The organism is Streptomyces ruber, assembly GCF_014648075.1.
GTDB lineage: Bacteria > Actinomycetota > Actinomycetes > Streptomycetales > Streptomycetaceae > Streptomyces > Streptomyces ruber.
The window spans coordinates 57,672-112,705 of the sequence record NZ_BMQK01000019.1 but is presented as its reverse complement, the minus strand read 5'-3'; the positions used below and the strand labels follow the sequence as shown (position 1 = coordinate 112,705).

50 protein-coding genes and 5 pseudogenes (1 of these 55 only partly in view) are annotated in these 55,034 nt (G+C 73.1%); 36 read left to right on the top strand and 19 right to left on the bottom strand.

Annotated elements, in window-relative coordinates; genetic code table 11:
- Window positions 1-1,213, top strand: a 1,213-nt coding sequence (locus tag IEZ04_RS29590) for a tetratricopeptide repeat protein (RefSeq protein WP_189220056.1), incomplete at its 5' end; no start/stop codon positions are given.
- Window positions 1,214-1,411: 198 nt separating this feature from the next.
- Complete coding sequence (locus IEZ04_RS29585; RefSeq protein ID WP_189220055.1) at window positions 1,412-2,344, top strand: zinc-binding dehydrogenase; 933 nt, start codon at window positions 1,412-1,414, stop codon at window positions 2,342-2,344.
- Window positions 2,345-2,403: 59 nt separating this feature from the next.
- On the opposite strand, the gene IEZ04_RS29580 is transcribed toward IEZ04_RS29585, so the two are convergent.
- Complete coding sequence (locus IEZ04_RS29580) at window positions 2,404-2,919, bottom strand: MmyB family transcriptional regulator (RefSeq protein WP_444545453.1); 516 nt, start codon at window positions 2,917-2,919, stop codon at window positions 2,404-2,406.
- 27 nt (window positions 2,920-2,946) lie between these two features.
- On the opposite strand from IEZ04_RS29580, the gene IEZ04_RS36280 reads away from it, so the two are divergent.
- The 5 genes and pseudogenes from IEZ04_RS36280 to IEZ04_RS29560 all read left to right on the top strand — a co-directional run bounded on the left by IEZ04_RS36280 (window position 2,947) and on the right by IEZ04_RS29560 (window position 6,610).
- A complete protein-coding gene (locus IEZ04_RS36280) occupies window positions 2,947-3,285 on the top strand; it encodes a hypothetical protein (RefSeq protein ID WP_229821365.1) in 339 nt (112 codons plus the stop codon).
- Between the two features lie 65 nt (window positions 3,286-3,350).
- Window positions 3,351-3,553: pseudogene (locus IEZ04_RS35270) on the top strand (GNAT family N-acetyltransferase); the annotation flags it as partial.
- Between the two features lie 252 nt (window positions 3,554-3,805).
- Window positions 3,806-3,967, top strand: coding sequence for a hypothetical protein (locus IEZ04_RS29570; protein WP_189220053.1), 162 nt, complete (start codon window positions 3,806-3,808; stop codon window positions 3,965-3,967).
- A 440-nt stretch (window positions 3,968-4,407) separates the two neighbouring features.
- A complete protein-coding gene (locus tag IEZ04_RS29565) occupies window positions 4,408-5,496 on the top strand; it encodes an LLM class flavin-dependent oxidoreductase (protein WP_189220052.1) in 1,089 nt (362 codons plus the stop codon).
- 190 nt (window positions 5,497-5,686) lie between these two features.
- Complete coding sequence (locus IEZ04_RS29560) at window positions 5,687-6,610, top strand: LLM class F420-dependent oxidoreductase (protein ID WP_189220051.1); 924 nt, start codon at window positions 5,687-5,689, stop codon at window positions 6,608-6,610.
- A gap of 393 nt (window positions 6,611-7,003) precedes the next feature.
- On the opposite strand, the pseudogene IEZ04_RS35260 reads toward IEZ04_RS29560, so the two are convergent.
- A pseudogene (locus IEZ04_RS35260) lies at window positions 7,004-7,204 on the bottom strand (LysR family transcriptional regulator); the annotation flags it as partial.
- 82 nt (window positions 7,205-7,286) lie between these two features.
- Between IEZ04_RS35260 and IEZ04_RS29555 the strand changes: the two are divergent.
- On the top strand, window positions 7,287-7,679 hold the full coding sequence (locus tag IEZ04_RS29555) for a VOC family protein (protein ID WP_189220050.1): 393 nt from the start codon (window positions 7,287-7,289) through the stop codon (window positions 7,677-7,679).
- 403 nt (window positions 7,680-8,082) lie between these two features.
- Here IEZ04_RS29555 and IEZ04_RS29550 read toward each other — a convergent pair whose 3' ends face one another.
- Together IEZ04_RS29550 and IEZ04_RS29545 are read right to left on the bottom strand one after the other, a co-directional pair.
- Window positions 8,083-8,436: an antibiotic biosynthesis monooxygenase family protein gene (locus IEZ04_RS29550; RefSeq protein ID WP_189220049.1), complete on the bottom strand. Its 354-nt coding sequence runs from the start codon at window positions 8,434-8,436 to the stop codon at window positions 8,083-8,085.
- Window positions 8,437-8,679: 243 nt separating this feature from the next.
- Window positions 8,680-9,258, bottom strand: a complete 579-nt coding sequence (locus IEZ04_RS29545; protein WP_189220048.1) for a beta-galactosidase — start codon at window positions 9,256-9,258, stop codon at window positions 8,680-8,682.
- Window positions 9,259-9,610: 352 nt separating this feature from the next.
- Between IEZ04_RS29545 and IEZ04_RS29540 the strand changes: the two genes are divergently transcribed.
- Window positions 9,611-10,330, top strand: a complete 720-nt coding sequence (locus IEZ04_RS29540; protein ID WP_189220047.1) for a FadR/GntR family transcriptional regulator — start codon at window positions 9,611-9,613, stop codon at window positions 10,328-10,330.
- Between the two features lie 291 nt (window positions 10,331-10,621).
- Here IEZ04_RS29540 and IEZ04_RS29535 read toward each other — a convergent pair whose 3' ends face one another.
- Window positions 10,622-11,425, bottom strand: a complete 804-nt coding sequence (locus IEZ04_RS29535) for a MerR family transcriptional regulator (protein ID WP_189220046.1) — start codon at window positions 11,423-11,425, stop codon at window positions 10,622-10,624.
- An 81-nt stretch (window positions 11,426-11,506) separates the two neighbouring features.
- Between IEZ04_RS29535 and IEZ04_RS29530 the strand changes: the two genes are divergently transcribed.
- Entirely contained in the window at window positions 11,507-12,355 is an 849-nt protein-coding gene (locus IEZ04_RS29530) for an SDR family oxidoreductase (RefSeq protein ID WP_189220045.1), read from the top strand.
- A gap of 42 nt (window positions 12,356-12,397) precedes the next feature.
- Window positions 12,398-12,751, top strand: coding sequence for a nuclear transport factor 2 family protein (locus IEZ04_RS29525; protein WP_189220044.1), 354 nt, complete (start codon window positions 12,398-12,400; stop codon window positions 12,749-12,751).
- Window positions 12,752-12,876: 125 nt separating this feature from the next.
- Here the strand turns inward: IEZ04_RS29525 and IEZ04_RS29520 are convergent, their stop codons facing one another.
- Complete coding sequence (locus tag IEZ04_RS29520; protein WP_189220043.1) at window positions 12,877-14,739, bottom strand: flavin-containing monooxygenase; 1,863 nt, start codon at window positions 14,737-14,739, stop codon at window positions 12,877-12,879.
- Between the two features lie 206 nt (window positions 14,740-14,945).
- On the opposite strand from IEZ04_RS29520, the gene IEZ04_RS29515 reads away from it, so the two are divergent.
- Window positions 14,946-15,980, top strand: coding sequence for an SMP-30/gluconolactonase/LRE family protein (locus IEZ04_RS29515; RefSeq protein WP_189220042.1), 1,035 nt, complete (start codon window positions 14,946-14,948; stop codon window positions 15,978-15,980).
- A 27-nt stretch (window positions 15,981-16,007) separates the two neighbouring features.
- On the opposite strand, the gene IEZ04_RS29510 is transcribed toward IEZ04_RS29515, so the two are convergent.
- Both IEZ04_RS29510 and IEZ04_RS29505 read right to left on the bottom strand, forming a co-directional pair.
- Window positions 16,008-16,610 carry a TetR/AcrR family transcriptional regulator gene (locus IEZ04_RS29510; RefSeq protein ID WP_189220041.1) on the bottom strand — a complete coding sequence of 201 codons (603 nt, stop codon included), beginning with the start codon at window positions 16,608-16,610 and terminating at the stop codon, window positions 16,008-16,010.
- 242 nt (window positions 16,611-16,852) lie between these two features.
- Window positions 16,853-18,130 (bottom strand): carboxylesterase family protein, encoded by a 1,278-nt coding sequence (locus IEZ04_RS29505; RefSeq protein WP_189220040.1) that lies wholly within the window; start codon window positions 18,128-18,130, stop codon window positions 16,853-16,855.
- 347 nt (window positions 18,131-18,477) lie between these two features.
- Here IEZ04_RS29505 and IEZ04_RS29500 point away from each other — a divergent pair, with 347 nt between their 5' ends.
- The 6 genes from IEZ04_RS29500 to IEZ04_RS29475 all read left to right on the top strand — a co-directional run bounded on the left by IEZ04_RS29500 (window position 18,478) and on the right by IEZ04_RS29475 (window position 23,665).
- A complete protein-coding gene (locus IEZ04_RS29500) occupies window positions 18,478-19,326 on the top strand; it encodes a GNAT family N-acetyltransferase (RefSeq protein ID WP_229821364.1) in 849 nt (282 codons plus the stop codon).
- 111 nt (window positions 19,327-19,437) lie between these two features.
- The gene (locus tag IEZ04_RS29495; protein WP_189220039.1) at window positions 19,438-20,223 is read left to right on the top strand and encodes a DeoR/GlpR family DNA-binding transcription regulator; all 786 of its coding nucleotides are present in this window, start codon (window positions 19,438-19,440) and stop codon (window positions 20,221-20,223) included.
- Between the two features lie 76 nt (window positions 20,224-20,299).
- The gene (locus tag IEZ04_RS29490) at window positions 20,300-20,653 is read left to right on the top strand and encodes a DUF4406 domain-containing protein (protein ID WP_189220068.1); all 354 of its coding nucleotides are present in this window, start codon (window positions 20,300-20,302) and stop codon (window positions 20,651-20,653) included.
- Entirely contained in the window at window positions 20,650-21,342 is a 693-nt protein-coding gene (locus IEZ04_RS29485; RefSeq protein ID WP_189220038.1) for an NUDIX domain-containing protein, read from the top strand. The genes IEZ04_RS29490 and IEZ04_RS29485 overlap by 4 nt, the downstream gene beginning before the upstream one ends.
- 16 nt (window positions 21,343-21,358) lie before the next feature.
- A complete protein-coding gene (locus IEZ04_RS29480) occupies window positions 21,359-22,237 on the top strand; it encodes an alpha/beta fold hydrolase (RefSeq protein ID WP_189220037.1) in 879 nt (292 codons plus the stop codon).
- 231 nt (window positions 22,238-22,468) lie between these two features.
- Entirely contained in the window at window positions 22,469-23,665 is a 1,197-nt protein-coding gene (locus IEZ04_RS29475) for a cytochrome P450 family protein (RefSeq protein WP_189220036.1), read from the top strand.
- 991 nt (window positions 23,666-24,656) lie between these two features.
- Here the strand turns inward: IEZ04_RS29475 and IEZ04_RS29465 are convergent.
- A complete protein-coding gene (locus tag IEZ04_RS29465; protein WP_189220035.1) occupies window positions 24,657-24,812 on the bottom strand; it encodes a hypothetical protein in 156 nt (51 codons plus the stop codon).
- Between IEZ04_RS29465 and IEZ04_RS29460 the strand changes: the two genes are divergently transcribed.
- The gene (locus IEZ04_RS29460) at window positions 24,811-25,356 is read left to right on the top strand and encodes an aconitate hydratase (RefSeq protein ID WP_189220034.1); all 546 of its coding nucleotides are present in this window, start codon (window positions 24,811-24,813) and stop codon (window positions 25,354-25,356) included. The genes IEZ04_RS29465 and IEZ04_RS29460 overlap by 2 nt on opposite strands.
- Before the next feature lie 239 nt (window positions 25,357-25,595).
- The gene (locus IEZ04_RS29455) at window positions 25,596-27,149 is read left to right on the top strand and encodes an SGNH/GDSL hydrolase family protein (RefSeq protein ID WP_229821363.1); all 1,554 of its coding nucleotides are present in this window, start codon (window positions 25,596-25,598) and stop codon (window positions 27,147-27,149) included.
- A gap of 270 nt (window positions 27,150-27,419) precedes the next feature.
- Here the strand turns inward: IEZ04_RS29455 and IEZ04_RS29450 are convergent, their stop codons facing one another.
- Window positions 27,420-27,569, bottom strand: a complete 150-nt coding sequence (locus tag IEZ04_RS29450) for a BTAD domain-containing putative transcriptional regulator (RefSeq protein ID WP_229821362.1) — start codon at window positions 27,567-27,569, stop codon at window positions 27,420-27,422.
- Window positions 27,570-28,294: 725 nt separating this feature from the next.
- Here IEZ04_RS29450 and IEZ04_RS29445 point away from each other — a divergent pair.
- Window positions 28,295-28,753 (top strand): fibronectin type III domain-containing protein, encoded by a 459-nt coding sequence (locus tag IEZ04_RS29445; RefSeq protein WP_189220032.1) that lies wholly within the window; start codon window positions 28,295-28,297, stop codon window positions 28,751-28,753.
- 264 nt (window positions 28,754-29,017) lie between these two features.
- Here IEZ04_RS29445 and IEZ04_RS29440 read toward each other — a convergent pair whose 3' ends face one another.
- A complete protein-coding gene (locus IEZ04_RS29440) occupies window positions 29,018-29,458 on the bottom strand; it encodes a hypothetical protein (RefSeq protein WP_189220031.1) in 441 nt (146 codons plus the stop codon).
- 527 nt (window positions 29,459-29,985) lie between these two features.
- Between IEZ04_RS29440 and IEZ04_RS29435 the strand changes: the two genes are divergently transcribed.
- The 5 genes from IEZ04_RS29435 (at window position 29,986) to IEZ04_RS29415 (ending at window position 35,130) form a co-directional block, all read left to right on the top strand.
- Window positions 29,986-30,495: a hypothetical protein gene (locus IEZ04_RS29435; protein WP_189220030.1), complete on the top strand. Its 510-nt coding sequence runs from the start codon at window positions 29,986-29,988 to the stop codon at window positions 30,493-30,495.
- On the top strand, window positions 30,449-30,679 hold the full coding sequence (locus tag IEZ04_RS29430; protein ID WP_189220029.1) for a carbohydrate binding domain-containing protein: 231 nt from the start codon (window positions 30,449-30,451) through the stop codon (window positions 30,677-30,679). Before IEZ04_RS29435 ends, IEZ04_RS29430 begins: the two co-directional genes overlap by 47 nt.
- 552 nt (window positions 30,680-31,231) lie before the next feature.
- Entirely contained in the window at window positions 31,232-33,493 is a 2,262-nt protein-coding gene (locus IEZ04_RS29425) for a sensor histidine kinase (protein WP_189220028.1), read from the top strand.
- Window positions 33,490-34,161: a response regulator transcription factor gene (locus IEZ04_RS29420; protein ID WP_189220027.1), complete on the top strand. Its 672-nt coding sequence runs from the start codon at window positions 33,490-33,492 to the stop codon at window positions 34,159-34,161. Before IEZ04_RS29425 ends, IEZ04_RS29420 begins: the two co-directional genes overlap by 4 nt.
- Before the next feature lie 225 nt (window positions 34,162-34,386).
- On the top strand, window positions 34,387-35,130 hold the full coding sequence (locus IEZ04_RS29415; protein WP_189220026.1) for an HAD family hydrolase: 744 nt from the start codon (window positions 34,387-34,389) through the stop codon (window positions 35,128-35,130).
- 645 nt (window positions 35,131-35,775) lie between these two features.
- On the opposite strand, the gene IEZ04_RS29410 is transcribed toward IEZ04_RS29415, so the two are convergent.
- Complete coding sequence (locus IEZ04_RS29410) at window positions 35,776-37,509, bottom strand: sensor histidine kinase (protein WP_189220025.1); 1,734 nt, start codon at window positions 37,507-37,509, stop codon at window positions 35,776-35,778.
- A 249-nt stretch (window positions 37,510-37,758) separates the two neighbouring features.
- On the opposite strand from IEZ04_RS29410, the gene IEZ04_RS29405 reads away from it, so the two are divergent.
- Together IEZ04_RS29405 and IEZ04_RS29400 are read left to right on the top strand one after the other, a co-directional pair.
- Window positions 37,759-38,703: a universal stress protein gene (locus IEZ04_RS29405; RefSeq protein WP_189220024.1), complete on the top strand. Its 945-nt coding sequence runs from the start codon at window positions 37,759-37,761 to the stop codon at window positions 38,701-38,703.
- A 268-nt stretch (window positions 38,704-38,971) separates the two neighbouring features.
- Entirely contained in the window at window positions 38,972-39,877 is a 906-nt protein-coding gene (locus IEZ04_RS29400; protein WP_229821361.1) for a universal stress protein, read from the top strand.
- 528 nt (window positions 39,878-40,405) lie between these two features.
- Here the strand turns inward: IEZ04_RS29400 and ppk2 are convergent.
- Window positions 40,406-41,218: a polyphosphate kinase 2 gene (ppk2, locus tag IEZ04_RS29395; RefSeq protein WP_189220022.1), complete on the bottom strand. Its 813-nt coding sequence runs from the start codon at window positions 41,216-41,218 to the stop codon at window positions 40,406-40,408.
- Between the two features lie 44 nt (window positions 41,219-41,262).
- Here ppk2 and IEZ04_RS29390 point away from each other — a divergent pair.
- From IEZ04_RS29390 to IEZ04_RS29355, 8 genes and pseudogenes are all read left to right on the top strand, one after another.
- Window positions 41,263-41,493, top strand: a pseudogene (locus IEZ04_RS29390) (phosphoketolase family protein); the annotation flags it as partial.
- A gap of 55 nt (window positions 41,494-41,548) precedes the next feature.
- Window positions 41,549-41,991: pseudogene (locus IEZ04_RS29385) on the top strand (phosphoketolase family protein); the annotation flags it as partial.
- A gap of 32 nt (window positions 41,992-42,023) precedes the next feature.
- Entirely contained in the window at window positions 42,024-43,037 is a 1,014-nt protein-coding gene (gene gap, locus IEZ04_RS29380; RefSeq protein ID WP_189220065.1) for a type I glyceraldehyde-3-phosphate dehydrogenase, read from the top strand.
- A 194-nt stretch (window positions 43,038-43,231) separates the two neighbouring features.
- Window positions 43,232-46,021: a bifunctional acetate--CoA ligase family protein/GNAT family N-acetyltransferase gene (locus IEZ04_RS29375; RefSeq protein ID WP_189220021.1), complete on the top strand. Its 2,790-nt coding sequence runs from the start codon at window positions 43,232-43,234 to the stop codon at window positions 46,019-46,021.
- Window positions 46,022-46,058: 37 nt separating this feature from the next.
- A complete protein-coding gene (locus IEZ04_RS29370) occupies window positions 46,059-46,793 on the top strand; it encodes a CBS domain-containing protein (RefSeq protein WP_189220020.1) in 735 nt (244 codons plus the stop codon).
- A 19-nt stretch (window positions 46,794-46,812) separates the two neighbouring features.
- On the top strand, window positions 46,813-47,307 hold the full coding sequence (locus tag IEZ04_RS29365) for a flavodoxin domain-containing protein (protein ID WP_189220019.1): 495 nt from the start codon (window positions 46,813-46,815) through the stop codon (window positions 47,305-47,307).
- A 51-nt stretch (window positions 47,308-47,358) separates the two neighbouring features.
- On the top strand, window positions 47,359-48,453 hold the full coding sequence (locus tag IEZ04_RS29360) for an alcohol dehydrogenase catalytic domain-containing protein (RefSeq protein ID WP_189220018.1): 1,095 nt from the start codon (window positions 47,359-47,361) through the stop codon (window positions 48,451-48,453).
- Entirely contained in the window at window positions 48,450-49,133 is a 684-nt protein-coding gene (locus IEZ04_RS29355) for a helix-turn-helix domain-containing protein (protein WP_189220017.1), read from the top strand. Before IEZ04_RS29360 ends, IEZ04_RS29355 begins: the two co-directional genes overlap by 4 nt.
- Window positions 49,134-49,193: 60 nt before the next feature.
- Here IEZ04_RS29355 and IEZ04_RS36065 read toward each other — a convergent pair.
- From IEZ04_RS36065 to IEZ04_RS29320, 6 genes and pseudogenes are all read right to left on the bottom strand, one after another.
- Window positions 49,194-50,188: pseudogene (locus IEZ04_RS36065) on the bottom strand (putative PEP-binding protein).
- 17 nt (window positions 50,189-50,205) lie between these two features.
- Window positions 50,206-51,240, bottom strand: coding sequence for a hydrogenase expression/formation protein HypE (gene hypE / locus IEZ04_RS29340; RefSeq protein WP_189220016.1), 1,035 nt, complete (start codon window positions 51,238-51,240; stop codon window positions 50,206-50,208).
- Entirely contained in the window at window positions 51,237-52,352 is a 1,116-nt protein-coding gene (gene hypD, locus IEZ04_RS29335) for a hydrogenase formation protein HypD (RefSeq protein ID WP_189220015.1), read from the bottom strand. The genes hypE and hypD overlap by 4 nt, the downstream gene beginning before the upstream one ends.
- Entirely contained in the window at window positions 52,349-53,014 is a 666-nt protein-coding gene (locus tag IEZ04_RS29330) for a CBS domain-containing protein (RefSeq protein ID WP_189220014.1), read from the bottom strand. Before IEZ04_RS29330 ends, hypD begins: the two co-directional genes overlap by 4 nt.
- 45 nt (window positions 53,015-53,059) lie before the next feature.
- Window positions 53,060-54,400, bottom strand: a complete 1,341-nt coding sequence (locus IEZ04_RS29325; protein ID WP_189220013.1) for a Ni/Fe hydrogenase subunit alpha — start codon at window positions 54,398-54,400, stop codon at window positions 53,060-53,062.
- Window positions 54,397-55,034: the 3' portion of an NADH-quinone oxidoreductase subunit B family protein gene (locus IEZ04_RS29320; protein WP_189220012.1), read on the bottom strand. 157 nt of this gene lie beyond the right edge of the window; 638 of the gene's 795 nt are visible here — the last part of the coding sequence; the start codon falls outside the window, past its right edge; the stop codon is at window positions 54,397-54,399. The genes IEZ04_RS29325 and IEZ04_RS29320 overlap by 4 nt, the downstream gene beginning before the upstream one ends.

The following is a 55,034-nucleotide window of genomic DNA, read 5'->3' as shown; positions in this document are numbered from 1 at the left end:
CCTGCTGCGCGCCTACGCCGCCGAACTGACCGCCACCACCGACCCCGAACCCGACCGGCACGCCGCGCTGACCCGCCTGTTCGACCACTACCTGGCCACCACCACCGCCGCCACCACCACCCTGGGACTGCTCTCGGTGGACAGGCGGCCCCGACTCCTTCGCATCAGACAGGTCGCGCCCGCTCCGCCGGTCGGTGATCCGGAGGCCGCGCGGACCTGGCTGGGCGCCGAGCGCGCCAACCTGGTCGCCGTCTGCGCCCACGCCACCGAGCACGGCTGGCAGGCGCATGCCATCACCTTGGCCACCACACTCTTCACCTTCCTGGCCGCGGGTGGGCGCTACACCGAGATCCTGACCCTGCATGGCCATGCCTGCCGCGCCGCCCGTGACAGCGACGACGTCCACAGCGAGGCCTATCTACTGACCAACCTGGGTTTCGTCCACTGGCGCCGTGGCTGCTACCAGAACGCTCTGGAGCACCACCGTTCGGCCCTGAACCGCTTCCACCAGGTCGACGACCGTCCCGGCCGAGCCTACGCACTGTTCAGCGCCGGCCTGGTCCTCTGGCGGCAGGGGGAGTACCGGCAGGCCGCGGAGCATCTCCGCAAGGCCCTGGACGTCTTCGAGCAGTTGGGTGACCGGAGAAGCCAGAGCAAGACATGGACCGTCCTGGGCCTGATCTGCCTGCGCCAGGGGGACGACAAGCGGGCCGCGGAGTACGAGCACCGGGCGCTGGACCTCTCCGAGCGTCTGGGCGATGTCCTGTGCAAGGCCTACGCGCTGACCCACCTGGGTCTCGTCCATTGCAGCCGGGGGGACCACCAGCGGGCCGTGGAGTGCCACCGGCAGAGTCACGACCTGGCCCGGCAGCTCGGCCACCGCACCGCGGAGGCCGAGGCGCTCAACGGCCTGGGCGAAGCCCTCCGGGCAAGTGGCCAGGCCGTGATGGCCGGTGCCCGGCACGCCGACGCGCTGGCCCTGGCCGAACAGGTCGGGGAACGGTACGAACAGGCACGCGCTCACCGGGGCATCGCCGTCACCCGTCACACCATGGGCGACCTGGAACGCGCCCGCCGTCACTGGGAGAACGCCCTGCACCTCTACACGAGCCTCGGTGTCCCCGAAGCCACGGCCGTGCACGCCCAGCTGACCGCCCTCGCCCATGAGACGGTCACCCCGGGCACCCCGGAGAAGAAGGAGCGGCCCACCTGAAGCACCGGGCGTTGACGGAGCCGAAGGCGGCGGGGTAGTAGGTACGCCGTAGAGTCCGACGCCCGCGACTCCCTCAGGCCGACGCCCGCCTACCGCACTCGCGGCCGGACCGCCCGAGGGCGGCGGTGGTCCGGGCGCGGGTCGGCCGTGCGGCTGAGCAAGCGCCACACCGTGGCGCCACATGAGGGGAGTCCTCCCGTGCGCGCACTCGTCGTCGACCACACCTCGCCCGGACATCTGTCACTGACGGACGTTCCGGCTCCGCGGCCCGCCGCCCACGAGGCGCTCGTGCGGGTCGAGGCGATCTCGCTGAACTTCGGTGAGGTGCACGAGGCGACCCGTCCGGAGACACCGGACGGCACCGTGCTCGGCTGGGACGCGGCCGGCGTGGTCGTCCGGGGGGCCGCCGACGGATCGGGCCCGGCGGAGGGGGACAGGGTGGTCACGCTCGGCGAGTCCGGCTGGGCCGAACTCCGGGCCGTACCCGCCTCGATGCTCGGCACCGCACCACGGGACACCGATCCCGGCGCACTGAGCACCATCCCCGTGGCCGGGCTGACCGCCCTGCACGTGCTGCGCCGGGCGGGACCGCTGCTCGGCCGACGCGTGATGGTCACCGGCGCTTCCGGCGGCGTCGGCCGCTACGCCGTCCAACTGGCTGCCCGGGCGGGTGCGCACGTCGTCGCCGTCAGCCGGAACCCCGCCCGGGCGGACGGACTGCGGGCCCTGGGCGCCCACGAGGTCCACCCCGGGCCGGCCGCCGTGCGGCAGCCCGTGTCGGCCGTTCTCGACAACGTCGGCGGACAGCACCTCGTCGACGCCTTCGCCTCCCTGTCGGCCGGCGGCACCCTCGTCAGCGTGGGCCGTTCCTCGGCGGCCGACACGGTGCTTCCAGCGGACGCCCTCCTGGGCAACGGCGGGCGGCACGACCGGTCGATCCGCACCTTCTTCCTCTTCGGCGACCCCGCCACGGACTTCTCCGCGGACCTGACCTGGCTGGCCGGTGAGATCGCCGCGGGCCGCCTCGATCCGGGCATCAGCTGGCGCGGGCCCTGGACCCGCCACTCCGAGGCGGTACAGGTCCTGCTCGGCCGCCGCCTCCACGGCAAAGCCGTCCTCGATCTCCGGTGACCGGGCGCTTCGACGCCGGCGACCCTGCGCCGGCGTCGTGGAACCGACGGTCGGCGACGTCACCGTCCGAGGACGTCGTCCCGTCGGCCCGTGTCCGGAGCGAATTCCTGGAGGCCGAGCACCTGGAGCAGTTCCAGGCGTTCGCGGCTCTCGTGGTCGGCGGGGGTGAGCACCATCAGTCGCTGCTGGCGGTCGAGTCCGACGAGCGTCTCGCAGTCCAGGACCAGGCGGCCCACCTGCGGGTGGATCACGGTCTTGCGATCCGTTCGTTCGACTGCCACCTCGTGCTCGGCCCACATCCGGCGGAAGCCGCAGCTCACCGCCTGCAACCGTGCGACGAACACGGCGACGGCCGGATCGCCGGAGCGCCGGCCGGCAGCCGAGCGCAGGTCGGCCACGAGTTCGCGGGCGTGGCGTTCGTGCTGCTCGGGCGGGTGCGTGGCGCGGACAGCGGGATCGGGGAACCAGCGGTACACGAGATAGCGCCGGTCGCCGGTGAATGCGGTCCGGTCGCTCATCAGCAGCAGGGACGCCCGGTTCTGGGCGAGGACCTCCCCCAGGTCGGACAGCACCACCGCGGCCGTGTCGGTGAGCGGTCCAGCATGCGCACGAGGCCGGCGCGGGCCGGCTGGGCCGGCTCGTCGGCCGGCGGTGACCGGTGGCCGGCGAGGTGGAACAGGTGGGTCGACGTCAGCGCCGCCCGGAGCGTCCCGCGGGCTGTCGTGGCGCCGATCGCCGCCCTCATGGACGGCGGCGCACGCCTGCTCCACAGGCGCACTCCGCCTCCGGTCACCAACTGGACGGTCGCCGCCGTGGGCCGCGACCGCTCCTACGACATCACCGCCGCCCGCACCGACCTCGGCTACCGGCCACGCATCGGCCTCGACGCCGGCCTGCGGGAGATGGCGCCTCGACCCGCCCTCGATTCCGGTTCGGCGTAGCGGATCGGCGGTCACCGTCACCAGACCTGAGGCTGCGACGGGGGACGGCCCTCAGGTCGGCCGGTATGACCGAGCTCGGCCCCGTCGCCTGGCCACCCGCGCCGATCCGGACGGAGCGGCCCCTGCTCCGCGAGTCCGAGGCCCGGGATCTGCGGCGCTCGTCGAGCTGTTCGCCTGGCCGGAGGTGCGCACCTGCCTCGGTGGCCCTCGGCCGCGTGACGAGCTCGGGCGCGCGGTGCCCGAGACACCCGGGCGGCGCCCCGGCCTTTCGTGATCGACCGGTCATCGACCCACTGTAGGGCCGCCCACGTGGGTGACCGGCAGGTGCGGAGCGGCTGACACGATGTGTTCACATCGAAGCGGAACCCGCTGCCTGCCGCGCTCCGGGACATGGTTGACAAGGAACTCCGGTCCACCACAGACTCGGTGCCCATGAGCCTCCAGGACCCCTTGCTGACCAGCGAGCGCTGTGTCGATCTGCTCAGGGTTTCCAGCGCCCGGTGTTGAGGACACCCACTGCGTGATCCGCGTTCTCGGCCCCGCCGAACGCAACACCGTCACACCGGAGGTCCGCGCGCAGGTGGCGGAGGGCTACGGCTTCGACGAGCCGGTGCTCGCGCAGCACCTCCTCACCAGTGAGCTCTGCGTCGGCCTCGTCCGTGTGCCCAGCGCACAGTGTTGAACCCACGATCCGCCGTGCGCTGACTTCGCGGCCGGCCCTCCACCGAGTTCACGCAGGCACACGGTGCCGCCCCGGCGGACCGTGCTGCGCCGAGCCGGCGTGCTCTCCGTGACTTCCCGCGCACCGCGCCCACCCGCCCGGCACGCTGTCGCGCTGTCGCGCTGTCGCGCCGTGTGGTGCCTCCGCAGCCGGCCGAGGTGCGCCCCGCCCGGCCGGCGTGGGCGGCGGCAGCCCCGGACCCGGCCGCTCTGCCCGCACCCCGCTGACCCGGGCGCCGGGCACCCACCACCCACCACCCACCACCCACCGCCCTCCCCCGGCCGTCACCGCCCTCCATCACCACCCCCCTCGACACAGTCACCGACAACCACCCCGGGAACCGGCCGGTGTGCGACTGCCACCACCGGTCGGGTCACGGTCACCCAGCGATCGGACACGACATGAGCGAGCAATACCTCTGGTACATCCCGAACACCGTCGAACCCGGCCACCGCGGAGACGACACCGTCGCCGGCTGGGGCTCGATCGAGTACTCGACCGACCTGGCCCGTGCGGCGGAGGCCCACGGCTGGGGCGGCGCCCTGCTCGGCACCGGCTGGGGCCGCCCGGACACCTTCACCGTCGCCACCGCACTGGCCGCGCGCACCACCACGTTCCAGCCGCTGATCGCGGCCCGGCCCGGCTACTGGCAGCCCGCCCACTTCGCGTCCGCCGCGGCCACCCTCGACCAGCTCAGCCGCGGGCGCGTCCTGGTCAACGTCGTCAGCGGCCTGGACAACCCGGCGGCCTACGGCGACACCGACGTCGATCCCGCCGGACGCTACGCCCGCACGCAGGAGTGGCTGCGCCTGGTGCGCCGCCTGTGGACCGAGGAGGACGTCACCTTCCACGGCGAGCACTTCCAGGTCACCGGGTCGACCGTCGCGCCGCGCCCGTACGTCACCGCCGAACGGCCGCACCCGACGCTCTGCTTCGGCGGCGCGTCCGAGGCGGCCGAGCGGGTGGCGGCGGCCGAGGCGGACGTCCAGCTCTTCTGGGGCGAGCCGCTCGACGGACTCGCCGAGCGCATCGACCGCCTCAAGGCACTGAGCGAGAAGGCGGAGCGCCGGCACAAGCCCCTGGAGTTCGGGCTGCGGATCACGACGCTGGTGCGCGACACCACCGAGCAGGCGTGGCACGACGCCGAGGAGAAGGTGGCGCGGATGGCCGGCGGGGCGAAGGAGCTGACCTGGACCGGCAACCGCAGAACGGCGGTCGGGCAGCGGCGGCTGCTCGAACTGGCCGAGCGCGGTGAGGTGCTGGACACCTGCCTGTACACCACACCCGGCCGGTTCGGCGGCGGGGGAGCGGCCACCACCTGGCTCGTCGGCTCCGCGGACGACGTCGCCACGGCGCTGCACGACTACCGCAAGCTCGGCATCACCCACTTCGTTCTCTCCGACACCCCGTACAAGCGGGAGATCGTCCGCATCGGCGACCAACTCCTGCCCAGGCTGCGCGAGTCCGCGCCCCGCGAACCGGCCGCCTGACGGACCGCCCCCGTGAGCAACTGACCAAGCCCGCCCGGGGCAACCGGGACCACGACGACTCGATCACTCGCCGCCGGGTTCCACGGCCGGCTCGGTGACGATCCCGATGACCGAGGGAGCCGCTGCTTCGGCGCCCCGGTCCACCCGGCCGCCCGGAATGGGAGGCCGTCCGCCACTGCTGTACCAACACATGACGACAGGAGTAGCTCTTCACGCAGACAACTCGCCCAATCAGGTCGACGCCAGCGTGCGGCTGGCCAGGGAGGCCGCGGCCGCGGGGCTGCGGTCGGCCTGGTTCGGGCAGACCTTCGGCGCCGATTCCCCCTTGCTCGCGGCGGTCGTCGGGAGGGAGGTGCCCGGTCTGCAGGTGGGCACCTCCGCGATCCCCGTCTTCGGACGCCACCCGCTGCTCGTCTCCAGCCAGGCCCAGACCGCGCAGGCGGCCACGCACGGCCGGTACCACCTCGGACTGGCACTGGGCACCAGGCTGCTGACCGAGGGCGGCTTCGGCATCCCCTTCGAGCGGCCCGTCGCCCGCCTGCGGGAGTTCCTCACCGCGCTGCGGCAGCTGACCGAGACCGGCGCGGCCGACTTCCACGGTGAGCTGCTGACCGCGGCCACGCCGGTGCCCGCACGGGTGCCGGGTGCCGAGGCCGGTGTGCCGCTGCTGGTGGCCGCGATGGGGCCGCGGGCCCTGCGGGTCAGCGGGGAGCTGGCGGACGGGATCCTGCCCTATCTCGCCGGGCCGCGCGCCCTGGCCGAGCACATCGTGCCGGCCGTGACCGCAGCGGCCGAGGCCGCGGGCCGCCCCGCGCCGCGGATCGTCGCGCTGGTCCACGGTGTGGTCACGGACGACGTCGACTCGGTGCGGACGAGGGCCACCGAGCAGCTCGCGTTCTACGAGCAGATCCCGTCCTACGCGCGGGTGGTGGAACTGTCCGGTGGCCGACGGGCCGCCGATGTGGCCGTGATCGGGGACGAGGAGACGGTCGCCGCCGAGGTGCGGCGTTACCGGGACGCCGGGGCGACGGAGGTGGTGTTCGCGGGCACGGACCTCGCCGGGGACGCCGACCGGCGCCGTACCTGGGCACTGCTGGGGGAGCTGGCGGACTGAGGACCACCGGCCGGCACGGCGGTGTGGTTCAGGCAGCGCCTCAAGACGGTGCGGTTCAGGGAGCGCGTCGAGGGGCCGTGCGTCCTGCGCCCCACCGTCACCCCGGTCTCGGCGGGCGGAGCCGACGACCGCGTCCCGGACCTGGACAAGCACGGGAACGCCACCGACACCCGCTCCCCGCACGACCTCTTCGCCACAGACCGGGCGGCGCCCGCCGGCCTGGCCGGCGCGCGGCCGAGCGGGCCCGGGCGGAGGTGGCGGCCACCGGCGGAGACGGCCGCCACAGCGCGGTCCCCGTTCGGCCCCCCTGCAACCGCGCGGCCGACCTGCCCTGCACGTACACGGACTGTCCACCCGCCCGCTGCCATCGGCCGAGTACCGGCCGCCGGTCACGTCCAGCGTCTGACGGGCGGCCGGCAGGAACGCATGCCCCGCTACGGCCAGCCGCACCCGACGGCTGGTCCGCTCCGCCGGCCGGACACCCAACTCGCTTTTCGGCCGGTCGACTTGATGACTGAGCGCGGACGGGACGACGTGACACCGCTCGGCGGCCCGGGTGAGGATCGCGGTGTCACGAGCATGTGTTGGACTCATGGACGGGAGTCGGCGACGCTTGAACGGAGCGACGGCGGGACAGCCCCGCCCACCCCGACCGGCCACTTCCGCGGAGACCCCCATGCGTGTGATCGCCTTCGACCATCTCGTCCTCAACGTCGCCGACATCGAGCGCTCACTGGCCTTCTACACCGGACCGCTGGGCCTGGCCCCCGTACGGGTGGCGGAATGGCGGGCCGGCGAGGCGCCGTTCCCGTCCGTGCGGGTCAGCCCGACCACCATCATCGATCTGGTCCAGGCGCCCGCCGAGAAACCCGGGGGCAGCTCGAACGTCGACCACATCTGCCTGGTGGTCGAGCCCCTGGACTGGCAGGAGGTCATCGACTCCGGGACCTTCACCGTCGTCGACGGCCCCGGCGAACGGTTCGGCGCCCGGGGCACCGCGCTCTCCCTCTATGTGCTGGACCCCGACGGCAACACCGTGGAACTGCGCTGGTATCCGCAGGACGCCTGACACTTGCTCCGCCCGGGTGCCGGCGTCGCGGCTTGGACCCCGAAGAGATCGCGTCGAGCACGTCAGGGGCATTGGATGTACGTGTTCGGGCATCCCCGGAACGGGATGGTCAGGGCGGAGCTGACGCTCCGTCCGGACGCGCGATACAGGACATCGATCTCCGGGCACGTGAGCTGTGCCCTGTGGGGGACATCGGGAACCTCTCACCGACCGGGGACGCCGCGGTGAGCATTGCCGGGCTCTGGGGCGAGGACATGCCCTTTCCGGAGCCCGGCGGCCGGGCCGCTGCCCGCCTCGTTCCCCTCACCCCCTCCGACCGGAGGCGCGTCGAAGCCGGCCAACGGATCAGCATGCACGGGACCGGGCAGCGGCAGGTACGCAGTGGTGCTGGAGGTCCGCCTGCCTACGCTCGCCTGAAGCCGTGGCTCCGCTCGACTTTCGCCACATGCAGCGTGTAGCTCTCGTACCACTCGGCTCGCCCGCGTTTCTGCGCCGCGCGGTGCTCGGCGTTGTTCCGCCACTCCGTGAGCGCATCGGCGTCGCGGAAGTACCCGACGGTGATGCCCAGCCCGCCAGGTGTCTGCGCGTGGTCCATTCCCAGGAATCCGGGGACGTCCCTCACCAGCTCCTCCATGCGTGCGTTGGTCTCGCTGTAGCCGCTCTGCTCCTGGGATCGCACCGTAGTGAAGACGGCCACGTAGTAAGGGGGTTCATACGCCTCGACGGGCGCGGCGGGCGCTTCCGAGTGATCGCTCATGGCGCCACCGTAGGACGGGCCACACCCGATGCTCCAGCGTCTGCACCGGGCGGACACATGCGGGACCGGGTACATGACCGAGGTGCCCGACGGGGTCTGGTGTTGCATCGGTGAGTCTCTGGACCACGGGGACGCCGCGCCCCGTGCCCTCCTGGTGGGCCTGACCGCGGCGGCCGGCGTCGACGTCCCGCGTCCCGAAGCGACCGTGGTGTGCATCCCCTTCGCGGGCGGCGGCGCCGTCAGCTACGTCACCCGGCCAGGGAACTCGCCGAGGCCGACGTGCCCGTACGCGTCCTCGGGGGGTGGAACTGCCCCACCGCACCGCACCGCGGCCGACAGCCGCGCACGGGTGCCCGTGGAGACAGCCGCACGACAGCTCGCGGACGAGATACGGGAGACGGCAGACGGCCCGGTGACACTGCTCGGCCATTCAACCGTGGCCGGGCCGCCGCCGTCGTGACCCAGCCCGCGCAGTTCGTGGGAGATGCGCGTGTAGTACGGCTCCACGAGCGCCAGGTACGCCGGGTCGTCGGTGCGCGAGGCGCACCCGGTCTCCTGCAGCCAGTCGGGGAAGCCGCCGTTGCGGCACTCGCCGTGCGACCACGGTCCGATCCTGACCGCCACGTACAGCCCCAGCTCGCCGCAGAGTCCGGTGAAGCGCCTGATGTCCAGGCCGCCGTCGAACCGCAGGGTGCCGCGTTCCTCCTCGTGGTGGTTCCAGAACAGGTAGGTGGCCACGAGGTCGATCCCGCCGGCGCGTATCTTCAGCAGCTCCTCGCGCCAGTCGGCCGCCGGGTAGCGGCTGAGGTGGAACTCCCCCATGACCGGCAGCCAGGGCTCGGTGCCCCGCTGGAGCCTGCGGCTGTCGGTCTCCAGGGGGTGAGGGGTGCCCGCGGCTGCCCATCGGCAGGTGCCCCCGGAGCGGGACGGGGAGGTCTCGGGTGTGCAGCGGCAGCATGACAGGCGGCTCCTTGGGGCGTAACGGGCTCGTGAAGTGGGTTCATCGTCAGGGCGCCCCTACCTCCCGGCAAGAAGTATTCGTTGATAATGCTGACCGCTGGACTGGCTGACCACGGGGCGAGAAGCTCACCGGGGCAGGTCCCCGGCCGGGTCGGCAACGCTCGACCCGGAACCTCCCGACGCCCCATCAGCCACCTATGTCGAGGAGAACCGCATGGCGTCCTACTCCGGTCGCGGTGTGCACGGACAGGTCGTACACAAACTGGGTGCGCGCATCGTGGGAGGGGAGATCACCGAGGGGGAGATCCTGGACATCGGTGCGCTCGGCGCCGAACTGGACGTGAGCCTGACCGTCATGCGCGAGGCGCTCAAGGTGCCGGCCAGCAAGGGGCTGACCGACGCACGTCAGAAGCGGGGCACCTTCGTCAGGGAACGCGCCCACTGGAATCTCCTCGACGCCGACGTCATCCGCCGGCGCATGGAGACGGGCGACGGTCCCCAGGTGCTGCGTGACCTCGCCGACGTACGCTCCATCATCGAACCCGCCGCGGCCTACCGGGCGGCGCTGCACCGTACCGACGCTGATCTGTCCGCGCTCGAAGCCGCCCTCGTGGACATGGGGCGGGCGAAGGTCGACTCCGCGGCCGCCGCCGAGGCGGACGCGGCCTTCCACCGGGCGCTCCTCGCCGCCACGGGCAACGAGATGCTCAAGAGGATGGACATGCTCCTGGAGCCCGGTCTCCGGGAACGCGACCGTATGGTCCACGCCCACAGCGATGCCGACGACCCCGTCCCCAGCCACCGCGCGGTGCTCGACGCGGTCCGCGACCAGGACCCCGACCGCGCCGAACGCGCCATGGTCGACCTGCTGGCGAAGGCGGTCGCGGACCTCGACCACCTCGCGCACGCACCGGACGTCGCGCTGCGGTCCTGAGCCTCATCGGCGACCGGCGGTCGGTGCCGTCGGCTTCGGCGGGATGCCGATACCGGTCGGGGGCCGCCCCGACGGGCACCGCCGCAACGAGTCACCGATCGCCAGGACGCTCACGTCCCGGAGCGGCGACACCTCCGATGCCCCCGTCGCCACCGGGGGAGGACACCTGCGCGGTGGGGACGGCACCTGGACCGTCGATCGAGGATCCGGCACGGTCGTGCCCTGGCGGAGCGTGGCGCGGAAGCCGCGGGACGCGACCCGGTCCGTCGGCGGCGGGCGAACGGCGGCCGTTCACCCTGCGCCGGTGACGCGGAACACCGGCCAGCCGATCTCCGTGCGCCAGTGGGCCGCGACCGGGGTGTCGCGCGGGCCGAGGAGATAGGTCTCGCGGACCGGCCCGGCCACGGCGAGGGTGTGGTCGGCCACCCACCTGCCGAGCTCGCCGTAGGTCACGTCGATCGTGTCGTGGACGCCCGCATGCACGGCGACCGCGAGTTCCGCCCCCGGCAGCTCGGTGCTGCGGACCCGTCCCACGGCCGGTACGGGCGCGGCGATCGGGACGTGCACGGAGACGTGTCCCCGCCCTCGGGTGAACAGCGCGTTGTCGTAGAGCCCGCCGGGAGGCCCCACCGTCTCGCGGACGACCGCGTCCAGTTCGGCCATCGCGCCCGCGTACCAGGCGAGCACGTCCGTGTGGGCGACGGTGTCCTCCACCGTGGCCACCAGCTGCGCGGGAACCTGCCGCAGCTCGACGGCGACGCCGGCCGGCCCGGGGCGCAGCAGCCGGTGCAGGGAGGCGACGGCCGCCTGGGTGCGCGCCAGCTGGTCCTCCAGCCGTTGGAGGTGTTCGGTCACGAGTGTCGCGCGCGCCGCCGGGTCCTGGGTCAGGAGGATCTGCCGGACGTCCGCGAGCGGCACATCGAGTTCCCGCAGTTTCGAGATCACCTGCGCGGTGGGGATCTGGGCGGCGTCGTAGTACCGGTAGCCGCTCGACGGGTCCACCCGGGCCGGTTCCAGCAGCCCCGCCTCGTGGTAGCGGCGCAGGGTCCGGACGCTCAGGTGGGTCATCTGCGCGAATTCTCCGATGGTCAGCACGGGTCCTACTGTGCACCCTCCCGCAGGGGGAGGGTTGCGGAGCTTGACCCTTCCGGCGCGGGAGGCCGCACGCTCACGTACATGACCAGCACGACATCCACCCCTCCCTCTCCCTCTCCCTCCCCCTCCCCTTTTCCTTCTCCTTCCACCGATCCCCGTCTCGACCTCAAGGGTCGTCGCGCCCTCGTCACCGGCGCTGGCCGGGGCACCGGCGCCGCGATCGCGGCACGTCTTCGCGCGGCCGGAGCCACCGTGCTCACCACCGCGCGCACAGCGCCCGCGGACGCGTCCCACGAGCGATCCTTCGTCGCTGCCGACCTGACGACGCCCGAGGGCGTCGACACCGTCGTCACCGCCGTGCGCGAACGGCTCGGCACCCTCGACGTCCTCGTGCACACCCTCGGCGGATCACACTCGCCCGCCGGAGGGTTCGCCGCCCTGACCGAGGAGCACTGGCAGGACGAGCTCGCCCTCAACCTGCTGGCCGCGGTCCGCCTGGACCGCGCGCTGCTGCCGGCGATGCGCAGGGCCGGCCACGGCGCCGTCATCCACGTCTCGTCCATCCAGCGCCGGCTGCCGCTCTTCGACGCCACGCTCGGCTACGCCGCGGCCAAGGCGGCGCTGACCACCTACAGCAAGGGACTCGCCCGTGAGCTGGCCCCGCACGGAGTGCGCGTCAACGTCGTCTCCCCGGGAGCGATCGAGACCGAAGCGGCCACGGCCCTCGCCGACCGCATCGCCGAATCCCGGGCCATCGACCGCGCAGCGGCCTGGGAGCAGGTCCTGTCGTCCCTCGGCGGAGTGCCCCTCGGCCGCCCCGCGCGCCCCGAGGAGGTGGCCGAGCTGGTCGCCTTCCTCGTCTCCGACCGGGCCGGTGCCATCACCGGCGCCGAGCACACGATCGACGGCGGCACCGTCCCCACCGTCTAGGCCCGCCACACCGGCGGCAGTTCCCACGTGACAAGGAGAGAGATGACTGCGACCCCGACCGGCACCGGACGCCTGCCAGATGCCGTCCAGGCATACCTCGACGCACACGCCCGGAGCGATGTTCCGGCAGCGGCCGCGTGTTTCACCCCGGCCGCGGTGGTCGTGGACGACGGCAGCACGTATCGCGGCCGCGAAGAGATCCGCGGCTGGCTCAGCCGCTCCTCGACCGAGTACTCCTACACGACCACGCCCATCGCCGCCGTCCGGCGCGGCACGGATGACTGGAACGTGACCCAGCGCATCGAGGGAGACTTCCCCGGTGGCGTCGCCGACCTCGCATACGGCTTCACGATCGACGACGCACACATCGGCACGCTCGTCATCAGCCCCGCGTAGCCGCTGCCGAACCCGGAACCGGGACGAGACAGGGGCCCGGCAGCGACTGCGCGCGGCCCTGCCGGCCGGGCTCACCGTGGACCGGAAGCCCGGCCGGGCCCGAGCAGGTGACGGCGCCGACGGGGTTACGCCATCCTTCGCGGCGAGGAGTTCCCGGTCGCCCCGGTCGCCCCGGTCGCCCCGGTCGCCCCGGCCGTCCTGGCCCGAAGGATGCCGTGCATGGACTCCTCGCGCCACCGGCGCAGGAGTTCGTGGAAGGCCACGGCGCCGTGGGGGTAGGCGGACGGGCCGTTGGGCCGGCCGCGTCCTTCGCGGTTGTAGTAGCCGGGGGTGCACTCGGCGTGGAACCACTCGTGGTCGGGGGCGTCCTCGGCCAGAACGGTCCGCCAGGCGTCCTCCGCCTCGCGGGACGGTTCGACGAGGGCGTCCTCGGTCTCGGCTGCCGCGACGAGGGCGGCGGCGTGGACGGCCTGCTCGTCCAGGATGTGGGTGAAGTTGACGCTGCTGGCGTTCTGCAGGGAGCCCATCTGGATCAGGTTGGGGAAGCCGTTGCTGGTGAAGCCGTGCAGCGTGCGCGGACCCTGCTGCGCCCACGCGTGCAGCAGCTGGGTGCCGTCCCGGCCGCGGACGGGGAGCTCGCCGGAGAGGACGCCGGAGGTGCCGACCTCGAACCCGGTGGCGAAGATGAGGCAGTCGAGTGCGTAGGTGGTGTCGCCGACCACGACACCGTGTTCGGTGACGCGCTCGATGCCATGGGTGTCGGCGGTGTCGACCAGCGTGACGTTGTCACGGTTGAACGCCGGGTAGTACTTGTCGGAGAAGGTGGGGCGCTTGCAGGCGTAGCGGTACCAGGGCTTGAGCTTCTCCGCGGTCTCCGGGTCGGTGACGGTCTGCTCGACGCGGGAGCGGAGTTCGTTCATCTTGGCGGCGTCGGCCACCTCGTAGGCCGCCTCGAAGTCCTCCCGGTCGCCGGGCCGGCGGAAGCTGGGCAGGAGCTTCTCCAGGAGGCCGGCCGAGGCGGTCCAGCGGTCCGCCACGAGGTCCTCGTCCGCGGGTTCGCCGGAGACGACGCGCAGGAAGTTCTCGCGGCGCGCCCGTGCCCAGCCCTCGTGGTCGGCGCCGACGTCGGCGGCGGTGGTACGGCCGTTGGCGCGTACGTCCACGCTGGAGGGGGTGCGCTGGAAGACGTAGAGGTGTGCCGCGTCCTCGGCCAGCATCGGGATGGCCTGGACGCCGGTGGCGCCGGTGCCGACGATGCCCACCTTCTTGTCCGCGAGGCCGGTGAGACCGCCGTCCGGGGTGCCGCCGGTGTAGCCGTAGTCCCACCGGGAGGTGTGGAAGGTGTGACCCTTGAAGTCCTCGATGCCGGGTATCCCGGGCAGTTTCGGGTCGGTCAGGGTGCCGGTGGCCGTGATGACGTACCGGGCTCGGAACCCATCGCCCCGGTCGGTCGCCACGATCCATGTCTCGGTCGTCCCGTCCCAGGTCAGCGAGGTGACCGCGGTGGAGAACAGGGCGTCGGCGCAGAGGTCGAACTTCTCCGCGACGCGCACCGCGTGGCGGCGGATCTCGTCCCCTGGGGCGTACTTCCACTCCGGTACGTACCCGGTCTCGTCCAGCAGGGGCAGGTACACGTGCGACTCGATGTCGCAGTGGATGCCGGGGTAGCGGTTCCAGTACCAGGTGCCGCCGAAGTCGCCGCCCTTCTCGACGATCCGGATCGACTCCACGCCCCGCTGCCGCAGCCGCGCCCCGGCGAGGATGCCGCCGAATCCGCCGCCGACGACGGCGACGGTGACGGTGTCGCGCAGCGGCTCGCGCTCAGCCACCTCACCGACGTACGGGTCGGCGGCGTAGTAGCCGAACTCGGCGTCGGTGGCGAGGTACTGCCGGGCGCCGTCGGGCCGCACGCGCCGTTCCCGCTCGAGACGGTAGCGCCGCCTCAGCCCGGCGAGTTCTTCGGGAGCGGGCACGGGGGGAGTCGCCATGTGGGGGCCTCGATCCTGTGGGGTCTGCTGCCGGACGGCCGCCTCCGTCCGCGAGCGCCCCCGAAGGACGGGAAAGCTCCGGACACCTCCCGGACCCGGGCGGCCGTCAACTACCCTAACTCGTACCGGACAGTGTTGTCCGGTAGGTAGGCGGGTGTGCCCCCGGGCGCCCCCGCACTCAGCGGACAGGAAGAGTGAATCCCCTCATGCGACGACTCCCGATCCGGCCCCTCGCCGCTCTCGCCACGGTCGGCGTACTGACGCTCACCGGGTGCGGTACCGAGAGCGGTGTCGGGACAGGCGGTCCCGGTGACCGGACGGCCGCCGCGCACAGCGGCGGAACCATCCGTGCGCAGAAGCTCATGCAGCTGACCGAGGCGCACGCGGAGACCGGTATGACCCTGCTGGAAGGGCCGGTCTTCGACGAGGACGGCAAGCTGCTCGTCGTCGACGTCACCGCACCCGAGGGCGAGCCGAAGGTGATGCGCGTCGACGTCAGGAGGAAGACCTCGCAGACGGTCCACACCGACGGCCGCGGCGCCTACACCTCCGCCCAGTTCAGCCCGTACGACGGACGGCTCTACCTGACCGACTTCGCCCACGGCGAGATCGTGAGCCTCCCCCCGGACGGCGGTGACCTCCGCACCTTCTTCTCCGGCGAGGTCGGCGGCGCGCCGATGAACCCCGACGACCTGGCCTTCGACGAGGACGGCAACCTGTACGTCAGCGACTCACGCGGCCTGACCGAGGGTGAGGACATCGGCCGCGTGGTGCGCATCGACCGCGCCGGGAAGGAGGCGACCGTCCTGGCCGACGGGCTGGCCGCGACGAACGGCATCTCGTTCGACGCGGACCACCGCGGGCTCTGGATCAGCGAGCTCACCCGGAACCGGATCTCCCACCTCCTCCTCGGCGCGGAGGGGAAGACGGCGTCCCGGCACACCGCCGTCCAGGTCGACGGCGGGCTCGCCCGGACCGACTCCATCGCCGTGGACGCGGACGGCAACCTCTACCAGGGACTGCACGGCCGGCCCGCGATGGCGGTGTACGACAAGTACGGCGAGCGCCTGGCGACCGTCGAGGTTCCCGCCAGGCAGGCCGAGGGCCTGGAGTCCGCGACGAACGTGGCGATCACTCCCGGCGGGACCAGGGCGTACATGACCGTCAGCGGACCGGCCGGAGGGTACGTGTACACCTTCGACGCGCTCGCGGAAGGCATCCGGCAGTCCAACGGCGGCTGACGGCGCAGCTCCTTCGCTCGCTCCCGCTCACCCCTCGAAGGGCCGCACCGGCCCCACCTCGACACCGAGCAGCCGCCAGGCCGCCAGGGCCCGGCGTTCCCGTTCCTGGCGGGTCTCCTGCCGGGTGAGGCCGGTGGCGACACCGGAGACCATGGCCACGGCGAGCATGAGATCGTCCGCCGCGGCCAGGCGGTGACCGTCCGGCAGGAGGCCGCGCAGCGCGCGCTCGACCCGGCCCGACAGCGCCGAGGCATGCGCCTCCGTGTCGGCGGCACGGCCGGCGCCGCCGAAGTGCAGGAGACCGATGAAGGCCGCCGACTCCGTCATGTGCCAGGTCACCACGCCGAGGACAGCGGCGAAGGTCGCGCCCGCCGCGCCGGCCGCCTGCTCGATCTGGTGCACGTTCTCCTCCAGGACCGCGGCGGCCAGGGCGTCGCGGTCGTGGAAATGCCGGTACAGCACGCCCTGTCCGACCCCGGCCCGACGCGCGATCGCGGACAACGGGGCGTCCAGTCCCTGGTCCGTGTAGATCTCGCGGGCGGCGGCGATGAGGGCGGCTCGGTTCCGGGCAGCCGCCTTCGGCCCTTGGTTCGGACGACGCCGCTCGTCCGGCGCGGGATGGTGCGTCACCTCGGCAGCGTACTCGGACGCACGGTCGAGGGCGCGCAGGGGGCGACGGAAGCACTGGGCGGCGTGCGCACCGCGGAGTCGGCTCCTCCCGGCAAGCCGTCGGCGTACTCCCCCGTTACCGCGTCGGCGGACCCGCCCGGGAGCGCGGATCGCGCTCGGACGGGCGGCGGGCGCCCGTGCTCCTCCAGCCCATCGCGGCCACCATGCGCGCGGCCGCAGTGCAGGTGAGCGCGGACGTCCGGTCAGTGCCGACGCTGGCCGGCCATCCACTGCCAGATGTGAGTCCCGTCGATGCTGGGGTCGTTGCGGGCGACGTAGATCCACGACCAGTGGCCGGCGAACTGGTGGCCGTTCCAGACGACGCGGTCGTAGAGCGTCATCAGCGAGCGGGGGATGAGGCCGTGCGCGTGGGCGGTGTTGGCCTGCGGGTCCACGGTGGTGTCGTCGCGGGAGGCGACGAGCCAGCTGGGGGTGCTGATCCCGGCCAGCTCGCTGTCGGGGATCAGCGGTGCTCCGCCGGACGGGAAGGACGTGACGACACCGCAGATCGGTACGGAAGCGGCGAACAAGGTGGGATAGACGGTGGTCATCTTCATGCTCATATAGCCGCCGTTGCTGCAGCCGACGACGTAGATCCGGTCGTGGTCGATGCGGTTCCTGCGTGTGACGTCACGGATGATCTCGTGGATGAGGGGGGCGAAGCGGGGGCCGTCCTGCATCCAGGCGGAGGTGCTCTGCGGGGCCAGGACGTAGGCCCCGCCGAAGATGCGCTGCGCCCGGGGGGTGGTGAAGCCCAGGGCGCCGCGGTTGGCCCGTAGCGTGGTCTCGTTGTCGTAGTAGTTGTCGGGCAGTGAGGCGCCCTCGCCGCCGCCGTGCAGCCAGACGATCAGCGGATGCCTGCCCCGGCGGGAGGAGTGGGAGCCGGTGGGCGAGTACAGCCGGTACTTCATCCCCGAGCCGGAGATGTGGGAGCTGAACGCGTCCACCTCGGGGTCCGACAGCCGAGGGTTCTGCACGAAGTCCTCGATGACGACCGACCGGTGATTGCGCAGGGCGATCGGGGCGTGCTGAGTGATGGTGTAGTCGAGGTCGAGCATCACGTTGCGGCCCCTGCCCGCGAGATAGCCGAGCGTGCTGCCCCCGGTCCGGCCCTCCGCATGACTCAGTTCGAGCACGATGTCGCCGCGGCGGTCGAGCCGGACGGCGGTCACCGTGCGGTCGACGTCGTACTCGCCGAGAATGGCGTCGTCGGCGGCGATGGGGATCGGGCTGGTGGCTCTGGCACGCACGCTGAAGGTGCCGGTGGTCAGGCCGGCCGGGTCGACCGCGCCGATTCGGGCGGTGTCGAGGGTGACCGAGGTGACCTGTTCGCCGCCGTCGAGCACCTGGGCGTTCAGGGTGAACTTCACGCCGGTGGTGACACGGTCGTCGGCGTACGCGGCGACGCCGGGCAGGGACAGGCCGACGGCGGCGCCCGTGCCGGCGGCCAGAACGGTACGACGGCTGATCGGAGGTGCCATGTGGACTACTCCTTGTGTCGTGGTCGTGGGAAGGCTTGTCCGCGGTCTGTGCGCCGGGCGCAGGACTGGATTGTCATGAGCAAGACAGTGTGAGGCTCCATCCGGCACGGTACCGGCGTCACCGTGTGGCGGACAGATACAGTTGTGGCTTTTCTTGCGACGGTGACGTCCGGCTCCCACGGGACACGCGACTCGGCAGTCATCGAGCGCCCCCGGCACCCAGCTCCTCATCGGCCGTGGGGAGCCCACGCCGTACCACCCGGCCTCGCCTCGGGGGCACATGGCTCTCCCGCGAGGCCGCAGAAATCCGTGTGTGCCCGCTGCGGGGCGAACAGTAGGTTCGCGGCATGAAGAGTCATGAGAACCCCTTGTTCTGCGACATCGCTCTGGGCGAGCGGATCGAGCGGGCGGAGACCGACTTCATCGCCGCGGGCAGCGAGGCCGCGCTGCGACGGCTGGGCGGCGACGACGGGTTCGTGATCAGGCTGGCCGGCGGGGTCGCCTGTCGCACCGAGGCGGGCTCACCTCTCAACAAGGTGGCCGGGCTCGGTTTCGCCGGTGTGCCGGGGGCCGACGAACTCGACGCCGTGGAGCGCCGGTTCGCGGACGCCGGCGCCCCGGTCCAGGTGGAGCTGGCGCATCTCGCCGATCCCGAGGTCGGTGCGATGCTCACCGCACGCGGATACCGGCTGGTCGGCTTCGAGAACGTGCTGGGCCGGCCGTTGGGCGGTGTCCCGTCCGAGGCCGTGCCGTCCGGCATCGACGTGCGGCACAGCGATGACACGGACTTCGGCCAGTGGGTCGATACGGTGGTCGGCGGCTTCGCCCGTCCCGACGCACAAGGTCTCGCCCCGCACGAGGAGGTCCCGCGGGACGTGCTCGAACGGGCGGTGCGCGACCTGACCGCCGCGGCCGGGATGCGACGTTACACCGCGTCGGTCGACGGCGCGGTCGCGGGCGGCGCCGGCATGCGCATCACCCGGGGCATCGCTCAGCTCACCGGCGCCGCGACGCTGCCCGCGTACCGTCGGCGCGGCGTCCAGAGCGCCCTGCTGGCCACCCGGCTGGCCGTGGCCGCCGAACAGGGATGCGACCTCGCGGTCGTCACCACCCAGCCCGCCTCCCAGTCCCAGCAGAACGCCCAGCGCCGCGGTTTCAGCCTGCTGTACACGCGGGCGATCCTCGTCAGACCGTGATCGAGGCCGGAGGTCCGGGGTCCGAGGTCCTGCCGCATCCGGCAGCATCGAGCCCTGAACGACTCGAACATATTCATGTTCGAGTGAACAGCAATGTGTTAGAAAGGGTGCATGGGTGTTGCCGACCGTCTGGACCTGACGCTGCGTCTGGTCCAGAACTCCGACAGGGTTTCCGTGTCCGAACTCTCCCATCGCCTGGGGGTTTCGGAGATGACCGTCCGCAGGGACCTGGACGCTCTGGAGCGTCAGGGGCTCGTGCGAAGGGTGCACGGTGGCGCGGTCGCCACGCGTCCCCGGGAAGGGGGCGGGACCTTCACCGCCAGGGAACCGTGGCAGGCCGCGGTCAAGGACAGACTCGGTGCGGCCGTGGCCGCGACGGTGGAACCGGGGTCCCGGGTGCTGCTGGACGCGGGCACCACCACCGTGCACGTCGCCCGGCACCTGGCGGAGCGGGCCCCGCTGACCGTCGCGGTACTGAGCCTGCAGGCCGCGATGGTCCTGGCGGACCGGGACGGCATCGAGCTCCTCGTCGTGGGAGGCAGCTCCCGTCCCGGTGAACGCTCACTGGTGGGACCGCTGGCCCTGCGCACACTGGAGTCCCTGAGCTTCGACTGCTTCGTGATGTCCATCGGCGGCGTGCACGCCGAGCACGGGTGGTCGGAGTTCTCCCTGGAGGACGCGGCGGTCAAACAGGTGGGACTTCGCCAGTCCGCTCGCACGGTCACCGTCGCGGACGCCACCAAACTCGGCGTCAGGGCCTTCAGCCAGGTTGCCCCGCTCGATGCCGCGCACCGCTTCGTCACCGACAACGCCGCCGCCGACCCGGGGACCCACCCGAACGGTCCGGCCACCCTCGAAGCCCTCCGCGAGGCCGGGGTCGAGACCTCACTGGCCTGATGTCCCGCACACCCGCACCCACATCGCACACGACAACATCGAGGAGACGATCGTGAAGACCGCCGACCGGCCGCTCATGATCCTCGTCGCCGGCCCCTACCGGTCCGGCACCGGCGACGATCCGCACAAGATGGAGGCCAACGTCAGGGCGATGACCGAGACCGCCCTGACCCTCTTCCGCGCGGGCCACCTGGGAGTCACCGGTGAGGCACTCGCCCTCCCCCTCCTGGAGGCGGCGGGCAGCGCCCGCCCCGGCGACGCCGCCTACGAGGAGATCTTCCACCCCGTCGCCGAACGGCTGCTGTCCCGCTGCGACGGGGTGCTGCGCATCGGCGGCGCCTCCGAGGGGGCCGACCGGATGGTCGCCCGGGCGCGGGCCCAGGGCAAGGCCGTCTACACCGGTCTCGACGAGATACCCGCCCGCCGATGACCGCGGGCATCGACACGCCGGACCGGCGCGGCCGCACGGGTCTGGACCGGCACGGCCGCGACCTGACCGGCAATCCGAGGGTGGTGATCCGCGATGTCGAGGTCCTGTCCTGCGACTGGTACGTGCTGCGCAGGACAACCTTCGACTACCGGCACGGCGACGGTCACTGGAGCCGTGAACAGCGCGAGACCTACGACCGTGGCGACGGCGCCACGATCCTGCTGTACGACACCGACCGGGGGACCGTGCTGCTGACCCGTCAGTTCCGCCTCCCCGCGTATGTCAACGGACACCCCGACGGGATGCTCGTCGAGACCGCGGCCGGACTGCTGGACGGGGACACTCCGGAGGAGGCCATCCGCCGGGAGGCGGCCGAGGAGACCGGATACGCCGTCAGCGCCGCCGAACACGTCCTCACGGCCTACATGAGTCCCGGCTCGGTCACCGAACGCCTGCACTTCTTCGCCGCCCCCTACCGGGACGCGAACCCCACGGCGACAGCAAAGGGCATCGCCGCCGAGGGCGAGGACATCACCGTACTGGAGCTGTCCTTCCACGAAGCTCTCGCCATGATCCACACGGGCGAGATCGCCGACGCCAAGACCATCATGCTGTTGCAGTGGGCGGCCCTGAACGGTCCGTTCGGACCCGGACGTCCCCGCCCGCCGCGCAGCCACCGACGACAGTGAACCGGAGCAGGACGCGATGGACACGTTACGAGCGGGTGTCACCGCACCCGAACGCCTGGGCGCGGAGCGCCTGCCTGACGGGAGGCTGCTCGGCTGGGCCGAGTGGGGCCCTCACGACGGTACGGCGGTGCTGTTCTCCCCGGGTGCCGCGACCAGTCGCCACCTGGGTTTCGGCGCCGACGCGCTGCAGGAACTCGGTGTGCGGCTGGTCTCCCTCGACCGCCCCGGACTCGGCGTCTCCACACCGTTGCCCGCCCGTACGCTCCACGACTTCGCCGAGGACGTCCGGGTGTTCACGGAACTACGGGAACTCGGCCGGCCGTTGATGGTCGCCCACTCACAGGGAGCACCCTTCGCGCTGGCCTGTGCCGCCGCACCGGTCATCAGCGGACTGGCGGTCGTGTCCGGGGCGGACGAGGTGGCGGACGGGCGGTTCGCGGACGCGCTGCCGGGCGAACTGCGGAACCTGGTGGACATCGCCGTGGCCGACAGAGATGCCGCGGAGGAGATCTTCGCGACTTTCACCGCCCGGCGCATGTGGGACCTGGTGACGGCGGCCGGCCCGGAGACCGATCTCGCCGTCTACCGGCACCCCGTGTTCGCCGCGGCGTACCGGCACGCCCTCGACGAGGCGTTCGCCCAGGGCGCCGGCGGATACGCCCAGGACACCGCCCTGGCCATGGGGCACTGGAGGATCGATCTCTCGTCGATCCGGGTGCCGGTCGACCTCTGGTACGGGGAACTGGACGTCAGCCACTCCCCGGATCTCGGTGCCGGCCTGGCCGACCGCATCCCGCACTCCGTCAGGCATCTCGTGCCCGGTGCCGGTGGCGCACTGTTGTGGACGCACCACAGGGACGTCCTCCGTACGTTGCTGCGACGCTTCAGGGCCTGAGGTCACCCGCACGACCGGTCACACCGGCGTGCCCACCGCCTCCGGGGGTGTCCGATATCCAGGTTCCTCCCGTGACGACAGGAGCTACAGTCGGTACGCCAGTGGGCGGCGACCGCTGGTCACTTTCCGAGGCCCCCTTACCTGCCGCCTCCGGGGCACCACGGCGTCCGCGTACAGGTCACTCAAGCGCACAACTCCCTTCTTCCCAGCGTTCAGTCAGGTGGTGATCCCATGACCGTGGTCGATCTAGCGGCGCTCGGTGAGTCCTTCACCCGCGACCCCTATCCCGTCTACGCCCGGCTGCGGGCACAGGGCCCGGTGCACCGTATACGCATGCCGGAAGGAGGCGCGGAGGCCTGGCTCGTCGTCGGGTACGAGGCCGCACGCGCCGCCCTCGCGGACCGCAGACTCTCCAAGGACTGGAGCAAGGCCTCACCCTCCCTGCCCCTGGGCGCCTTATCGCCCGGCACGCACATGCTCAGGGCCGACCCGCCGGACCACACCCGGCTGCGCAAGCTGGTCGCCCGCGAGTTCACCACGCGCCGCGTCGAGGCACTCGCCCCCCGCATCCAGGAGACGACGGACACGCTCCTGGACAGGATGCTCGCCGCCCCCGACGGGCGCGCCGACCTCGTCGAGGCGCTGTCCTTCCCGCTGCCCATCTCCGTGATCTGCGAACTCCTGGGCGTGCCGGACCTGGACCGGCAATCCTTCAGGACATGGTCGAACGACGCACTCGGTGCGACCGACCCCGCACTGCGTCAGGCCGCGGCGAAGTCGATGGCGCAGTACCTGGTGGAGCTGCTGGAGCGCAAGCGGCAGCAGCCCGGCGACGATCTCATGGGCGCGCTGATCCACAACTCGGACGAGGACGGCGATCGGCTCTCCCACGAGGAACTGCTCGGCATGGCCTGGCTGCTGCTCGTGGCCGGCCACGAGACCACGGTGAACCTCATCTCCAACGCCGTCCTCGCCCTGCTGACCCACCCCGGACAACTGGCCGCTCTGCGGGCGGATCTCTCCCTCGTCGACGCCGCCGTCGAGGAGGCGCTGCGCTACGAGGGACCGCTGGAGACCCCCACGTTCCGCTTCACCACCGAACCGGTGACGATCGGCGACACCGTCGTCCCCGGCGGCGGCGAACTCGTCCTCGTCGCCATGGCCGACGCCAACCGCGACCCCGCCCGTTTCCCCGCGCCCGACCGCTTCGACATCTTCCGTGACGCCCGCGGCCACCTGGCGTTCGGCCACGGCATCCACCACTGCCTGGGTGCGCCCCTGGCCCGGCTGGAGGCGCGCATCGCCCTGCGGTCGCTGCTGGAACGCTGCCCGGACCTCGCCCTGGACATCCATCCGGCGGCGATCACCTGGCGCCCGGGAATGATGATCCGGGGGCCGCGCGGCCTGCCCGTACGGTTCGCCCGGTAGAACGGAGGACGGAAGGGCCTGGGTGAGGGCGGATCACCCGTGGTCCTCCGGGGTGAAGGCGCCACCCGCGGCGTACCGCGGCTGGTCGCGTACGGACTGGTGGAGGATCGGGACGACGGGGCGAGCACGAGGGCGGCGGTGACGAGGGACGTCAGCCGGTGGATGGTGCCTTCGCGGCCGGCGCCGAACAGTCGCCGGGAGTGGGGTGTGCCCGGGTCACCCGCGCGCAGGGCGCGGCCGGGGGAGGGTGAGGAGGGGCGGGAGGGGTCTGGGTGGTCATGGCGGCTCCGGACGGGTGGGGCCGGGGCGGGCGGCGAAGGGCGGTTCAGCGGCGGGCGGCGAAGGGCGGTTCAGCCCATGGCCCTTTCCCAGCGCTCCAGGTAGGCGTGCTGGGTCTCCTCCGGCACGTGCGCGTGGCGGTACAGGTGGACGTGGTCCTCGCCGAGCACGCGCTGCATGTCCTGCGGACTATCGCTGTCGTCCTGTTCGACGCCCGGCCGGTGCGGTGCCGGCCCACCCCTGGCGACCGTGGCCTGGCCCTTCGCCGAGAGCGGGAAGTCGACGAACAGGCGGGCGGCGTGGGGGTGAGGCGCCGTTCTCACGATGGACGCGGCACGCGGCACGACGACGGTGCCTCCTGGCAGTGAGACCGGCCCAGCACCCTCCGCTGACGAGGCGTTTCGAGAGGGGACGGCCGGGGCCGGCCGGTCACCGCTGCGGACCGTCGAGCTGGACGATCCGCCGTTCCCGGGCGACCGGCCGCATCGGACGGAGCTGGTGCGCGGTGCACGGCGGCCTCACGGCACCGCCTTCGGTATCGGGCCCGGCTCCGACGCCGTCTGGGTGTTCCCCGTCCCGTCCGGCACCTGTTCGCGGCCGGCGAGCGCAGCGGCGCGGACCGGCGTACCGGTGCGGATCCCGTTCCGGCGTCCACCCGCCCGTGCTGCCCGCCGCCGGGCACCCGGACACCGCGTGACGTGGCCTGCCGCCCCTAGAACGGAGCGTCCAGGTCGTCCCGCCCGGCACCGGCATCATCCACCAGGTGAACACGGAGGCACTGGCCCGCGTGGTCCGGGTCTCCGGCAGCGACGGCAGCGGCGACGGCGAGCCGCCGCTGCTCCACCCGCCGCAGCAACCACGAGGTCATGCTCCGCGGTGCCTTCACCAATCCGGCCGTCACCGATCTGCCGCTGAGCGACCGTCCCGGCCCGGGCGGCTGGGCCCGCACCGCCGGCCGCACGGCGGTCCTGCCGGTGTACGAGGCCGCCCCCACCTACCGGGCGGCGGGTTGCGACCCCGTCATCGTCGTTGGTCGCAACTACGGTGCCGGCTCCAGCCGTGACTGGGCCGCGAAGGCCCAGACCCTGCTCGGCGTCCGGGCCGTCATCGCCGAGTCGTACGAGCGCATCCACCGCTCCGACCTGATCGGTACGGGAGTGCTGCCGTTGGAGTTCACCGACGGCGACAGCGCCTCGGCACACGACTTCACCGACGAGGGGCACCTCACCTTCGACGGGCTCCGGAACCTGCGGGTCGGGGCCAACCCCGTCACCCTTCACATGCACCACCCGGACAGGGAAGTCAGGAGCATCCCCTTGCGTCTGCGCATCTTCTCCGGCCAGGAACCGGCCTGCCTGCGGCACGGCGGCATCCTCCCCTACGCGGTGAGGCGCGCTCTGGCCGTCGGCTGACAGACCACGTCAGAGGTACGTCCATCCACGAACAGCTCATGCGTATCGACCGTAGGCACTGACATTTGTGCGGGGGGCGTTCGCTGACGGGAGACGGGATCGTACGCGACAAATACCCGCAGGATTTCCGTTGACGTCAAGTGGTGGCGCGGAGCACAGTAAAGATGACGCCACGCCGTATCGAGACAGCTCGCGTGAGTGTCCTGCGATTATGCGCCATGTCTCAACGAGGGGGAGTAATGGCGTGTGCCTCGGACTCGCAAAGCCTGCGGGCGCCTCATATCGATGCGACGCTGGGAATCGCCTGCGACGTGGAGTGGGAGGGGGAGCCGCTCCACCGGCTCGTCGCGATCGGGGACTCGCTCACCCAGGGGTTCCAGAGTGCGGCGATTTTCCATACCGATCTCTCATTTCCCGCGATCGTGGCGCACGAGCTGGGGTGGGCGGACCGATTCCGTTATCCGCGCTATGACGGGTACGGCGGGCTGCCGCTCAATCTGGAATTGCTGCTGCGTGACCTGCAGGCGCGGTTCGGTAAGAAGGTGGACTGGTGGGAGACGCCGTCCGCGCTGTTCCGCGCCCGGCGGTTCATGGATCGGGTGGAGGATCACTGGGAACGAGGACCGGGCACGTCGACGGTCCGTACCCGCGCGGTCAACCACAACCTCGCGGTCTTCGGCTGGGATCTGCGCGACGCCTTGGACAAGTCGGCCGACGTGTGCCGCGAGCGGATCTCCGTTCCCAGCGACGACCTCGTGAACCAGGTCGTGCAGAACGCCGGCGAACGTGCCGCCCTGCGGGTGCTGCCCACCGAGCCGGTGGAGGCGGGGGCCTGGACCCAACTGGATGCGGCGCAGCGGCTCGGCGAGGAGACCGGTGGTACCGACCCGGAGCACGGTATCGAGACCCTCATCGTGTTCCTCGGCCCCAACAACGCCCTGCAGTGCGTGACGGAACTGCGGGTGGTGTGGAGCGAGGAGGGCTACGACGACCTGGACCGCAAGGGCGCCTTCACCGTCTGGCGGCCGGAGCACTTCGCGGACGAGCTGGGACTGGTCGCCGACCGGGTCCGCGGAATCAAGGCGCGGCATGTGGTGTGGTGCACGGTGCCGCATGTGACGATCGTCCCGTTGGCGCGCGGGATCGGCGCCAAGATTGAGCCCGGTTCGGCGTACTTCCCGTACTACACGCGGCCCTGGACAGCGGACCGCGACTTCGATCCGCACCAGGATCCCTGCATCACCGGGGACGAGGCCCGTGCGGTCGACCACGCCATCGACGCCTACAACGAGGCCATCACCGATCAGGTGCGCCAGGCGAGGCAGGCGGGCAAGGACTGGTACCTGCTGGACACCGCCGGGCTGCTGGACCGGCTCGCTTCGCGCCGCTTCCTGGAGGATCCGGCCGCCCGCCCGGAGTGGTGGCAGCCGTACCCGCTGCCCCCTCAGTTGCAGGCGCTGACACCGGTGCCCAACACGCACTACCTCGCAACGGACGGCGAGCGGCGTACCGACGGCGGCCTGTTCTCCGTGGACGGCGTGCATCCGACGACCGTCGGCTACGGCATCCTGGCTCAGGAAACGGTCAATGTCATGCGCCGGGCCGGCGTCGAGTTCCGGCGGCCGGACGGAGAGACCGTACGGCAGGATCCGGTACTTGTGGACTTCGACCGGCTCGTCCGCCGGGACACCCTGATCAACCACCCGCCGGGCAACCTGACATCGACCCTCGCGGTTCTGGGCTGGGCGGACGAGGTCCTGGACTGGATCCAGCGCACGTTGCGGTTCACCTGACGGGGACATGTGCAGTCTGCTCATGGAGCCCGCTCACGCAGGCCCGGCGTCGGCCGCGCCGACCAGGTGGGGCACGCCTTGCGCGGGGACACTTCCGACCCGGGGTGAACGCGTTCGGTTCGGGACGGTGACCCGCTACGGACGGGTCTCGACCGAGCAGCCCCCACCACTTGCCGACCCACCCGGATCCACCTCGCGACGTTGCTCCAGCACGTCCGGACGGTGCTCCTCCAGCAGGTCCCGCTCCTTCCCCGGCGACGGACCGGCCGGTCACTCACGCAGCCGGCCCCGCCACAGTTCCAGCGCGGCGCACAGGGCCTCGGCCGCCGCGGACGGGTCCCCGGCCACCCGGGCGGCTCGCCCGCGTTCGGCCTGGTGGACGAACGTCTCCGGAGCCAGTCGGCCTGCCGGTACCGGCAACGTGCAACCGGCCTCGGTCACAGCCCCGAGGTGTGCCGCTGCGGCAGGTCAACCGCACGTCCCGGCAACCGCCGTTCCCCACCACCGGGTCGATGAGCCTTCCCCGGGACAGCGGCCGATCCGCGTGCAGCAGCAGCGCTGCCAGTACCCTCCCCCCGGCGCGCAACCGGAAGCGAGACATCACGACGAAGGCACCGAGGCGGTCAGCAACAGGAGCAAGCCGGTCAAGCGGCAGGCTTGTGGCCGCGCACAGTCTGCAACGGAACCCTGTGCGGATCGGGATTGCCGGAGGACGCGTATTCGAAGCAGCCGTATGGGCGGCTGAACGATTCCGAACAGGCGGTGTCGGCGGTCTCAACGGATGATATGCGCCGGAATCTGCAGAGGCGTCTGCAGGAACGTGGAGGGCGATCGTGCCTCGCGCATTTCACGCACTCGAACAAGATCACGCATAATCTGGCGGTCGGTCATTGTCGGGATCGCTCGTACTGGGGCGCTGGACGTCTTCCGGGTGTTCGTCGAGCTCCACGTCTGGTGAATCGAATCAGGAGTATAAGGGCCTTGCTGTCCGGCGGTACGGAGGGCAGCCTGTTGGCCTGCGCTGCATTGTGCGGTGTGGACCGAATAACGGGGGTATGAAAGTGCAGAGGGAAAGCGAGATCAGTGGGAATCTCGGGGACTCCAGGGCCACTGGGGTAGATAGGGACGGCCGGAACCGCACTCCAGTGCGCGAGCAGCCACGCCGGCAGTCGAACGGTGTGGTGCTGGCGCAGATCTTCGCGATCGTGGTCGGTGCGATGAGTGCGGTTCTCGCGGTGCTCATCGTCCTGGCTCACGCTGGTATTCATGTTCTGCCGGATCCCGAGCCGGATCCGAATCCTTCCAGCAGCCCTTCAGGTCCTGTGACTTCGCCTACGGTGCTGGCGCCGAGGGGGCTTGCGGTGACTGGGACCACGTCGACGACCATCAGCTTCCAGTGGACCGAGGTCGAGAACGCGACCAGTTACAAGATCTACGATGGCCGGGGTGGCTATCTGGAGAGTTCGAACGATGCTGTCGCCACGATGGAGGGGCTGGCGCCTGGCACCAGCTACTCCTACACGGTGACAGCGGTGAATCCGGCGGGGAAGGGTGTGGAGTCGGGTAAGTCGCGTGTCATTCACGCGACGACGACAGCGAAGTGACCGACCCCGTCCGGACCCCTGACGGATAGCTGGTTCCGTCTCTGTGTTCCTGGGCGGACCATTGCCGCGATGGCGCGCAGCCCGCCCAGGAACAGTCAGCGGCAGGGTGACGCTCCCGGTAGGCATGACGACGAAGGCGCGGCGTGCAGCATGGAGCGCCTTGCCCCTGGGCGCACGGAGCCGGATCCGTCGCCCTCCACCATGGTGAGGGCGAGCACCGCCGCTGGGGGCGGCCGGTCCGGCTGAGCAGCGGGGGTGCCGCCGTCACATGGTGGTGTGCGGTCGCGTCCGGGCCTGCGGTGCAGCCGCCGTCCAGTCCGGCGGCGGGTACCTGCGTGGAGGACGGCTCCGCGCCGGGCTGCCGGCTGGTTCCCACGGGTGGTGCGGTGCCGTCGGCGGAGACCTCCAGGCGCAGTCCGCCGCTGACCTCGATGTGTAGGTGCACCTGGGGGCGATCGAGTGGCAGGGTGCGTCGGTGAGGGCTTCGGCGGCGATGCGGTAGGCGGACACTGCGACCGCAGCGGGCAGCGAGGGCAGCTGGAGGCCCAGCGAGTACGGGGCCAGTCCGTCGGGCAGGTCGCGGCGGAGGCGGCGGCGTTCCTCTTCACGGGCGGCGGCGATCCGCTTCCGCGACTGCTGCGGCCGCCGGGTCAGGACGGTGGCGTGCAGGGCCGTCGCCGGCGGCGCCGCCGGCAACTGCAGCACCGTTGTACCGGCCGCGGACAACGGTGAGCACGGCAGCGTACGGCAGGGGCAGGGCCTGGCAGATCGCCCGCGGTACGCCGTCGGGTCCGGTGCGGGCCAGGCGGTCGCCGAGGCCGGAGACCACGCGCACCGGGTCGGCCCGGTCCCGTACGCGCCTCTTCGGCCAGAGCCTGCGGTCTCCCGCGGACGGGCTCGGAGGCGACGGCCATGATCAGGGTGGCCCGCGCCGCCGAGGCGATCGAAACGCCTGCCCCGAACGGTAGGCGATGAGCAGCCAGCCGACGGGTTCCGCGGACGGTGCAGTGCGCCCGAAGGGGCCCTGCACCACGCCTCCATCGTCCTGACGCGGTTGCCGGGTGTCATGGGACAAGTGCCCGGGCCGGCCGGGCAACTTCCCGGTACCGGCCCGGCTTCTGCCTCATGCGGTGCGGGACGGCGCAAGGGCAGCGTGGCAGGCACGAACCGGACGACGGCCTGGGTCTTTCCCGGGGTCCGACGTCCGCACGAGCCACGAGGAGAAGGCGCCCGTGACCGAGAACACGGAATCCGTCGACACCAGTGTTTCCCACGCGAAGGCGCAGGCCGTGACCGAGCGTGTGCTGCGGCAGTTCCAGTTCGCCGCGTACGAGGTCGCCGCGCACCACGGGGCACCGGACAGGTTCCCCAGGCCCGCCGGCACCACCGCCACGGAGCACCTGTACCGGGCAAGGCGTCCGCGGAAGAAGCTCGCGCTGCGTATTCACGGCGTGAAATGCGTCGACGAAACCGGCGAATGGGGCACGGACGGGACCCATCTCGGTGGCGCCGGCGACGACGAGAGCGGCGACACCGGCAAGATCTCCGCCTTCGAGACGGGCGACTCCGACGACGGGGACCTGCGCCGGTACGCGCCGCCGCGCCAGTTCACCTGGTTCGACCCGGTCGAGGGAAGCGTCGGGTTCCCCCGCGATCGCGGACGCCATCGGCGGCGCCGTCGGAAAGCCGGGCGGGGTGGTCGGCCGGATCATCGAAGAGGCGGTCCACCGGACCCTCGGTGAGCTCTTCGACTGCCTGCGCAGCCTGTGGAGCGACGACGTCTCCGAGCCCGTCACCGCCCGCGTCGTCATCCCGTCCACGACGAGTCCGTGGACCGGCCGGACCGACAGCCCGGAGCGGACCGTGGAACACGCGGGGCACGGAGGCACCTACCGGCTGGTCCACGACCGGCAGACGTCCGGCTGAGCCGCGGCCGCCACGGCCCGCGCGCCGCGCCGCGCCAAGAGCGCATTCCGCCAGGAGCATCCACAGCGGGCCCTGCGGTACAGCCGACGTGCGGCCCCCGGCCCCGAACGGGGGAGGGCCGGGGGCCGCAGCCCGGGCAGCGGCCGCACTCCTGAACAGAACGGCGCCGCACCGTCACCGCCTGCTCGCGGCCGGTGCCGCGCCGCCACCCGGAACCAGGGAAGACCCCATGAGCACCGAGGACGACAGAACGGGCCGGGGACACTGCGGCGACATGGGTGGTCCGGCCGGACGCGGCGACGATGCGCCGCGCCGTCAGCAGTGCCGCCACGGTTCCGTCCCGGCGTCCCGGTGAGCGAGGGACATCGGGTTCCCGTCGGCCGGGAAGCGAGCGGGTACTGCTGGATCTCGGCCGTTGCGGCCCCCGGCGAGACGCACGATGATGTGGATGTGCGGTCGCTCAGCGTGACCAAGCTGCCGACTCGGGTACCGTGCGCCACGCCGCTGGCAGGGGCCCTGATCACACTGGGCTGCTGGGGGTTCGTCCTCCGTATGACCACTCCGGGGGACGGCACGGACGTGCGCTACTCCCGCGCCGACTGGCTGCCGCGAGGCCTCGGCGTCGACAAGTGGTTCCCCAACGCGGAAGGCATCGGGAGCGGCGACGTCGTGGTGGCCATCGAGGGACGGCCACTGGACGGGGGAGTGGGGTCGGTACCCGACGAGACCCTTCTCGCGGGAGCCACCCTGCGCTACCGGTTGGTGCGCGACGGAGTGGTCAGGGAGATGGAACTGACCCTGGCCCGGCCCGTGCTGCGCCAGCAACTCGTCGACTTCTCGGGACCCCTGCTCTTCCTGGCGCTCCTCGGCCTGCTCGCGCTGTGGCTGCGGGCCCGCCGGCCCACCGCACCGTTGGGCACCCCCCTGCTGCTCGGCTTCGCGGGCACCTTCGCCTGGCTGGTCGCCGGGCCGGTGGTGGGAGTCACCGCACTGGACGCCGCGACCGCCGGCCCGCTCTTCTGGCTCTACCACGCCGCGACGCTGATCGGCGGCACCCTGGCGTGGGGAGCGATGGTGGCCCTCGGCCTGGTGCCGCTGCGTCTCGCGTGGCGCAACACCTACAAGCTGCTCCGGACGGCCGCCTACGCCGGACCGCTGGCGGCTCTCGCGCTGTGGACCGGCGGCGTCCTCGCCTGCGCACCACCGGGCATGACCGCAGTCGGGCTGATCCACGCCGGCCAGGAAGCGATCACCGTCCTGTGCTGGATGACGGCCGGTTACCTGGCCTTCGAGGTCTACCGTCGCGCACCGCAGCACCAGCGTCCCTCGCTGCGCTGGGTGTTCGGCGGCGGACTGCTGTCCGGGCTCGGCCTCTTCGCCCTGTGGCTGGTCCCGGACATCGTCATCGGCCACCGGCCCACCCTCGTCCGCTGGGTGGGGCTCGCCGGGCTCCCCATCCTGATCGGCATCATCGTCGCCATCCTGCGCCACCATCTCTACGCCATCGAGCGCGTCGTCAGCAACGTGCTGTGGCACGCCCTGCTGGCCTCACTCCTGTTCGCCTGCTACCTCGCCGCCGTCACCCTCGCTGCCCTGACCACGCCGTCCGGCGTCCTCGCAGCGGGGGGCGCAGCCACGGTGACCGCCCTGCTCGCGCTTCCCCTCCAGGAGGCGCTGCGCCGCCGCCTCGGCTCGTGGTTCTTCGGAGGCCGTGAGGAACCCGCCGAGGCGCTGCGCGCGCTGGGGCGGGCACTGGCCCGGATCCCCTCACCACAACAGACGCTGTCCCACGTGGTCGTCGCCGTCACCCAGGCACTGCGCCTGCCCTACGCCGCCATCGAGATCGCCGATTCCCAGGCACCCGGCGGATACCGGACCGCGCGATTCGTGGGCCGCCCCGTCGGCGTGTGCTACACCCGGCCGCTGCGCCACCACGGGCGTGCCGTCGGCCGGCTGATCGTCTCGGCGCGGGAACCGGACGAGCCACTGTCCGAGTCCGACCTCGACCTGCTCGGCGAGATCGCCGATCAACTGGGCGCCGCAGTGCGGTCCGTGGCGCTGCACCAGGAGGTACTGCGTTCCCGTACGTACGCCGTCACCGTCCGGGAGGACGAACGGCGCCGACTGCGCCGGGACCTGCACGACGGACTGAGCCCCACGCTCACCGGGCTGTCGCTCAAAGTGGAGGCCGCGCTGGCCTGGCTCGACGGACCGTCCGCCGACGCACGCCTCACCAACGTGCGCGGCCTGCTCCGGGAGGGTGCCGGAGGCATGCGTACCGCGGCCCGCGGGCTACGGGACCTCGTGGACGGCCTGCGTCCGCCCGCACTCGACGCGCTCGGACTCACCGGAGCGATCCGGCGCAGGGCACAGGACCTGACAGCCGGAGCCGCCTCCGGCCTCCGCGTGGACATCTCCGGGCCCGCCAGCGACGTACCGTTGCCGGCAGCGGTGGAGGTCGCGGCCTTCCACATCGCGGTCGAGGCTCTGACCAACAGCGTGCGCCACGGACGGGCCGCACACTGCACGGTCCGGATCAGGCTCGCCCCGGAGAATCCCGCCCCCTCCACGCCGGACACCGTCGACGACGACGGACTGCCCGGGGTGCCACGCCGGTTGGGCATCGAGGTCCGGGACGACGGACGCGGACTGCCGGACGTCGGCGACAGGACCTACATCGGCTTCGGGCTCCGCTCGATGCGGGAGCGAGCGGAGGAGCTGGGCGGCAGCTGCGTCGTCGAATCCGCGCCCGACGCGGGAACCGTCGTACGGGCGGTTCTGCCGTGCGGGACGGACGTGGAGCCGGCGCCGTGAGCCCCGGGCCGATCACCGTGCTGGTCGCCGAGGACCACCCGGTCTTCCTCGAGGGACTGGTCGCCCGGTTGTCGGTCGCCCCGGACATGACGGTGGTGGCCACCGCGCGCACCGGCACCGACGCGGAACGACTGATCCTGGACCACGGCCCCGACGTGGCCGTCCTGGACATCGAGATGCCGGAACGCAACGGCATCGAGATCACACGACGGCTGCGCGGAGCCGCGCCCCACGTGGCGGTGCTGATCCTCACGGCCTATGACGACGACGAGCGGCTGGAAGGCGCCATGGACGCCGGGGCGCTGGGCTACCTCTCCAAACACGCCGAGCCGGAGACAGTGCTCGAGGCGATCCGTACGGTGGCCCGGGCCGCCATGTTCTTCGACCCACTGCTCACCGACCGCATCCGCGACAGGCTGCGCGCAGGATCGCAGCAACACCGGCCGTTCCGTCAGCTGACGGAACGGGAGCACCAGGTGCTCGCCCTGCTGGCGGCGAACTGCTCCAACGAGGCCGTCGCGCAGCGACTGGGAATGAGCACCAAGACGGCACGCAACCATGTCTCCTCCATCCTCGCCAAGCTGTCGGCCCGGGACCGGAGACAGGCAGCGGAGATGGCCAGGGAAGCGGGTATGACCCCGCGGCCGGGCGGGCTGCCCGACCCGTAGGGTCCGGGGAAGCCGCCCTCGCCCGCCACGCGCTGCCGATGTTCGGTACGGGCCGGACGGCCCGGGCGAGGCGACCCTTCTGCCGCCGGTCCGCCGGTGGCACCGTGACGGTGAGACCCCGGTGCGGCGTCACCGTACGGTCGGCCGGAAGCGCCGGCGGCGGGAACGCCCCCTGCAGGCCGGTGAGAGTGCCGCCGCATCCGTCGCGCTGCCGAAGGAGCAACCATGAACGGGGAGCCCGACACGATGCTCGCCCCGGTGCTGCGGAACCTGCGGGCCGCCGTGTTCGACACCGACGGGGTGATCACGGACTCGGCCCGGGCGCACGCCGCCGCGTGGAAGACCGCCTCCGACGCCTACCTGGCCGAGCATCCGCCCCCGGCGCCCGGGCAGCGCCGCCCCTTCGACGTCCGGGACGACTACCGGCTCCATGTGGACGGCAGGTCCCGGCTCGACGGCGCCGCCGCCTTCCTCGCCTCGCGCGGCCTGCACCCGCCGCCCGAGACGGTGCGGACCGTCGCCGAGGCCAAGGAGCGGCTCTTCGCCGCGCGGCTGCGCGAGCGGGGCATGGACGCCTATCCGGGCACCGTGCGGCTGGTGCGCGCCCTGCGCCGGGCGGGTGTCCGGTGCGCGGCGGTCTCCGCCTCCCGCCACGCCCGGGAACTGCTCGCCCGGGCGGCCGTCCTCGACCTCTTCGACGTGCTGGTCGACGGGGTGGAGGCGGCGCGGCTGGGCCTGCCGGGCAAGCCACGGCCCGACCTCTTCCTCGAGGCGGCTCGCAGGCTCGGTGCCCCAGCCGGTCGTACCGCCGTCGTCGAGGACGCGGTGGCGGGCGTGGAAGCGGGCCGGGACGGTGGCTTCGCGCTCGTCGTCGGCGTGGCCCGCGACCCGGGTCCGGACGCCGGGCAACGGCTGCTGCGGCACGGTGCCGACATCGTCGTACGAGATCTCGCGGAACTGCTCGTGTGAGAAACCGCGGGTGCTGACGCTGCCCGGCAGCCCGGAGGCGCCCGAGGGCGTGGCCGTCGGCCCTGCCGACCGACGCCTCGTCGGAGAGACCCGTCGTCCGTCGTCGGCCAGGTGGGCGCCGTGACGCCGGTTCGATGTCCTCGGGGAGCGGAAGCAGGCGAAAGGGAGATGCGGGGGAACGGGGCTTCCGTCCCTGTGTGCGGACCGGTCGGCCCGGTCTGGCCGTGCCGTGGCGGCTCGCCGCGTCGGGCCACGGTGCACCGGACCCGCCGGGGAAGCCGCGGCGGGTCCGGTGCACCGTGGCTGCGGCCGGGAGTGCGCGGGAGCGCGACTGGCCGCGTGTCCGTGCGGACCGACCGCACGGACACCCCCTGTGCGGTGGGCGCCGGGACCGTGGGGTGGCCGCCGTTCACGGCCGGCAGCACGGCCGTCCCCGCGCCAGGCCCGTGTGCTCTCCCGAGCACGGGCCCCGCCCAGGTCGCCCTCACGGCGCCGGGCGCGTGCGGAGGCACTCCGCGTCACCTGCCGGGCGGGCCGGAATGGTCAGGAGTCGGAGCCGCCGTTCGTCCTCGGCGGCGCGGGAGGAGCGCACCCATGAGCGCCCGCCGCGGCCGGGCGCACCGGGCACCGCAGGAGGCAGCGGTGTCAGCCGTCCGCCGGTGTCGTGGGCACCCGCCACACCAGCCGCGTGCCGCCGCCCTCCGGCCGCGGCCCGACCGTCAGGGTGCCCCCGAGTGCGGTGGCCCTGTCCCGCAGGTTCGCCAGTCCGCTGCGTACGGCGCCGTCCGGCACCCCGCACCCGTCGTCCGTGACCGTGAGCGTCAACTCGCCGCCGGCGCAGCGCAGACGGACGTCCACGGCACGGGCTCCCGAGTGCCGGGCGGCGTTGCTGAGCGCCTCGCCGAGCACGGCCGGCACATGCTCCGTGACCTCGTCGGGGACCTCGGTGTCGACAAGTCCCTCGATGCGCAGCGCGGGTGCGAACCCGAAGGAGGCCGCGGAGGCCCGCACCGCCTCCGTGGCCTGTGCGCGCAACCCGCCCGCCTTCCCGGCTCCGCGGTGCGTGCGCAGGCCGAAGATGGTCGACCTGATGATCTTGATGGTCGCGTCGAGGTCGTCGACGACCCGGGACAGCCGCTCCACGGCCTCCGGACGGTCCACGAACCGCCGGGTGCTCTGCAGCGTCATCCCGGCCGCGAACAGCCGCTGGATCGCGAGGTCGTGCAGATCGCGGGCGATGCGGTCACGGTCCTCCAGCAGCGTGATCTGCTCGGCGTCCCGGCGCCGTTCGGCGAGTTCGAGAGCGAGTGCGGCCTGCCCGGCGAAGCCGAGCAGAGGCCCGGTGTCGGCGTCGGCGAACGGGGTGCCGCCTGCCCGCCGGGCCAGCAGCAGGACGCCGCGGGCCTTCCCGCCCGCGCCGAGGGGGACGGCGACGACGGGCCCCAGCCCGGCCCAGTGCGCCTGGCGCCCGCCCGTCCGTACGTCGTGCCGTACGTCCGCGCTCACCACCGGCTGCGACGTGGTCAGGGCGGCCCCGACGAAGTCGTCCCGCGCGGACAGCACCAGCCCGCCCCGCTCCTCGGCGCCGGTCCCGACCGCGACGGCGGGCCGCAGACGGTCCGTCCCGGGCGCGTACTCCGCGATCATCCCGACATCGGCGGCGACGATCCGGCGGGCCTGTTCCACGATCAGCGCCAGCACCTCTGTGCCCGGCGCCCCCGACAGCAGGGTGCTGGTGACCTCCGCACCGGCTCGCTGCCACCGCTCGCGCAGCCGGGTCTCCTCGTACAGCCGCGCGTTCTCCACGGCCACCCCGGCGGCCACGGCGAGCGTGGACAGCACGGCCTCGTCCTCGGCGTCGAACCCGGCCGCGCCGCGCTTCTCGGTCAGGTAGAGGTTGCCGAAGACCTGCTCGCGCACCCGGACGGGCACGCCCAGGAAGGAGCGCATCGGCGGATGACGGGCCGGGAAGCCGTACGAGGCCGGGTGCTCCGACAGCTCCGCGAGCCGCAGCGGCTCCGGGTGCCGGATCAGCTCGCCGAGGATGCCGTGGCCGCTGGGCAGGTCACCGATCCGCGCCCGCCGCTCCTCGTCGACGCCCACGGTCAGGAACTGCGACAGCCGGCGGTCGTCGCCGATCACGCCGAGCGCCCCGTACTCGGCGTCCACCAGCACCACGGCCGCCTCGACGATGCGCCGCAGCACCTGGGCGAGGTCCAGCTCCCGCCCGACCGACAGCACGGCCTCCAGCAGGCTGTGCACGCGGTCCTGGGCGCCGCGCGCCGCGTCGACGCGCGCCTGCAGCTCGTCCAGCAGCTCGTCGAGGCGCAGCCTGGGCAGGTGCTGCCCGGCACTCCCGCGCCCGTCTCCGCTTCCCATCGCCCCTCCGGCCTGCGCGACACGAGTGGACCGACCGGCTTGCTCCGGGCTCACCGTAGCGGCCGAAAGCGTTTGCCGGGCGCGGCCATGGCCTACGGAGCGGGCGCCGTGGCCACGGCAGGGCAACGGCAGGCGAGCACGGGGCGGACAGGGGCCGATCGGCGCGGTGAGGGACCAGTGGCCCCTGCCCTCCGGAGCGCCCCGCCTCGATGCTGGACCCGGAAACACGTACCAGGGGAGGAGAGGGCCATGCTCCGTACCGTCACGGTGGGCCTCGACGGATCGGCCGAGAGCCGGGCCGCCGCCGAGTGGGCGGCCCGCGAGGCGCACCTGCTGGACCGGCCGCTGAAACTGGTGCATGTCCTGGAGCCCCTGCCGGAACCTGCCGCGCAGGCACCGCTCCTCGGGGCCGAGACACTCCAGGACTGGGAGGAGGAGGGTGAGCCGGGTGCGTCCTCGGCCGGGGGCTGGGAGCGCGTCGTCCGGGAGGCCGCCGAGGGTCTGCGGCTGCGGCACCCCGGCGTCGAGGTGACGGCCGAGCAGGTCACCGGCCGCCCCGGCGAGGTGCTGTGCGCGGCGGCGGGAGACGCCGAGCTGCTCGTCCTGGGCTCGCGGGGCCTGAGCGGCGTCGGGGGGTGGCTGGTGGGCTCGGCCGGGCTGTTCGTGGTGGCGCGGGCGGAGCGGCCGGTGGTGCTGGTGCGCGCCGGGGAACAGGCCGCGGACGAGCACGAGATGGACCCCGCGGGCGTACCGTCGGCCGCGACCGCGTTCCGGCCCGTCGTGCTCGGTCTGGACACCGCGTGCCCGGACGAGTCGCTGCTCGCCTTCGCCTTCGAGGCGGCCCGCCGCCGGGCCACGTCCCTGCGCGTCGTGCACGGCTGGGACCCGCCGCCCTCCTACGCGTACGGACCGGCCGCGGCCCCCGAGCTCCGGGAGGCGCTGGCCCGGAGCAGGGCCGCCGCGCTGGCGGAGGTGCTGCGTCCCTGGCGGCAGAAGTTCCCGCACGTCGAGGTGTTCGAGCAGGCCCGCTGCGGCAGCCCCGCCCCGCACGTGATCGCCGCCGCACGCGACGCCTGTCTGGTCGTGGTGGGCCGGCGTGCCCGGCGCGGCCCGCTGGGGGCGCACATCGGGCCCGTCACGCACGCGGTGCTGCATCATGCCGCGGTTCCGGTCGCCGTCGTCCCGCACGGTTGACGGGCCGGCCGTGTCCGGCCCGCGGCGCCGCGTCGAACCTGCCGGGCCGCCGGGGCCGGCGCCGGGGAGGGGCGCCGGGCGTGCGGCGGCTTCCCGCGGCCGGATCGACGGCTGCGGGCGCATCGGGCCCGGGGCCGACCGGACCGACGGCCGCGGGCACGTCGGACCCGGGCCGGTCGGACCCGGTGGACGGAGCAGTGGCGCCTGCCCACGGAACGTGCCGCGTCCGACGTCGGAACCGCAGCCCCCGACCGGGGAGGACAGGATCGTGCCCCGCACCGTCACGGTGGGCCTCGACGGGCTGCCCGAGAGCAGGGCCGCGGCCGACTGGGCGGCCCGCGAGGCGGACCTGCTCGGCCGGCCGCTGAAGCTCGTCCATGTGCCGGAGACACTGCCCGGCCCCCTGCACCAGCTCCCGTTCTACGGAACCGAGACCCACCAGCGGTGGACCGAGCGGGTTCTCGACGAGACCGCCGAGGGTCTGCGGCTGCGGCATCCCGGTGTGGAGGTGACCGTCGAGCAGATGGACGGCCGCCCGGGCGAGGTGCTGTGCGCGGCGGCGCAGGGCGCGGAGCTGCTGGTCCTGGGCTCGCGTGGCCTGGGCGGGGCCGGGGGGTGGCTGCTCGGTTCGGTCGGGCTGTTCGTGGTGGCGCGGGCGGAGCGGCCGGTGGTGCTGGTGCGTGCCGGGGAACAGGCGGCGGACGAGCACGAGATGGACCCCGCGGGCGTACCGTCGGCCGCGACCGTGTTCCGGCCCGTCGTGCTCGGTCTGGACACCGCGTGCCCGGACGAGTCGCTGCTCGCCTTCGCCTTCGGAGCGGCCTGCCGCCGGGCCACGTCCCTGCGGGTCGTGCACGGCTGGGAGGCGCCGCCCTCCTCCGCCTACGGCCTGGCCAGGGGTCCAGGGCCGGACGAGGCGCTGGCGCGGAGCGAGACCGCCGCGCTGGACGACGTGCTGCGTCCCTGGCGGCAGGCGTTCCGGCGCGTCGAGGTGTCCGGGCGGGCCCGCTGCGGCAGCCCCGCCGCGCAGGTGATCGGCGCCTGCCGTGACGCCTGTCTGGTCGTGGTGGGCCGGCGTGCCCGGCGCGGTCCGGCCGGCGCGCGCATCGGGCCCGTCACGCACGCCGTGCTGCACCACGCCGCCGTGCCCGTCGCCGTCGTCCCGCACTGCTGAGGAACCCGACCGTTCCCGGAAGGGGGCAACATGCCGGTACTCCCGTTGGCCGTCGGCGTGGACGGGACCGGGCCGGACGGCCGGTCCGGCCCGGGCACCGGAAGGCCACCGGCCCGTGCGACGCCGCCGCGGTCCGCCCGACGGGAAGCTCCACCGCGTGGCCTGCCGCCGGGAACCGTACGGGCCCGGCATCCCCCTCCGAGCGAGACCACCGATCACCTTCCACCCGTCGGCGGACCCGCCCGGCTGCGCGGGCAGCGGGCCGCCGAGCCACGTCGGACGGCACTCTGCGGTGCTCCGCCGAAGGCGGTGGTGCGGCGGCGCGTCGTCGAGGAGCCCGCCGGCCGGGTGCCGGCAGGCGCCGCTCGCCATGCCGGCCCCCTGGGCGTCCGGGCCCCGTGCCGCCTCCCGCACCGAACCCGTCGGGGCACGGCTCGGCCGGAGGGCGCGCCCGGTACCGCACCACGGCACCCGGCCCGGCACCGTCATGCCCGGGAAAAGTGGCAGACGACGGACGGTCACTGCTGCTCAAAGGCTCGCCGAGTGATCGGGAACGTACGTCTGCAGATCGCGCGGCGGGCGCTCGTACCCGGTCGACGGCGGCCGCTCGGGCAACCGCAGCCTCGGCGGTGGCACGTCGTGGTACGGCACGGTCGTCAGCAGGTGGGCGATCATGTTCAGCCGGGCCCGGCGCTTGTCGTCGCTCTCCACGAGGTACCACGGGGCCTCGGTGATGTCGGTGTGGACCAGCATCTCGTCCTTGGCCCGGGAGTACGCCTCCCAGCGGGTGACCGACTCCAGGTCCATCGGCGACAGCTTCCACCGCCGCAGCGGATCCTCCAGCCGGCGCCGGAACCGCTCCTGCTGCACCGCGTCGCTCACGGAGAACCAGTACTTGCGCAGCAGGATCCCGTCCTCCACCAGCATCCGCTCGAAGAGCGGGCACTGGCGCAGGAACAGCCGGTGCTCCTCCGGCGTACAGAAGCCCATCACATGCTCGACACCGGCCCGGTTGTACCAGGAACGGTCGAACAGCACGATCTCCCCGGCGGCCGGCAGGTGCGCGACGTACCGCTGGAAGTACCACTGGGTGCGCTGCCGCTCGGTCGGCGTGGGCAGGGCCGCGATCCGCGCCACGCGCGGGTTGAGGTGCTCGGCGACCCGCTTGATGGTGCCGCCCTTGCCGGCCGCGTCCCGGCCCTCGAAGACGACGACGAGGCGCGCCCCCTCGGCGCGCACCCACTCCTGCAGCTTCACCAACTCGCCCTGCAGGCGGAGCAGTTCCCGCTCGTACGCCTTGCGCGGCAGTTTGGCTCCCGTGCCTTCCTTCTTGCCGGTCATGCCGCCTCGCCTCTTCCACCCGTCCGAGACCGAAGGAGCCGTCCATGCCGGAGGCCGAAGCCCCGCCCAGCAGCACCGTAGTGACGGACGAGGAGGTGCGCACCCTGGACGCCCACTGGCGGCCCGCGAACTATCTGGCGGCGGGCCGGATCCACCTGCTCGCGAACCCCCTGCTGACCGAGCCGCTCAGCCCCGAGCACATCAAGCCGCGGCTGCCCGGCCACTGGGGCACCTCGCCGGGGCTGAACCTCGTGTACACGCACCTCGACCGGGTGATCAAGGCGCGGGGGCTGGACGCGCTGTGCGTGTGGGGGCCGGGGCACGGCGGGCCGTCGCCAGCTGCCGGAACTGGCGGTACGGGTGGTCCACGTGGTCGACATGACGAAGCTGCTGCCGCGCGAGGAACACCCGCACGGGATGAGCGACTTCGGGTACGACGGCCTGTTCACCACCGACAAGCCGGTGATCTTCGCCTACCACGGCTGTCCGTGGCCGATCCACCGCCCCGCCTACCGCCGCACCGGCCCCCGGACCTCCACGTGCGCGGCTGCAAGGAGATGGGCACCACGACCACCCCGTTCGCCATGGTGGTCCGCAACGACCTCGACCGCTACCGGCTGGTGATGGACGTCATCGACCGCGTGCCCGGCCTCGCCGTCCGCGCTGCCGCCGTACGCCGGCGCACGGCCGACGCCCGGACCCGGCACCACGCCTGGATCCGCGCCCACGGCACCGACCTGCCCGAAGTCGCCGACCGGACCTGGAACACCTGAGCCCACGTCTTCCCGAGAGAGGAAGGTCCCTCATGACCGTACGCGTCGCCGTCAACGGCTTCGGCCGCATCGGCCGCACCTATCTGCGCGCGGCACTCGACCGGGCCGCGGCAGGCACCCAGGACATCGAGGTGGTCGCGGTCAACGACATCGTGCCGCCCGCCACTCTCGCCCACCTGCTGGAGTACGACTCGACGTTCGGGCACATCGGCCGCGACGTCCGGCACGACGACGACTCGATCACCGTCGACGGGCGCCGCGTCGCCGTCACCGCCGAACGCGACCCGGCGGCCCTGCGCTGGTCCGACCACGCGGTCGATGTCGTCGTCGAGTCCACCGGCCGCTTCCGCGACCGGGACTCGGCCGCCCTGCACCTCAAGGCCGGCGCCCGGACGGTGCTGCTGTCGGCCCCCGGCAAGGGCGTGGACGCCACCATCGTCATGGGCGTCAACGACCGCACCTACGACCGGGACCGCCACCATGTCGTCTCCGCCGCCTCCTGCACCACCAACTGCGTCGCACCGATGGCGAAGGTCCTCCACGAGGCCTTCGGCGTCGAGCGGGGCGTGATGACCACGATCCACGCCTACACCAACGACCAGGCGCTGCTGGACGGGCCGCACAAGGACCTGCGCCGGGCCCGCTCCGCGCCGTTCAGCATCATCCCGACCAGTACGGGTGCCGCCCGCGCCGTCGGCCTGGTGCTGCCCGAACTGGCCGGAGCCCTGGACGGCATCGCGGTCCGCGTGCCCGTCCAGGACGGCTCGCTCACCGACCTGGCCGTGGTGCTGCGGCGGGAGGCGACGGCGGAGGAGATCAACACGGCGTTCACCGAGGCCGCGGACGGCCCGCTGCACGGCATCCTGCGCGTCACGCACGCCCCGGTCGTCTCCTGCGACGTCATCGGCGACCCGGCCTCCTGCGTCCTCGACCCGGCGCTGACCCGGGCGAGCGGCACCCTGGCCAAGGTCTTCGGCTGGTACGACAACGAGTGGGGCTACACCAACCGGCTCCTCGACCTGACCGGCCTCGTCGTGGAGGGGTGACGGACGACGCCCCGGGAGGGCCGGCCCCGCCCTCCCGGCGGGTCGCTCACACCCGGCGCACCCGTCACGAACAGCGGACCGGCGGACCGGCCGGCCGTAGGGCCGAACGGTCCCGGGCCCACCCCGGTCAGCCCATGGGACCGGTTCCCGGCCCGCTGGATGCTCGAAGCGTGGAAGGCTTGGAGGAGACCGCCATGACGACGCACGATCATGATGTGCTCGACCGCCCCCCGGTCCACGCCCTGCTCGCGGACGGCACCACCGTGTGCATCCGTCCCGTCCGGCCCGGCGACCACGAACGGCTGCGGGACCTGTACGAGCGGATGAGCCCGGAGAACCTGCGTCTGCGGTTCTTCACCGTGAGCCACCGGTCCGCGGCCACGGCCGTCGACCGGGCCTGCGGTCCGGCACGGCCGGGCTACCGGGCCCTGCTCGCCGAGACCCGGGGCCGGGCGATCGGGCTCGCCGAGTACGACACCGGCGGGGGAGGGAACACGACCGGGACAGGAACGGAGACAGGAACAGCGGCCACGGCGGCCACGGCGGGCACGGCGGATACGGCGGATACGGCGGGCACCGTCACCGCCGAGATGTCGGTGGCGGTCGCGGACGGCCTGCACCACCGCGGGGTGGGCACCCTGCTCGTCGAGCACCTGGTCTCCGCCGCCCGCGCGGACGGCATCACCACCTTCACGGCCGACGCGCTGTGCGAGAACCACGAGGTGCTCAAACTCTTCGCCGACCTCGGTCTGCGTACGACCCGGCGCTTCGACGGGCCCGAGGTGCGCTGCACCGTCCGGCTCGACCAGGACGACGCCTACCTGTCGGCCGTGGAGGAGCGGGGCCGGGCCGCCGACGTGGCCAGCCTGCGACCGCTGTTCCGGCCGGAGGTGGTCGCCGTCGTGGGCGCCGGGCGCCGGCCCGGGTCGGTGGGCCGGGCGATCCTGCACCACCTGAAGACGGGCGGTTTCACCCGCCGCCTGTTCGCCGTCAACCCCGCCGCGCACGCGATCCTCGGCGTGCCCTGCCACCCCTCGGTCGCCGCCCTGCCCCGCACACCCGACCTCGCGGTCCTCGCCGTGCCCGCCGCCGCGGTCCCGGCCACCGCCGAGGAGTGCGGCAAGGCGGGCGTCCGCGCCCTCCTCGTCGTGACCGCCGGGCTGGACGCCGGCCGGGCACGGGCGCTGAGGGACACCTGCCGCGTGTACGGCATGCGCCTCGTCGGCCCCAACTGCCTGGGCGTCTGCGACACCGATCCGGAGGTGCGGCTCGACGCGACGTTCGCCGCCGCCCACCCGCGCCCCGGCACGGCGGGCGTCGCCGTGCAGTCCGGCGGCGTCGGCATCGCCCTGCTCGACGGGCTGTCCCGCCTGGGCATCGGCGTGTCCTCCTTCGCGTCCCTGGGCGACAAGTACGACGTCAGCGGCAACGACATGCTCCAGTGGTGGGAGAGCGACGGCCGCACCGACCTCGCCCTGCTGCACCTGGAGTCGTTCGGCAACCCGCGCGCGTTCTCGCGTACCGCCCGGCGCGTCACCCGCCGGATGCCCGTGCTCACCGTCGACGCCGGCCGTACCGAGGCGGGCCGCCGCGCCGCCGCCTCGCACACCGCGGCGGCCGCCACCCGCACCATGACCCGGCAGGCACTGTTCACCCAGGCCGGCATCACCGCCACCCACTCGATCGGCGAACTCCTCGCCACCGCCGCCCTGCTGCACTCCCAGCCGCTCCCGGAGGGCACCCGTGTCGCCGTCGTCACCAACGCGGGCGGCGCCGGCGTACTGGCCGCCGACGCCTGCGCGGAAGCGGGACTCGAACTCCCGCCGCCCACCCCGGAACTGGCCGGCGACCTGCGGACCGTGCTGCCCGCCGGTGCCGCCGTCGGCAACCCGGTGGACGCCACGGCCGCGGTGACGGAGGAACAGCTCGGCCGCTGCGCGGACCGGCTCCTGCACTACGGCGGCATCGACGCGGTGCTCGTGGTGCTGGTGCCCACCGCGGTCGCCGAGGCGACCGGCGACGTCCTGGTGCGGGCCCTCACCCGGGCGCCGGGACGCCGGCTCCGGCCGGTCGCCGTCGTCCGCCTGGAGCAGGACGTCCCGGTGACGCTGCTGCCCGCGGCCGACGGCACCACGCTCCCCGCGTACGCCGAACCGCAGGCCGCGGCCCGGGCGCTGGCCCACGCCGCCCGCCGGTCGGCCTGGCTGGCCCGCCCCCTCGGCACGGTCCCGGACCTGGACGGCATCGCCACCGCCCGCGCCCACGAGATCGCCGACACCTACCTCGCGACCCACCCGGAGGGCGGCTGGCTCGACCCGCGCACCTGCGCCCGGCTCCTGGACTGCTACGGCATCCCGCAGATCGCCTGGGCCTGGGCCGAGACCGAACAGGACGCCGTCCTCGCCGCCCGGCGGCTGCGCGGCCCGGACGGCCGGGTGGTGATGAAGGCCCACTGGCCCGGCCTGGTGCACAAGACCGAACAGCACGCCGTCCACCTCGACCTCCAGGGCGACGCCCAGGTACAGGCCGCGTTCCGGGACCTCGACACCCGCTTCGGCCACCTGATGACCGGTGTGATCGTCCAGCCGCTCGCCGCACGCGGCACCGAACTGTTCGCCGGCGTCGTCCAGGACGAGGTCTTCGGACCGCTGGTGCTCTTCGGACTGGGCGGTACCGCCACCGAGGTACTCGCCGACCACGCCGCCCGGCTCTCCCCGCTCACCGACACGGACGTGCACGACCTGATCACGGCCCCGCGCTGCGCCCCGCTGCTGCTCGGCGCGCACGGCAGCCGCCCCGCCGACCTCGCCGGGCTGGAGCAGCTGCTGCTGCGCCTGTCGCGGATGGCGGGCGACCTGCCGCAGCTCGCGGAGGCCGACTTCAACCCGGTCCTGGCCACGCCCGCCGCGGTCACCGTGCTCGACGCCCGCGTGCGCCTGCTGCCGCGCCGGGCCCAGGACTTCTATCTGCGCCGGCTTCGCTGAGCCACCGGCCCGCCGAACCGGCCGAGGAGGTACCGGCATGAAACACGACAAGATCGGCTCCGTGATGACCGCGGACGTGGTCCGGGCCGCGTACGGGACCCCGTTCAAGGAGGTCGCCCGGCTGCTCGTGGACCACCGGATCAGCGGACTGCCCGTGGTCGACGAGGACGAGAAGGTCATCGGCGTCGTCTCCGGGACCGACCTGATGGCCCACCGGACCACCGCCTCCGGCCGGTCGGAGCCCGGCCGCCGCCGCACCCGGTTCACCACGCTGACCCCCGTCGCCCGGCGGCGGGCCGCGAGGGCGACGGCCGGGACGGCGGGACAGCTGATGAGCGCGCCGCCGGTCACCGTGCACGCCGACGACACCATCGCCGAGGCGGCGCGGACCATGGCCGGGCGGCATGTGGAACGGCTGCCGGTGCTGGACGAGGCGGACCGGCTGGTCGGCATCGTCACCCGGCGTGATCTGCTCCGGGTCTTCCTGCGGCCGGACGCGGACATCCGCGACGAGGTGATCCACGAGGTGCTGGTGCGCGCGCTGTGGCTGGCGCCGCGCAGCATCGGCGTGTCCGTGACGGAGGGCGTGGTCACGCTCGCCGGCCGGCTGGAACGCAGGAGCGAGACGGAGATCGCCGTCTCCATGACCCGGCAGATCGACGGTGTGGTCGCGGTCGTCGACCAGCTCACCTGGCGCCTGGACGACGCGCGTCCGCGGCCGGACGGACAGGCGCTGCACGGCGTCGCCGACGACTGGCTCCGCGAACCTTGACAACAGGGGGCGAAGCGTCATGCCCACGCACGTGCTGGTCGCCTACGGAACGACGAACGGGTCGACCGCGCAGATCGCCGAGACCGTCGCCGGTGTCCTGCGCGGACAAGGGCTGACGGCCGAAGCGCGGGACGCCCGGTCCGTCGAGGACGTGGCGGCGTACGACGCCGTGGTGGTCGGCGGCGCACTGTACGCCGGCCGCTGGCACCAGGACGCCCGCCGCTTCGTCCACCACCACCGCAAGGACCTGGCCGCACGCCCGCTGTGGCTTTTCAGCAGCGGCCCGCTCGACGCCCTGGCGTCCGCGCGGGACATCCCGCCCGTGCCCGACGTGCACAAGGCCATGGTCCGGCTCGGCCCGCGGGAGCACGTCACCTTCGGCGGCTGCCTGCGGGAGGGCGCGCACGGGTGGCTCGCCCGCCTGATCCTCCGCAGCGGGCAGGGCGGGGACTTCCGCGACTTCGACCGGATCGAGGCGTGGGCGGCGCGGATCGGCAAGGAACTGACGAGCTGACGAGCTGACGAGCTGACGAACTGACGAGCTGACGAGAGAAAGGGACGGGCGATGAAGGGTCATGTCTTCCACGGCCCCGGACACTCCGCCTGGGAGGACGTCCCGGACCCCGGCATCAAGGAGGCGACCGACGCGATCGTGCGCGTCGGCACCGTCACCGTCTGCGGCACGGACCTGCACATCCTCGACGGGGACGTGCCCGAGGTGCGCCCCGGCACCGTGCTGGGACACGAGGCGGTCGGGGAGATCGTCGACATCGGCGGTGACGTGCGCACGGTGCGCCCGGGGGACCGGGTCCTGGTCTCCTGCATCACCGCCTGCGGCCGCTGCCGGTACTGCCGGGAGCGCGTGTACGGCCAGTGCCGGGGCGGCGGGGGCTGGGTCCTCGGCCACCTGATCGACGGCACCCAGGCCGAGTACGTCCGCGTGCCCCACGCCGACCTCTCCGTGCACCCGCTGCCCGCCGCCCTGGACGCCGCGGAAGCGGTGCTGCTGGCCGACGTGTTCCCGACCGCCTACGAGGTGGGCGTGCTCAACGGGCGGGTGCGGCCCGGCGACACGGTCGCCGTCGTGGGCGCCGGGCCGATCGGGCTCGCGGTCGTCGCCGCCGCCCGGCTGTTCGCACCGGAGCGGATCGTCGCCGTGGACCTCGCCGCCGCACGGCTGGACGCGGCCAGGCGCCTCGGCGCGGACGCGGTGGCGGACGCCCGGGAGGCCCCCGAACAGCTGATCGCGGACCTCACCGGCGGACTGGGCGCGGACGTGACCGTCGAGGCCGTCGGCGCGCCGGAGACCTTCGAGCTGTGCACACGCATCGTGCGGCCCGGCGGGCACGTCGCCAACGTCGGCGTGCACGGCGGGCCCGCACCCCTGCACCTGGAAGAGCTGTGGAACAGGAACATCACCCTCACCACGGGCCTGGTGGACACGTACTCCACCCCCACCCTGCTGCGGATGGCGGCGGCCGGCTGGCTGCCCACCGCAGAACTGGTGACACACACCTTTCCGCTGCAGCGCATGGAGGAGGCGTACGACGTCTTCGCCCGGGCCGCCGACACCGGCGCGCTGAAGGTCGTGCTCGGCGGGGAACAGCACGAGATCGTCCCCTTCGAGGGGAAGCCGACGGAAGGAGGTGACGGGTCATGACCGACCAGCCGTCGTCGTACGCCGCGCCGGCTCACCCCGCGGGCGACCTCGGGCGCCGGATCGCCCGGCGCCGCACGGAACTCGTCCTGTCCCGGGAGGAGGTCGCCGCCCGGGCGGGTATGGCCACGACCTTCCTGCGGTACCTGGAGGAACAGCCGGCCGCGTCCCCGGGCACGGCCGTCCTCCTCAGGCTGGCCGGAGCGCTCGAGACCACGGTGAAGCACCTGGCCGGAGGCGATGTCGAGCTGCCACCGGGTCTCGGACGAGCGGCCCGCGCACCCCACGTCACCGAGCTGACCGAGGCGGAGTGCCGGGCCCTGCTGTCGACCCACGGAGTGGGACGCCTCGCCGTGGCCACGGCTCCGGACGGCCCGGGACCGGTGATCGTGCCCGTCAACTACAGCGTCCTCGACGGCGCGATCGTCCTGCGCACCGCGCCCGGCGGGACACCCGCGCAGGCGGCCGGCCGCCAGGTCGCCTTCGAGGTCGACCACATCGACGAGGCGTTCAGCCAGGGCTGGAGCGTGCTGGTGCGCGGCCCCGCGCGGGCCGTGACGGACCCCGCCGTCACGGCCCGGCTCGCGGAACGTGCGTACAGCGAACCCTGGGCGGGCGGCCGCCGGGAACAGTGGCTGCTCATCGAGCCGGCCGTCGTCAGCGGGCGCCGGATCACGGTCTGATACGACGGGCCCTCCCGGACCTGCACCCACCCGTGCCCCATGGGGTGCGTCGCGTACAGGTCACCTCGTGTCGCCCGTCGCCTCCCTGCCCGCACCACCGCACGCGGCCCGGCCGGCCTCCAGACGGGCGACCGGGACGCGGAACGGCGAGCAGGAGACGTAGTCGAGGCCGGCGGCGTGGAAGGAGTGCACGGAGTCGGGATCGCCGCCGTGCTCGCCGCAGACGCCGATGGTCGGGCCGGGGCGGGCGGCGCGGCCCTCGGCGACGGCGGTCCCGACCAGGCGGCCGACGCCCCCGCGGTCGAGCGTCTCGGATGGCGAGGCGGCGAAGACGCCCTTGTCGAGGTGGGCGGACCCTTGTCGAGGTAGGCGGACCCTTGTCGAGGTGGGCGGAGAAGGAGGCCGCCTCGACGTCGTCGCGGGAGAAGCCCCAGACGGTCTGGGTGGGGTCGTTGGTGCCGAAGGAGAAGAAGTCGGCCTGCTCGGCGATCCGGCCCGCCGTGAGGGCGGCCCGGGGCAGTTCGATCATCGCGCCGATCGGGCGGCGCACGGGAACGCCCGACTCCGTCATGATCCGGTCGAACAGCGTCGCGTCGACGCCCAGACCGTGCTGCCGAACATCTGGACGAGCCGCCGGTAGGAGGCCCAGGCGAAGCGTTCGTTGCCCGAAACCTTGGCCAGGCCCAGCACGGGGCCGTCGTCGAGGCCGGCGTCGAGGATCGTCCCCGTCATGCCGGGCATGGGGAACCGGGCCCCGGAACGCACGGACACCAGCAGCGGACCGTCGGGCTGCCCCAGCCGCCGCCCGGCGTCGGCCTCGACACGGCCGACAGATGCCGGGACACCTCCTGGCACATGCCCCGCGGTTCGGTGCCGGCGGCGAGGAAGGCCCGGCACGCCTCGGTGGTGATGACGAACCCCGGCGGGACCGGCAGCCCCGGCCGGGTCGTCTCGGCGAGGTTCGCGCCCTTGCCGCCGAGCAGACCGGCCAGGTCACGGCCGCCCTGCGCGAAGTCGTACACGTGACGGGCCGTGCCGAGCTCCTCACTGATCACGGTGGTCCGCCCGGACCTCAGCAGATGCGGGGCAACTGCTCCCCGAGCGGCATGTCCAGCACGCGCCGGGCGCCCACCAGGGTCCGCAGCGTCACCCGCCCTCGCGCCCCGTGGGGGAGCACCTCGCCGATCCGCGCGGCCTGCGCGCCCTCCGGGCGGGAGCGCAGGGCCGTCAGCGCCTCATCGGCCGCGGCGGCGTCGACGAAGGCGACCAGGCAGCCCTCGTTCGCGACGATCAGCGGGTCGAGGCCGAGCAGGTCGCACGCGGCGGCGACCGCCCCGGGCACGGGAACGGCCCGCTCCTCGATCTCGACGGCGACGGACGAGGCGCGCGCGATCTCGTTCAACGCGGCGGCGAGTCCGCCCCGGGTCGGATCGCGCAGCGTGTGTATCTGCCCGCCGAGTGGGGCCAGGGCGGCCACGAGCTCGTGCAGGGGACGGCTGTCCGAGGCGATGTCGCTGTCGAAGCCCAGCCCCTCGCGGGTGGACAGGACCGTGGTGCCGTGCAGTCCGACCGGGCCGGACAGCAGCACGGCGTCGCCCGGACGGGCGAGCGCCACGGAGGGACGCAGTCCCAGGCGGCGCTGCCCGACACCGGTGGTGGTGATGAAGATCCGGTCCGCGGCGCCGCGGCCCACGACCTTGGTGTCCCCGGCGATCACTGGCACCCCCGCGTCACGGGCCGCCTTGCCCAGCGACGCGGCCACCGCCCGCAGTTCGGACAGCGGCAGCCCCTCCTCCACGATCAGCGCCACCGACAGGGCGACCGGCCGGGCACCGCGCATGGCGAGGTCGTTGACCGTGCCGTGCACCGCGAGGGAACCGATGTCGCCGCCGGGGAAGAACAGCGGGCTGACCACGAACCCGTCCGTACTGACCACCAGGTCCGGGTGGCCGGGCAGCAGTGCCGCGTCCTCCAGCGGACCGTCCGGACCGTCGAGCGCGGGCAGCACGAGGGTGTCCAGCAGCTCGGCGGTCAGCCGGCCCCCGGCGCCGTGGCCGAGCAGGACGACCTCGTCCTCGTGGTGCGGTGTGGGGCATACGGCGGTCATGGCGTCGGCCCTTCCGTCACGGCTTCCCTCGTGCGTCCGGCCGCGTGGAAGGCGGCGCAGGTGCCCTCGGCGGACACCATCGGCGCGCCGAGCGGCCGGCGGGGCGTACAGCGGGTGCCGTACGCGGAGCAGTCGGTGGGCAGCCGGGCCCCGGTGAGGACCTGGCCCGCGATGCACGACGGGTCCTCGGCCGGGTTCAGGCCGCCCACGTCGAAACGGCGGGCGGCGTCGAACCGCGCGTACGGCGCGGCGAGTTCGAGCCCGCCGGCGGGCAGCTTCCCGATGCCGCGCCAGGCCCGGTCGGTGACGCGGAAGACCGTGCGCACCGCCTCCTGCGCCGCCGCGTTGCCGGACCGGCGCACGGCCCGCACGTACTGGTTCTCCACCGCGTACCGGCCGCACTCCAGCTGCCGCACGGCCATGAGGATGCCCTCCAGCAGATCCAGCGGCTCGAACCCGGTCACCACGACCGGCACGCGGTGGCGGGCGGCGATCGGCTCGTACGCGCGCCAGCCCGTCACCGCGCACACGTGCCCGGCCGCGAGGAACGCCTGCACCTCGCAGCCGGGGTCGTCCAGCAGCGCGGTCATGGCGGGCGGCACCAGGACGTGGCTGACCAGCATCGAGAAGTTGGCGAGGCCCAGGCGGGCGGCGTGCAGCACGGCCATGGCGTCGGCGGGTGCGGTGGTCTCGAAGCCGACCGCGAGGAACACCACCTCACGGTCCGGGCGTTCGGCCGCCAGGCGCACCGCGTCCATCGGCGTGTAGACCACGCGCACGTCCGCGCCGCGCGCCCGCAGCGACAGCAGGTCGGTGTCCGTGCCCGGGACCCGCAGCATGTCGCCGAAGCTGGTGAGGATCACCCCGGGCCGGGCGGCGACGGCCATCGCCCGGTCCAGGACCTCCAGCGGGGTGACGCACACCGGGCAGCCCGGACCGTGGATCATGCGGATGCCCGCCGGCAGCAGCTCGTCGATGCCCTGGCGGACCAGGGTGTGGGTCTGGCCGCCGCACACCTCCATGATCCGCCACGGCTCGGTCGCGGTGCTGCGCAGCTCGTCGAGGAGCCGCCGGGCGAGGGCCGGGTCCCGGTACTCGTCGAGGTACTTCACCGTGGTCCACCCCGGGCCGACCCCCCGGCGAGGTCGAACTCGACGTCAACGACCCCCTCGACACCGCGGATCAGGCGGGCCGCGACCGGCACGAGGGAGCCGTCCCGGACGTGGCCGGTGAGGGTGACGACACCGTCCTGCACCTCCACGCGGACGGGGTCGGCGGAGGAGGGGAAGAGGTGCGCCACGACCTCGCGCCGGACCTCCTCGGCGAGCTCCTCGTCGGCCCGCAGGAACACCTTGAGCAGGTCCGCCCGGCTGACGATGCCCTCCAGGACACCCTCGTCGTTGACGACCGGCAGCCGCTTGACCCTGCGGTGGGCCATGATGCGCGCGGCCTGGGCGAGGGTGGAGCGGGCGTGGACGGTGACGGCCGGGGTGCTCATCAGCTCCTTCGCCGTCACCGCGCCCGCCTTGGCCAGGTCCGACAGCCTCTCGCGCTGGGTGAACCAGTCCGGGTCGCTGCCCCGGAACTCCTCCTTGGGCAGCAGGTCGGCCTCGGAGACGACCCCGATCACCCGGCTCTCCCCGGCCACCACCGGCAGGGCGCTGACCTTCCACTGCCTCATCAGCCTGACGATGTCCTTGAACGGGGCGTCACGGCCGACCGCCACGACGGTGTGCGTCATGACGTCACTCACGATGTGCGGGCTGCCACGCATGGTCGTTCACCTCCGGTGATTCCGGGTCTCCGCTGACTTCGGTCGTCAGGTGCGCAGGACGGTGAGGTCGAGGAAGTGGGCGGAGCAGGAGATGCACGGGTCGTGGTTGCGGACGGCCCGCTCGCACAGCCGCGTCAGCTCCTCGTCGCTCGCGCCGCCTCCGTCGAGGGCCGCCTGCGCGGCACGGGCCAGGTCGTCCTCGATGGCGCCCTGGTTCTGCGCGGTGGGCGGCACGATGCGCGCGTCGGTGACGGTGCCGTCGCCGTCCAGCCGGTAGCGGTGGTGGAGCAGGCCGCGCGGTGCCTCGGTCGCGCCGTGGCCGGTACCGGCGACGGGCGGTACCTCGGCGTACGGACGGGACGGGGGCTCGTACGCGGCGATCAGACGCAGCGCCTCGTCCACGGCGTACACCACCTCCACCGCCCGCACCAGGATCGACCGGTACGGATTGCGGCACACGGTCTCCTCCGTGGTTCCGGCCGGGGCACCGAGCCCCGCCTCGCGGGCCGCCTGCAGCGCGGTGGGCGACAGCAGGTGCCCGTTGACCGCGAACCGGGCGAGCGGACCGGTGAGATGACGCCGCCCGTCGAGCCGGGAGTGCAGCGCGGTGGAGTGGGGCACCTGCTCCTCGCGGACGTGGTCGAGGAAGTCCCGCGTGGCGAAGGCGGTGCGGGTGCCGTCGGTGCGCAGGACAGCCGGGGTGCCGTGCTCGACGGCGTACGTGTCCGGGGCCGCCAGGGCAAGCAGGTCGGCGTCCACGGCCGCCTCGGGGAAGTCGAAGCCCGCCACCCAGCGCACGGTCTCCCACGCGTCGTCGGCGGCCCGGCGCAACCGCTCCGCCAGCGGGCGCAGTTCGGCGGGCGTGGGCACCCGGTGGAAGCCGCCGAGACGCACGTTGACCGGATGGATCGCACGGCCCCCGAGCAGTTCGAGGAGCGCGTTGCCCGCCTGCTTGAGCCGCAGCCCCCGCTCCACGGCGGCCCGGTCGGCGCGGGCCAGGTCGATCGCGCTGTCACAGCCGAGGAAGTCGGGCGCGTGCAGCAGGTAGATGTGCAGGGCGTGGCTCTCGATCCACTCGCCGCAGTACAGCAGCCGGCGCAGGTCACGGACCGGCCCGCCGACGGCGACCCCGCAGGCGTCCTCGACCGCCGCGCAGGCGCTCATCTGGTACGCCACCGGGCAGATCCCGCACACCCGGGCCGTGATGTCGGGCGGCTCGGTGTACGCCCGGCCGCGCAGGAACGCCTCGAAGAAACGCGGCGGTTCGTAGATCCGCAGCCGCGCCTCCTCGACCCGGTCGCCGGCCACCCGCAGCAGCAGGGCGCCCTCGCCCTCGACCCGGGCGAGCGAGCCGACGCGCAGGACGCGGGAACCCCGGTGCGTCACGGCCGTACCTCCTCGTCCTCGTGGCATGCGTCGAGCCCGTCGAAGGCAGCGGCGTTGAACGTCCGCAGAAGACGCTCCGTGGCGCGGTCTTCCAGCCCGTCGCGGTGCAGCAGCGGAATCGACGCGGGCAGGTTCACCGACCCGGACGGCCCGAAGCAGCCGTAGCAACCGCGCCCGTACGCCGGGCAGATCGCCCCGCACCCGGCGTGGGTGACCGGCCCGAGGCAGGGCGTGCCGTGGGCGACGGTGACGCACACCGTGCCGCGCCGCTTGCACTGGAAGCACACGCTGTGGTCCGGCACGTCGGGCCTGCGCCCGGCGAGGAACGCGGTGAGGACCTCCAGCAGCTGCCCGCGGTCGATCGGGCAGCCGCGCAGCTCGAAGTCGACGTCCACATGGGCCGACACGGGCGTGGAGGTGGCCAGGGTCTCGATGTAGTCGGGCCGGGCGTACACCGTACGGCGGAACTCCTCGACGTCGGCGAAGTTCCGCAGCGCCTGGATGCCGCCGGCGGTGGCGCACGCGCCGATCGTCACGAGCACCCGGCACCGCGCGCGGATCTCCCGGATCCGCCGGGCGTCGTCCGGCGTGGTGACCGACCCTTCGACCAGCCCGAGATCGTACGGACCGGGCG

Excerpts from the sequence above, each read along its gene's own strand:
- IEZ04_RS29485 (WP_189220038.1), top strand. The coding sequence starts at position 20,650 with ATGACCGCGGGCATCGACACGCCGGACCGGCGCGGCCGCACGGGTCTG.
- IEZ04_RS29515 (WP_189220042.1), top strand. The coding sequence starts at position 14,946 with ATGCGACGACTCCCGATCCGGCCCCTCGCCGCTCTCGCCACGGTCGGC.
- IEZ04_RS29410 (WP_189220025.1), bottom strand. The coding sequence starts at position 37,509 with ATGGGAAGCGGAGACGGGCGCGGGAGTGCCGGGCAGCACCTGCCCAGG.
- IEZ04_RS29455 (WP_229821363.1), top strand. The coding sequence starts at position 25,596 with ATGGCGTGTGCCTCGGACTCGCAAAGCCTGCGGGCGCCTCATATCGAT.
- IEZ04_RS29360 (WP_189220018.1), top strand. The coding sequence starts at position 47,359 with ATGAAGGGTCATGTCTTCCACGGCCCCGGACACTCCGCCTGGGAGGAC.
- IEZ04_RS29545 (WP_189220048.1), bottom strand. The coding sequence starts at position 9,258 with ATGGGGGAGTTCCACCTCAGCCGCTACCCGGCGGCCGACTGGCGCGAG.
- IEZ04_RS29465 (WP_189220035.1), bottom strand. The coding sequence starts at position 24,812 with ATGACCTCGTGGTTGCTGCGGCGGGTGGAGCAGCGGCGGCTCGCCGTC.
- IEZ04_RS29365 (WP_189220019.1), top strand. The coding sequence starts at position 46,813 with ATGCCCACGCACGTGCTGGTCGCCTACGGAACGACGAACGGGTCGACC.
- IEZ04_RS29355 (WP_189220017.1), top strand. The coding sequence starts at position 48,450 with ATGACCGACCAGCCGTCGTCGTACGCCGCGCCGGCTCACCCCGCGGGC.
- IEZ04_RS29565 (WP_189220052.1), top strand. The coding sequence starts at position 4,408 with ATGAGCGAGCAATACCTCTGGTACATCCCGAACACCGTCGAACCCGGC.
- IEZ04_RS29375 (WP_189220021.1), top strand. The coding sequence starts at position 43,232 with ATGACGACGCACGATCATGATGTGCTCGACCGCCCCCCGGTCCACGCC.
- hypE (WP_189220016.1), bottom strand. The coding sequence starts at position 51,240 with ATGACCGCCGTATGCCCCACACCGCACCACGAGGACGAGGTCGTCCTG.
- gap (WP_189220065.1), top strand. The coding sequence starts at position 42,024 with ATGACCGTACGCGTCGCCGTCAACGGCTTCGGCCGCATCGGCCGCACC.
- IEZ04_RS29480 (WP_189220037.1), top strand. The coding sequence starts at position 21,359 with ATGGACACGTTACGAGCGGGTGTCACCGCACCCGAACGCCTGGGCGCG.
- IEZ04_RS29475 (WP_189220036.1), top strand. The coding sequence starts at position 22,469 with ATGACCGTGGTCGATCTAGCGGCGCTCGGTGAGTCCTTCACCCGCGAC.
- IEZ04_RS29530 (WP_189220045.1), top strand. The coding sequence starts at position 11,507 with ATGACCAGCACGACATCCACCCCTCCCTCTCCCTCTCCCTCCCCCTCC.
- IEZ04_RS29540 (WP_189220047.1), top strand. The coding sequence starts at position 9,611 with ATGGCGTCCTACTCCGGTCGCGGTGTGCACGGACAGGTCGTACACAAA.
- IEZ04_RS29405 (WP_189220024.1), top strand. The coding sequence starts at position 37,759 with ATGCTCCGTACCGTCACGGTGGGCCTCGACGGATCGGCCGAGAGCCGG.
- IEZ04_RS29500 (WP_229821364.1), top strand. The coding sequence starts at position 18,478 with ATGAAGAGTCATGAGAACCCCTTGTTCTGCGACATCGCTCTGGGCGAG.
- IEZ04_RS29525 (WP_189220044.1), top strand. The coding sequence starts at position 12,398 with ATGACTGCGACCCCGACCGGCACCGGACGCCTGCCAGATGCCGTCCAG.
- IEZ04_RS29560 (WP_189220051.1), top strand. The coding sequence starts at position 5,687 with ATGACGACAGGAGTAGCTCTTCACGCAGACAACTCGCCCAATCAGGTC.
- IEZ04_RS29425 (WP_189220028.1), top strand. The coding sequence starts at position 31,232 with ATGACCACTCCGGGGGACGGCACGGACGTGCGCTACTCCCGCGCCGAC.
- IEZ04_RS29520 (WP_189220043.1), bottom strand. The coding sequence starts at position 14,739 with ATGGCGACTCCCCCCGTGCCCGCTCCCGAAGAACTCGCCGGGCTGAGG.
- IEZ04_RS29505 (WP_189220040.1), bottom strand. The coding sequence starts at position 18,130 with ATGGCACCTCCGATCAGCCGTCGTACCGTTCTGGCCGCCGGCACGGGC.
- IEZ04_RS29555 (WP_189220050.1), top strand. The coding sequence starts at position 7,287 with ATGCGTGTGATCGCCTTCGACCATCTCGTCCTCAACGTCGCCGACATC.
- IEZ04_RS29490 (WP_189220068.1), top strand. The coding sequence starts at position 20,300 with ATGATCCTCGTCGCCGGCCCCTACCGGTCCGGCACCGGCGACGATCCG.
- IEZ04_RS29415 (WP_189220026.1), top strand. The coding sequence starts at position 34,387 with ATGAACGGGGAGCCCGACACGATGCTCGCCCCGGTGCTGCGGAACCTG.
- IEZ04_RS29495 (WP_189220039.1), top strand. The coding sequence starts at position 19,438 with ATGGGTGTTGCCGACCGTCTGGACCTGACGCTGCGTCTGGTCCAGAAC.
- IEZ04_RS36280 (WP_229821365.1), top strand. The coding sequence starts at position 2,947 with ATGCGCACGAGGCCGGCGCGGGCCGGCTGGGCCGGCTCGTCGGCCGGC.
- IEZ04_RS29330 (WP_189220014.1), bottom strand. The coding sequence starts at position 53,014 with ATGCGTGGCAGCCCGCACATCGTGAGTGACGTCATGACGCACACCGTC.
- ppk2 (WP_189220022.1), bottom strand. The coding sequence starts at position 41,218 with ATGACCGGCAAGAAGGAAGGCACGGGAGCCAAACTGCCGCGCAAGGCG.
- IEZ04_RS29460 (WP_189220034.1), top strand. The coding sequence starts at position 24,811 with ATGCTCCGCGGTGCCTTCACCAATCCGGCCGTCACCGATCTGCCGCTG.
- IEZ04_RS29370 (WP_189220020.1), top strand. The coding sequence starts at position 46,059 with ATGAAACACGACAAGATCGGCTCCGTGATGACCGCGGACGTGGTCCGG.
- IEZ04_RS29550 (WP_189220049.1), bottom strand. The coding sequence starts at position 8,436 with ATGAGCGATCACTCGGAAGCGCCCGCCGCGCCCGTCGAGGCGTATGAA.